We start from the raw sequence: 56,167 nt of genomic DNA, 5'->3' as shown, positions 1-56,167 counted from the left end.
CCACGGCCAGTTGCGGGTCGGCCACGTAGTTGGTGACGAACTCCTGGGCGAGGAGCTTGTTGGCGCCTCCGGAGGCGACGAAGAACGCCTGGACGCCGATGAAGGGCCGGGCCTCCTCGCCGTCGGCGAATCCGGGGACGGGGCTGATCTCGTAGGGGATGCCCGCCTCCTTCATGTCCGCGATGGCCCAGGGGCCGGAGATGAGGAAGGCGGTCCTGCCCTCGTGGAACAGCGGGCCGGCGTTCTGGCTGTCGATGGAGCGCTTGAGCACGCCCTCGCCCTTCTCGCCGAGCTCGGCGATCTTCTCGAACGCCTCGATGGACGAGTCGGTGCCCACGCCCAGGTCGGAGGGGTCGAGGCTGCCCTCGCCGTCCCTGCCGAACAGGTAGCCGCCCGCGGAGGTGTACAGCGGGTAGATGTGGTAGGCGTCGCCCTCCGAGCCCACCTGGAGGCTCAGGATCTCCTCGACTTTGCCGTCGTCCTTGAGCTTCCTGCCCTGCTCGACGAGGTCCTCGATGCTCTCGGGGGCGTCGGGGGCCAGGTCGGTGTTGCGGAACAGCACCAGGTTCTCCATGGCGTAGGGCACGCCGTAGAGCTGGCCGTCGAAGGTCACCGCGTCGAGGGCGACCTGCTCGAAGCCGTCGGCCGTCTCCTGGGGGAGCTGGATCGGGTCGACGGCGCCGTTGCGGACCAGGTTGCCCGTCCAGTCGTGGGCGCCGACCACCAGGTCGGGGGGAGAGCCCGCCTGGTGGGCGGTGACGAAGTTGTCCTGGAGGTCCTCGTTGGGGACGGACTCGACCTCCACGGTGACGCCGTGCGCGTCGCCGAACTTCTCCGCGTAGGGGATCAGTACGTCGGTTCGGTTGGGGTCGGCCCAGATGACCATGGTGCCGTCTGCGGGCTCCTCTGAGGACGCGGTCTCGTCGCCTCCGCCGCCGCACGAGGTCGCGAGCAGCGCGAGGACCGCCGCGCCCGACAGCACGCTGAAGCTGCGGAACTTCATGGATTCTCCTTCGAGCATGCCGCTGCGGCGTCCCCCGGCACCGCGCGGCTTCCAGTGCGGTGGCGTGAGACGTTAGCAAGATCTTGCAAACTTTGGAAGAGTTTTCGGTCTCTTGCTGCAAGATACGTAATCCAAGTGAAATGTCCGGTTGACAGCAGCGGGGGTCCGGGCGCCCCCGTGCGCCCGGACCCCCGCTCTCCGTGACTGGCATCCCGCACCCCGGGGAGCCGTCCGCGCGTCAGCGTCGCAGCCACACCGCGGTGTCCGCGGGCAGCACCAGCTCCGTCCCGGACCGCTCCACCGGACCGCTGGACAGCAGCACCTCGCCCTCCAGGGAGAGCCCAACGGGAGCGGAGCCGAGGTTGACCGCGCAGCAGAAGCCCGGGTCACGCGCCAGCACCAGCACGTTCTCGGGAGCGTCCTGCCAGGTCAGCGAGCCGTCGCCGAGGGCCGGCAGCTCCCGGCGCAGCCGCAGGGCCGCCTTGTACAGCGACAGGGTGGAGCCGGGGTCGCCCTCCTGGGCCTGCCGGGTGAGCGAGCGCCACTGCGCGGGTACCGGCAGCCAGGCGCGCTCGGCGGTGCAGCCGAAGCCGAACGGCGGCTCCTCGCCCTCCCACGGCAGCGGCACGCGGCAGCCGTCGCGTCCCCGCTCGGTGTGCCCGGAGCGCTCCCAGGTGGGGTCCTGCAACGCCTCCTCCGGCAGGTCGGTGACCTCGGGAAGGCCCAGCTCCTCGCCCTGGTAGAGGTAGACGGACCCGGGCAGGGCCAGCATCAGCAGGGCGGCGGCCCGGGCCCGGGCCAGGCCCTGCGCGCCCCCGCCGAACCGCGTGACGTGCCGGGTCACGTCGTGGTTGGACAGCACCCAGGTGGTGGGTGCGCCGACCGCGCCGTTGGCGGCCAGGGAGCGGTCCACGACCGAGCGCAGCGCCGCGGCGTCCCACGGGGAGGTGAGGTACTCGAAGTTGAACGCCTGGTGCAGCTCGTCGGGGCGCAGGTAGCGGGCCACCCGGTCGGCGTCCTCCACCCAGGCCTCCGCCACCAGGGCGCGCTCGCCCGGGTAGCTGTCGACGATGGCCCGCCACTCCCGGTAGATCTCGTGCACGCCGTCCTGGTCGAAGTAGGGCAGCCGGGTGTGGCCGTCCAGCAGGTCGGCCTTCTGCCCCTCGGCGATGTCGGGCAGCGCGGGGTCCTTGATCATTCCGTGCGCCACGTCGATGCGGAACCCGTCCACGCCGCGGTCCAGCCAGAACCGGAGGATGTCGGCGAACTCCGCCCTCACCTCCGGGTTCTCCCAGTTCAGGTCGGGCTGCTCGACGTCGAACAGGTGCAGGTACCACTCCTCGGGCTGCCCCCCGGGCGCCTTGACCCGGGTCCAGGCGGGGCCGCCGAAGATCGACTGCCAGTTGTTCGGCGGCAGCTCGCCGTCCCTGCCCCGGCCCGGCCGGAAGACGTACCGGTCGCGTTCGGGGCTGCCCGGCCCGGCGGCCAGCGCCTCGCGGAACCAGCGGTGCGCCGAGGAGGTGTGGTTGGGGACGATGTCGATGATGACCCGGATGCCCAGGTCGTGGGCTGCGGCCAGCAGCGCGTCGAAGTCGTCCAGGGTGCCGAACCGGGGGTCGACGTCGCGGTAGTCGGCGACGTCGTAGCCGCCGTCGGCCAGCGGGGAGACGTAGAAGGGGGTGAGCCAGACCGCGTCCACGCCGAGGTCGGACAGTGCGGGCAGGCGTTCCCGGATGCCGTTCAGGTCGCCCTCGCCGTCGCCGTTGGAGTCGGCGAAGCTGCGGACGTAGACCTGGTAGATGACCGCGTGCCGCCACCAGCGGGAGGGTGCGGCCGCTGCCGCGGGGCGGGCGCTGTCAGGAGTCTGCTGCATGGAGGTCTCCAGAGAACCTGGGGGTAACGGGGACTGCAATCGCTTGCGCAAGGTTACCGATTTCTTGCAGCGGGGGAAGCGGGTTTTGGATTAGAGTGCTGGCATGGGTCCACCACGATTGGCCGACATCGCCCGCCAGGCGGGCGTGAGTGAGGCGACGGTCTCCCGGGTGCTCAACGACAAACCGGGAGTGGGTCCGGCCACGCGCAAGGCCGTGCTGACCGCGCTCGACGTGCTCGGCTACGAGCGCCCGGCCCGCCTGAGACAGCGCTCGGCCGGGCTGGTCGGCATGGTCGTGCCGGAGCTGGAGAACCCGATATTCCCCATGTTCGCGCAGGCGGCCGAGGGGGTGCTCGCCCAGCACGGCTACACCCCGGTGCTGTGCACCCAGACGCCGGGCGGGATCGTGGAGGACGAGTACGTCGAGATGCTGCTGGAGCGCAACGTCTCCGGCATCATCTTCGTCTCCGGCCTGCACGCCGACACCACCGCCAACCACGACCGCTACCGCGCCCTGCTGGCCCGCCGCCTGCCCATCGTCCTGGTCAACGGCTACGTCGAGGGGCTGCCCGCGGTGTTCGTCTCCCCCGACGACCGGGCCGCGGCCCGGCTCGCGGTCGACCACCTGGCGGCCCTGGGCCACACCCGCATCGGGTTCGCCAGCGGCCCCTACCGCTACGTCCCGGTCCAGCGCAAGCTGGAGGGCTTCAAGGCCGCGCTCGACCGCAACGGCCTGGAGTTCCACGACGACCTCGTGGAGCTGTCCCTGTTCGGGGTCGAGGGCGGGCACGCGGCGGCCAGCAGGCTGCTCGACCGCGGCGTCACCGCCATCGTGTGCGGCTCCGACCTGATGGCGCTGGGCGCGGTCCGCGCGGCCCGCCAGCGAGGGCTGTCGGTCCCCGGCGACCTGTCGGTGGTCGGCTACGACGACTCCCAGCTCATCGCGTTCACCGACCCGCCGCTGACCACGGTGCGCCAGCCGGTCCAGGCCATGGCGCTGGCGGCGGTCCGGGCGCTGTGCGACGAGATCGCCGGGCACGCCCCGGCGCGCACCGAGTACGTGTTCGAGCCGGAGCTCGTCGTCCGCGGCTCCACCGGGGTGCACCGGGCGGAAATGGGGGAGCGGGTCGTCCGGGCGGGCAGGTAGCGTACGGCCCATGGACACCGGGATCGTGCTGTCAGTCAACACCGGCCTGCCCGTCTCCGCCGAGTGGGCGGGCAGACTCAAGCACACCGCCATCGACAAACGCCCGGCCGCGGGCCGGGTGCGCGTCCACTCCCTGGGGCTGGAGGGGGACGTCCAGGCCGACACCGTCAACCACGGCGGCCGCGACCAGGCCGTCTACGCCTACGCCCGGGAGGAGCTGGACCTGTGGCAGGAGCGGCTGGGCAGGCCGCTGCGTGACGGGATGTTCGGCGAGAACCTCACCACCCGCGGGGTCGAGGTCAGCCGTGCGCTCATCGGCGAGCGGTGGCGGGTCGGCAGCGCGCTGCTGGAGGTGACGCTGCCGCGCACGCCGTGCGGCACCTTCCAGAACTGGCTGGGGGAGCGCGGCTGGGTCAAGCGCTTCACCCAGGAGGCGCGCACCGGCGCCTACCTGAGGGTGCTCGAGGAGGGCGAGGTGGCCGCCGGCGACCCCGTGGTCGTGGAGTACCGCCCCGACCACGGCATCGACCTCGCCACCGCCTTCCGCGCCCGCCACGGACGCGACGCGGCCCTGCTGCGCCGTGTCGTGGAGATCCCCGGCAGCGCCGCCAAGTGGCGGGCCCAACTGGCCGCCGTCGAAGAGCAGCTCGGCACCGCGCCGAGGTGACCGGGGCGCCCGCGCCCCGGCGGGCGCGGGCACCGCCCGGCATCGCCGACACTGGAGACATGCCCTCAGTCCCGCTCGACGGCGTCCCCGTCCCCGACGACGGCTCCCTGCCCGCGTCCGCGCTGGCGGGCGTCGGCTCGCGGCCGTTCGGGGTCTACGTGCACGTGCCGTTCTGCGCCACCCGCTGCGGCTACTGCGACTTCAACACCTACACCGCCGCCGAGCTGCGCTCCCGGGACGGTTCGGCGGTCGCCTCCCCGCGCACCTACGCCGACCAGGCCGTGGCCGAGGTGGACCTGGCCCGGCGGGTGCTGGGCGACCGCGAGGTCCCGGTGCGCACCGTCTTCTTCGGCGGCGGCACCCCCACGCTGCTCTCCCCCGAGGAGCTGGGGCGGATCCTCGCCGCGATCGACGACCGGTTCGGCCTCGCCCCCGGCGCGGAGGTCACCACCGAGGCCAACCCCGAGACCGTCGACCGCGACGTGCTGCTGCGGCTGCGCGACGCCGGGTTCACCCGGATCTCCTTCGGCATGCAGAGCGCCCGGGAGCACGTGCTGGCGGTCCTGGAGCGCACGCACACCCCGGGGCGGCCCCAGCAGTGCGTGGCCTGGGCCCGCGAGGCCGGGTTCGAGCACGTCAACCTGGACCTCATCTACGGCACGCCCGGGGAGAGCGACGCCGACTGGAAGGAGTCCCTCACCGCCGCGCTCGCGGCCGGGCCCGACCACGTCTCCGCCTACTCGCTCATCGTGGAGGAGGGCACCCGGCTGGCCGCGCGGGTGCGCCGCGGCGAGCTCGCCCCGCCCGACGACGACGTCATGGCCGACCGCTACCTGATGGCCGACGAACTGCTGTCCGCCGCGGGACTGCACTGGTACGAGGTGTCCAACTGGGCGGCCGGCCCCTCCGCGCGCAGCGCCCACAACCTGCTGTACTGGACCGGCGGCGACTGGTGGGGGATCGGTCCCGGCGCGCACAGCCACGTCGGGGGAGTGCGCTGGTGGAACGTCAAGCACCCCGCCGCCTACGCCGCGCGCCTGGCCGCGGGGCGCACCCCGGCGCAGGCCCGCGAACTCCTCTCCGCCGAGGACCGCCGCTTCGAGCGCATCCTGCTGGAGCTGCGCCTCGCTCAGGGGTGTCCGCTGGACCTGCTCGACGACTCCGGACGCGCCGCCGCGGCCCGCGCCGCCGCGGACGGACTGCTGGACGCCGCCGCGCACGCCCGGGGGCGCGCGGTGCTCACCCTGCGGGGGCGGCTGCTCGCCGACGCGCTGGTGCTCGACCTGTCCTGAGCCCGGGACACGAGAAAGGGGATCCGGTGACCGGATCCCCGAGCCGTGCGGGACGACTACTTGATCATGCGGATGGTGACCGGGTAGCGGTACCACTCGCCCTTGTTGGCGGCCACCGTGGCGAGGATGGAGAAGACCAGGCCGAAGATCCAGACAATCGCCGGGACGAAGGACAGGATCCCGAGGGTGACCACCGCCAGGACCCAGGAGACCACGTAGGCGATGGTGACCGTGATCTGGAAGTTCAGCGCCTCCAGCAGGTGGTGCCTGAGGTAGGGGGAGGCGGTGTCCTTCTTCACCAGGTACATCACGAGCGCACCGACGAACATGGTGACGATGCCCAGCAGGTGCGTCAGGAGCGCGAACGTGTTGTCGTCGCCGCTGGCGGCGGGCTGCTGGCCGTAGCCGGGCTGCGGGGGGTAGCCGGGCTGCGGAGCGCCGTACCCGGGCTGGCCGTAGCCGGGCTGACCGCCCGTCGCGGAGGGGTCGGGGCCGTAGCCGCCCTGACCGTAGTTCTCGGGGCCGGGGGGCGGGTAGGGGTTGCTCATGTTCATCCTCGTGTTCGTTCTTCGGGAGATGCGGGCAGATCCGCCACGGTCCGGCGGGGCGCCGTTCGACAACTCCGACGGAATTACCGTAGGGGAGGTTCCCGTCATTTGACCAGATGAAAAGCGATCGGGTAGCGGTACCAGGAATCCCGTGCCGCGGCCGTGGCGGCCAGCGTCCCGAAGACGAGACAGACCAGCCACACGGCGACCGTCACCGCCGTCCCGATCCACGCCAGGTCGGGGGAGGAGAACCCCAGCCCGACGAAGAGGCCGGCACCGACGACGTACGGGAAGAACAGGGTCAACTGGAGGTTGAGCGCCTCGGCGGCGTGGTGGCGCACGAACGGCGAACGGCCCTTCGCCACCAGGTAGACGACCAGAGACGGCAGCCAGGCGGTGCAGGCGAAGACCACGCCGACCAGGTGCGCGACCATCGCCCAGGTGCTCCCGTCGGAGCCCGGGGCCCCCGCGGGCCACGGGCCGTGGCCCGCGGGGGCCTGGTACGGGCCGGGGAGCGCGGAGGGGCGCCCCGGCGGGGGCGGGACGGACTGCGGCTCCGAGGCGGACTGCGGGGGGTGCGGCGGGGCGAACCTCGGCGGGCGCCGCGGCTGCTGCTGCGGCCCGGGCGGGGCCGACCGGGGGTCCGGGGGGCTCTGGGGCGGGTCCCAGCCGTGGGACGGGGGGTGGGGCGGTGTCTCGCTCATGCTCTTCCCTTGGCCGTGCCGTGGTGCGGACGGGGACACGGGTCCACAGACGCAGCCTAGGCAGGGGAAGAGCACGGAGCGGTCAAGAAGTCGATGACTTCTTCGACCCGGCCGAGCAGTTCCGGCTCCAGGTCGGCGTAGGAGCGCACCGAGCCCAGGATGCGCCGCCACGCCTCCTGGGGGTCCGTGCGCCAGCCCAGCGCGGCCAGCACCCCCTCCTTCCAGGGGGTCCCCTGCGGGACGGAGGGCCAGGCGGGGATGCCGAGGACCGAGGGCCGCACCGCCTGCCAGACGTCGACGAAGGGGTGCCCCACGACCAGGACGTGCGGGGAGGAGACCCGTTCGGCGATCCGGCTCTCCTTGGAGCCGGGGACGAGGTGGTCCAGGAGCACGCCGAGCCGCCGCTGCGGGCCGGGCGCGAACGCCGCGACCGCCTCCTCCAGGCGGTCCACCCCCTCCAGGCACTCCACGACGATGCCCTCCACCCGCAGGTCGTGGCCCCAGATCCGCTCCACGAGCTCGGCGTCCTGGACGCCCTCGACGAAGATCCGGCTCTCCCGCGCGGTCCGCGCCCGCAGGCCGGGCACCAGGACCGAGCCCGAGGCGCTGCGCAGCGGTCCGGAGGGCGCCGAGGGCGGGCGCACCACGGTCACCGGACGCCCGTCGATCAGGAAGGACGCGGGGGCCATCTCGAACACCCGGCGCCGGCCGTGCCGGTCCTCCAGGGTGAGCGTGGTACGGTCCCAGGCCACCACCGCACCGCAGAAGCCGTCGTCGGCGACCTCCACGACCAGCCCGAGCTCGGCGGGGACGGTCGGGACGCTGCGCCGGTCCCGGCGCCGCCGGTCGCCGGAGAGGACGTCGTCGCCGTAGCGCCTGGGGTGGGGAGGCATGGTGCGGATTGTAGTGGCCGCGCCGCCGGGGAGGACGCGGACGCCGCGCGGCGGCGCGGCAGAATCCCCTGGCGGACGGGTGGGGCCTGACCGCGGCGGTTACTGGTTGATACCGTCCCCGAACGGACATAACGCCTCTTGGCTCCGCCGCGTAGAATTAGCACTTGAGACCACGGAGTGCCAGGAGGTGAGCGCGTGCTCGACGACCGTAAACTCGCGGTGCTGCGTGCCATCGTCGAAGACTACGTGTCCACGAACGAGCCCGTGGGATCCAAAGCACTGGTCGAGCGGCACAAGCTGGGGGTGTCCCCGGCTACCATCCGCAACGACATGGTGGCGTTGGAGGAACAGGGATACATCGCCCAGCCGCACACCAGCGCGGGCCGGGTGCCCACGGACAAGGGATACCGGCTCTTCGTGGACCGGCTCTCCACGGTCAAACCGCTGTCCAAGGCCGAGCGGCGGGCCATCGAGACGTTCCTGAGCGGGGCGCTGGACCTCGACGAGATCGTCTCCCGCACGGTGCGACTGCTGGCCCACCTGACCCGCCAGGTGGCGATCATGCAGTACCCGTCGCTGACCCGGTCGTGCGTGCAGCACATCGAACTCGTGCCGCTGGCGCCGCAGCGTGTCATGATGGTGCTGATCACCAACACCGGGCGGGTCGAGCAGCGCGTCATCGACGGCCTCGCAGAGGTCTCCGACGACGTGGTCGAGAACCTGCGCAGGGTGCTCAACCGGGCGCTCGCCGGGAAGTGGCTCACCGAGGCGCCCCAGGCGCTGGCGGGGGTCACCTCCCAGCTCCCGGTGGACGACCGTCCGATGGCCGAGTCGGTCCTGTCGGTCCTGATGGAGAGCCTCGTCGAGAAGCACGAGGAGAAGGTCGTCTTCGGGGGCACGTCGAACCTCGCCGCGATGGGGTTCTCGGCCGGACTCCGCGACGTCCTCGAAGCACTGGAAGAAAACGTCGTGCTCATCCGTTTGCTGGGTGAGATGGGCGACGCCTCGATGCTGACGGTGCGCATCGGGACGGAGAACGCCCACGAGGGCCTACAGGCCACGTCGGTGGTCGCCGCCGGATACGGGATCGGCGACCAGACGCTGGCCAAACTCGGGGTCGTCGGCCCCACCCGGATGGACTACCCAGGAACGATGGGAGCGGTGCGCGCAGTGGCAAGGTACGTCGGTCAGATCTTGGCGGGGCAGTAAGTGGCCAGGGACTATTACGAGATTCTCGGCGTCCGCCGTGACGCGACCCAGGACGAGATCAAGAAGGCATATCGCCGTCTCGCGCGTGAACTCCATCCGGACGTCAACCCCAATCCGGAGACGCAGGAGCGGTTCAAGGAGGTCGCCCAGGCCTACGAGGTGCTCTCCAACCCGGAGAAGCGCCGCATGTTCGACATGGGCGTCGACCCCTTCGCCCGCGGCGGCGCCGCGGGCGGCGGAGCGGGCGGCTTCGGCGGGGCGGGCTTCCCGTTCGACGACCTGATGAACGCGTTCTTCGGGGGCGCTGCGGGCGGCCCCCGCACGGCGCGCGAGCGGATGCGCCGGGGACGCAGCATCAAGGTGCGGGTCGAGCTGGACCTGGCCGAGACCGCGTTCGGCGTCACCAAGGACATCACCTTCCCCACCGCGGTCGTGTGCGACACCTGCCAGGGCGAGGGGACGGCGCGGGGCAGCCACCCCGAGACCTGCGACATGTGCGGCGGCCGCGGCGAGGTCTCCCAGGTCACCCGCTCCTTCCTCGGCCAGGTCATGACCACCCGGCCGTGTCCGCAGTGCGCCGGGCAGGGCACCGTCATCCGCAACCCCTGCCCCGACTGCGCCGGGGAGGGCCGGGTGCGCGAGCGCGTCACCCGCAAGGTCCAGATCCCCGCGGGCGTCGAGGACGGCACCCAGATCCAGTTGGCGGGCGAGGGCGAGGTCGGTCCGAACGGCGGCCCGCGCGGCGACATCTTCCTGGAGATCGTGCAGCGCCCGCACCCGATCTTCGAGCGGCGCGGCGACGACCTGCACTGCACGGTCACGGTGCCGATGACGGCGGCGGCGCTGGGCGCGTCGCTGACCATCGACACCCTCGACGGCCCCGAGGAGATCGACCTGCGTCCCGGCACCAACTCCGGGCAGATCATCACCCTGGAGTCCAAGGGCTGCCACCACCTCAACGCGGCGGGCCGCGGCGACCTGCTGATCCACGTCACGGTGGAGACGCCCAGCCGCCTCGACGAGGAGCAGGAGGCGCTGCTGCGCAAGCTCGCCGAGCTGCGCGGCGAGGACCGCCCGCCCGGCAAGTTCAGCCCCGGACACGGCAACCTCTTCTCCCGCATCCGCGACGCTTTCGGCGCGCGGTGACGGCCCCGGTCTTCCTGGTCGACCCCGCGGACCTGGACACCGACCCCGTGCTGGTGACGGGCGCCGAGGGACGGCACGCCGCCACCGTGCGCAGGATCGGCGTGGGTGAGACCGTGCACCTGGTCGACGGCGCGGGCAACCGGGCGCACTGCGTGGTCACCGCGGTCGGCAGGGACACGGTCACCTGCGCGGTGCGCGAGCGCGTCCACGAGGAGGCGCCCGTGCCGCGCATCACCGTCGTCCAGGCGCTGCCCAAAGGCGACCGCGGGGAGCTGGCCGTGGAGGTCATGACCGAGGCGGGCGTCGACGCCGTGGTGCCCTGGCAGGCGGAGCGCTGCGTCACCCGGTGGCGGGGCGACCGCGCCGCCAAGGCGCTGGCCAAGTGGCGTTCTGCGGCCCGAGCCGCGGCCAAGCAGGCCCGCCGCAGCCGCATCCCCGAGATCGCCGAGCCGGCGGGCCGGGCGGAGGAGGTCGCGGAGCTGCTCGCGTCCGCCTCGCTGGGGATCGTGCTGCACGAGGAGGGCGCGGTGCGGCTGTCGGAGCTGGAACTGCCCGAGAAGCTGTCCGCCCCCGGGGGGCACGTGGTCCTGGTCGTCGGCCCCGAGGGGGGCTTCACCGACGCGGAGCTGGCGGCCTTCGAGGCGGTCGGGGCGGTGCGGGCGCTGCTCGGCCCCACCGTGCTGCGCACCTCCACGGCGGGAGTGGCGGCGCTGGCCGTCCTCCAGGCCCGGTGCGACCGCTGGTAGCCCGGCCGGACCGCTGCCGGGGAGCCCTCCCCGGCGAGGGGGTCACCGGGTGCTGCCATCCCCGGAGAGCGTGGGCGAGGAGGACGGCGTCTCCCCCGGGTCGCTGGGACGCGGGGACGAGGAGACGCCGTCCTGCTCGTCGTCTGCGGAGGGCGGGGAGGACGGCGTCTCCTCGCCCTCCTCGGCAGCGGGAGAGCCCGAGGGGCAGGGACGGGTGTCGTCGGAACGGCTGCTCTCGGCGCGGTGCGCGTCGTCGTCCCGGCTCCTGGGGGTCGCCGTGCAGGAGGGCTGCTGGGACTCCTCCGGGGAGCTGGTCGCCTCCGGAACGGACGGCGACGCTTCGGAGTGGGGCGGGACGGGCTGGAAGGGCACGCCGCCGGCCGGGGGGGCCACCGCGCCGTCCCCGTCGTGGGGCTCCTGGCCCAGGCTCGGCGGAGGGTCCTCGGCCTGTCGGCTGTCCGAGGCGGAGACGAACGACCCGGGCAGCACGTGGTCGCGGATCTGCGGAGTGCCCAGCAGGACCGATCCGGCGATCAGCACGGCCGCGCAGACGGCGACGACGGGACGGAACCACACCAGCCCGGACCAGGGGAACAGGCGCCTGCGTTCGGTGCGGGCCCGGATGCGCTCCAGCGCGTCGTGGGAGATGGGGATGCTGTCGGCCTCGGCGCGCAGGGCCGCCCGAAGCCGCTCTTCGAAGTCGTCGAATTCTTCGGTCATGTCGTCTGCTCCAGGAGCTTGCGGAGCGTGGAGATGCCGCGCGCCGTGTGGCTCTTGACCGCACCGCGGCTGATACCCATGGCGTCGGCGATCTGGGCCTCGGAGAGGTCCCCGTAGTACCGCAGGACGATGGCTTCCCGTTGCCGTGTCGGCAGGGCGCGCAGGGCGTTGACCACGTCGGCGCGCTCCAGTTCACCGAGGGCCCCGTGCTCGGCGCTGGGGGCGTCGGGAAGCGCTTTGGGGGCGTGCTTCTCGACGACGGCCCGGTGCCGCAGGACGGACCGGGCCTTGTTGACCACCGACTGGCGCAGATAGGAGAGCGCCTTGTTGGGATCGCGCAGCCGCCGCCAGGCTCCGTGCATGGCGACGAACGCGTCCTGTACGACTTCTTCGGCGGTGGCGACATCGCGGACGAGGAGGGCGGCGAGCCGCACGAGGGGACGGTAGTGGGCCGAGTAGAGCTGCGTCACCGCTTGGTCGGCGTCCCACCTGACCGACACCGTCGCTGCGGGCGCTCCCGCCACCATGGTTTCAGTCACGTGGTTAGGACGCGGCCCCTTCTCGCCGGGTTTACGAAAGGCCATGCCGTTCTTCTCGCTCGGTCGGAGACTGGTGTTTGCTGGAGAAGGCGCCCATGACCTCCTTCGGTGTCCGGGGGCGCGGTCGGCGCGCCGGCCCCCTCCGTGGCAGTCGGGGGCCGCGCGAACTACCAGGATAGTGGCGGAGGCGGTACCGCAGGCCCGGTTGCGCGATCCGAGGGCGGGCGGCCCTCACCGCCGCCCCCGGTGCGGGACTCCGGCATGATGGGGAGCCGGAAGAGCGCCCCGCGCTCTTCGGAGAAGGGAGGAGCGGTGACCGACAGTCGGTCCGACTGCCTGTTCTGCAAGATCGTCACGGGGGAGGTGCCCGCCGAGGTCGTCCGGGAGGGAGAGCGCACGCTCGCCTTCCGCGACATCAACCCGCAGGCGCCCACGCACGTGCTGATCGTTCCGCGCGAGCACTACCCCGACGTGGCCAGCGCCGGGGCCGCCGGGGTCGGCGTCGTCGACGAGATCGCCCGCGAGGCGCGGGAGGTCGCCCGGGCCGAGGGCATCGCGGAGAGCGGGTACCGCCTGGTCTTCAACACCGGCCCCGGGGCCGGGCAGACCGTGTTCCACGTCCACGGCCACCTGCTGGGCGGACGCGGTCTACAGTGGCCTCCCGGGTGAGCGGGCGGCCCCGGGGCCGCCCCCGTCCGGCGGGCGGCTCCGGGGCCGGAGAAAACCCCTCGGGGACTGCGGTGCCGGTTGGTAGAATCGCAGTTGGAACGGAGAGGCCGTAGTGGCCTCTGTGACATGGCCTCCGGAGACGCGAAAGGCAGGGGCGAGACGGCCGCAAGGCCCCATCATGGTCGAGTCAACGTACGCAAACACCCAGGTCAAGGTCGTCGTCCCCGAAGAGCAGATGATGATCCACCTGCTGGGCTCCGGAGACGAACTGCTCCGGGTGGTCGAGAACTCCTTCGACAGCGACATCCACGTCCGGGGCAACGAGATCACGATCAGCGGTCGGCCCGAGGACAACGCCCAGGTGGTGCGGCTCATCGAGGAGCTCCTCCGGTTCGTGGAGAACGGGACCCAGATCACTCCCGACGCGATCGAGCGGGTCCTGGCCATGCTCCGCTCTCCCTCCGACGGTGAGCGACCCGCCGACGTGCTGACGATGAACATCCTGTCGGCCCGCGGGCGCACCATCCGGCCCAAGACGCTGAACCAGAAGCGCTATGTCGACGCGATCGACAGGCACACCATCGTCTTCGGGATCGGTCCCGCGGGAACCGGCAAGACCTACCTGGCCATGGCCAAGGCCGTCAAGGCGTTGCAGGCCAAGGAGGTCAACCGGATCATCCTCACCCGCCCCGCAGTCGAGGCGGGCGAGCGGCTGGGCTTCCTGCCGGGCACCCTCTACGAGAAGATCGACCCCTACCTGCGTCCGCTCTACGACGCGCTGCACGACATGATCGACCCCGACTCCATCCCCAAGCTGATGTCGGCGGGGACGATCGAGGTCGCACCGCTGGCCTACATGCGCGGACGCACCCTCAACGACGCCTTCATCATCCTGGACGAGGCGCAGAACACCTCTCCGGAGCAGATGAAGATGTTCCTCACCCGGCTCGGCTTCGGCTCCAAGATCGTGGTCACCGGTGACATCACCCAGGTCGACCTGCCCAGCGGCCAGTCGAGCGGACTGAGGACCGTCGAGACCATCCTCGACGGCATCGAGGACATCTGCTTCTGCCGGCTCACCAGCAACGACGTGGTCCGGCACAAGCTGGTCGGAAAGATCGTGGACGCCTACGGCAGGCACGAGGCGCAACAGCTCCAGAGACAGGGCAACGGTTCCACGGGACGCAGGGCGAACCGCTCCGACGGGACGGGCCCCGGAGCTGGTTGACCCCGCGGCGCGGCCCGCGCCGCGGGAGCATCCTGCTGACCCCAACGGAATTGAGGCCGGTAACAGCTATGAGTATCGACGTCGCGAACGAGTCCGGCGTCCCCGCCGACGAGGAGCGGCTGGCCCGCCTGGCGCAGTACGTGCTGGACGCCATGCGGGTCCACCCCCTCGCGGAGCTGTCGGTGCTCCTCGTCGACGAGGAGCCCATGACGGATCTGCACGTCCGGTGGATGAACGAGCCCGGTCCCACCGACGTGCTCTCCTTCCCCATGGACGAGCTGCGCCCCGGAGCGCCCGGGCGGACCTCCGAGCCGGGAATCCTCGGAGACGTGATCATCTGCCCGCAGGTCGCCGCCCGCCAGGCGGAGCAGGCCGGGCACAGCATGCAGGACGAGATCGACCTGCTGTGCACCCACGGGATCCTGCACCTGCTCGGCTACGACCACGCCGAACCCGACGAGCACCGGGAGATGTTCGGCCTCCAGAACGAACTCCTCGCGGGCTGGCGCCGGAGTCTGGAAGAGAACCAGTGAGCGGGGCCGCCGGCACGGGGATCGCCTTCGGCCTGGCGGTCCTGCTCACCGTCGGAGCGGCTTTCTTCGTCGCGGCCGAGACCGCACTCAGCCGGGCCATCCGGCTGGGCACGGACCCGGTGGACCGCGACCGCCCGGGCGCGCGCCGCCTGGCGCGGATCACCGCCGAGCCCGCCCAGCACCTCAACACGGTGCTGCTGCTGCGGGGCGGCTGCGAGGTCACGGCCGCCCTGGCGCTGGCGGTCGGCTTCTTCGGCTGGCTCGGCCTGACCTGGCCCGTGGCCGTCCTGACCGCGGCGGTGGCGGTGGTCGCCGACTACGTGCTGGTCGGAGTGGTCCCGAGGCTCCTGGCGCGGCGCTTCCCGGTCCTGGTGGCCGGGCTCGGCGCGGCCGTGGTGCGCCCCGCGGCGGCGGTGCTGGGACCGCTGGCCCGGCTCCTGGTGGCCGCCGGGCAGCTCCTCGTGCCGGGCGGCGGCGCCGACCGCGAGGGTCCCTTCTCCAGCGAGGAGGAGCTGCGCCACCTGGTGGACCTGGCCGAACGGGGGCACGTCATCGACCCCGAGGAGCGCCAGATGATCCACTCGGTGTTCCAGCTCGACGACACCACCGTGCGCGAGGTGATGATCCCGCGCACCGACATCGTCTTCCTGGACGCCGACGTCTCCGTCACCGATGCCCTGGAGAAGGCGCTGAGCAGCGGCTACTCCCGCATCCCGGTGATCGGGGAGAGCCTCGACGACATCGTCGGCATCGTCTACCTCAAGGACGTCGTGGCGCGCATGCACGACGCCTGGCGGGCCGACGGCGGGTCCCCCGACCCGGGGCGCACGGTCCGCGACATCATGCGCGAGCCCACCTACGTGCCCGACTCCAAACCGGTCGACGAACTGCTGCGGGAGATGCAGCAGCAGCGCATCCACCTGGCGGTGGTGATCGACGAGTACGGCGGCACCGCGGGAATCGTCACGATCGAGGACATCGTGGAGGAGATCGTCGGGGAGATCACCGACGAGTACGATGACGAGGTTCCGCCGATCGAACGCCTGGGCGAGGACCGCGCGCGGGTCACCGCGCGGCTCCCGGTGGGGGAGCTCGCCGAACTGTTCGCCGTGGCGATCGACGCGCCGGACGTGGACACCGTCGGCGGCCTGCTCGCCTACGCGCTCGGCCGGGTCCCGGTCCCCGGCTCCCAGGCCGACTACGCAGGGCTGCGCCTGGTGGCGGAGGACCCCGCACGCCGCCGCCGCAAGACCGCCACGGTCCTGGTGGAGCGGCTGCCCGCTCCCGCGGAGCCGGCGGAGCCAGAGCAGACCTGACCACAGGAGGCAGTTTTCCGTGAGCGAGACCACCCACGACATCCAGGACCCCGAGGACGCCAAGCTGATCACCCTGGCCCGCTCCTCGCGCGCCCGCAACGGCGCGGCCGAGGGCGCGGCGGTGCGCGACGAGACGGGCCGCACCTACGTGGCCACGACCGTCGCCCTGCCGTCGCTTCAGCTCAGCGCCCTACAGGCCGCCGTGGCGGCCGCGGTCTCCAGCGGCGCGCAGCGCCTGGAGGCGGCCGCGGTGGTGGGCGAGGCCGCGGAGTGGACGGCGGCCGACCGCGCGGTGGCGGCCGACCTCGGCGCCGCGACCCTGCTGCTGGCCGCGCCCGACGGCACCCCCGTCCAGGTGGAGCAGGCGTGAACGGTCGCGTGAACCGGTGAGACTGGAGACCATGGACGATCTCGACAGCACCCCGCCGCTTCCGATGCCCACCGGCAAGGAGGGCTACCGCAGCGGTTTCGTCTGCTTCGTCGGACGCCCCAACGTGGGCAAGTCGACGCTGATGAACGCCCTCGTCGGGCAGAAGGTGGCGATCACCAGCAACCGGCCGCAGACCACCCGGCGCACCGTGCGCGGCATCGTGCACCGCCCGGACGCGCAGTTGATCATCGTGGACACCCCGGGCCTGCACAAGCCGCGCACCCTGCTGGGGGAGCGGCTGGACAGCCTGGTGCGCTCCACCCTGGTCGAGGTCGACGTGATCGGGTTCTGCATCCCCGCCGACGAGCCCATCGGACGCGGCGACACCTACATCGCCCGGGAACTCGCCCAGCAGAAGGAGACCCCGGTCGTCGCGATCGTCACCAAGACCGACAAGGCCGAGCGGGCGCAGATCGTCGAGCAGTTGCTGGCGGTCTCCCGGCTGGGGGACTGGGCCGACATCGTGCCGGTCTCCGCCGAGAGCGGCTTCCAACTGGGCGAGCTCACCGACGTGCTCTGCGGCCACCTGCCGGAGGGGCCGCCGCTGTACCCCGACGGCGACCTCACCGACGAGCCCGACGAGATGCTGGTGGCCGAACTGGTCCGGGAGGCCGCCCTGGAGGGGGTGCGCGACGAGCTGCCGCACTCCATCGCGGTGGTGGTCGACGAGATGGCGCCGCGCGCGGGCACCAAGCCCGGACGCGAGCTCATCGACATCCACGCCTCGCTGTACGTGGAGCGCCCCAGCCAGAAGGCGATCGTCATCGGCGCGAAGGGCTCCCGGCTGCGTGAGGTCGGCACCCGGGCGCGCAGGCAGATCGAGGCGCTGCTGGGCAGCCGCGTCTACCTGGACCTGCGGGTGAAGGTCGCCAAGGACTGGCAGAGCGACCCCAAGCAACTGCGCCGCCTCGGCTTCGACCAGCAGGTCTGAGCGGTCAGCCGGAGGACTGCTGGTTGAGGTCGTCGGCCAGCTCCTGGGCCACCCGGCGCACCACGGGTGCGGCCTTGGCCACGAAATCCCAGGTCATCCGGGATTCCGGGCCGGAGATGGAGATCGCCATCATCGCCGGGCCGCCCAGGATCGGCACGGCCAGGCAACGCACGCCCACCTCCTGCTCCCCGTCGTCGATGGCGTAGCCGCGGCTGCGCACGCGGGCCAGTTCGGCGGCGAACTCCTCCGGGGTGGTGATGGTGCGGTCGGTGGCCGCGGGCATCCCGGTGCGGCGCACCACGGCCAGCGCCTCCTCCTCGGGCAGTTGCGCGAGCAGCGCCTTGCCCACCCCCGCCGAGTGCGGCAGCACCCTGCGGCCGACCTCGGTGAACATGCGCATCGCATGGGCCGAGGGCACCTGCGCCACGTAGACGACCCGGTCGCCGTCGAGGATGGCCAGGTTGGCGGTCTCGCCGAGCTCGTCCACCAGGTGCGCCAGGTGCGGGCGCGCCCAGGCGCCCAGGAGGCGGGAGGCGCTCTCGCCCAGGCCGATCAGGCGCGGCCCCAGGGCGTAGCGGCGCGACGGCAACTGGCGCACGTAGCCGTTGCCCACCAGGGAGCGGACGATGCGGTGGATCGTGGGCAGCGGCAGCCCCGAGGAGTGCGCGAGCTCGCTGAGCGAGGTCTCCCCGCCCGCCTCGGCCATGATCTCCAGCAGGGCGAACGCACGGTCCAGAGACTGCACCCCGCCGCGCTCCCGCTTGGCCGGGGCGACGGGGGTCCCGTTCATGTCGTCGAGTCCGGCGCCACCGGTAGCTGTCTGTGACGTGGTCAAAGGAATCAGCTCCCATCGCCGTGACCGACCGGGTGACGGCCACATGAGTTCTCGGGACCCTCATTGTGGGATACCCGGGGGCCGGTCCGCGGGTACCGCGCCCGTGTTGCGCGGGTAAAACCCCACCGGTCCGCGCCTGTGCGCCCGCCGGGGCGGGGACGGCGGCGGCCCGGTGTCCTTCCGAAGTGTAGAAGTCGGCATCCGTCATGCGGAAGTGCGGCGGGCGATTCCGTGGCCGCGGGGCGGGTGCGGGGAACGTGGTGTTCCCGACAGCGGCTGCCTGCGCAGACGCGGTGGCGCCGACCACCGGAGCGGATGAGTAGCCTCGGAGGGCGGGGGTTGCTGCCGCGCCTGTGGGAACAGTCTGCTAACGTTACTGCTGTCATGCTGCGCGAGCTGCTCCTGCTTAGCGGCCGCGGCGGGGGCCGATAGGCCGGCTCCCTCGCCGCGGAGGTTCGACCTGTCCGCTGTCGGCCGCACGACCGCAAGAGATCTTTTTCGGAGCTTTCCTTCCATGATTCCGCAGCAAAAGCCCAGTGGCATGCCCTTCCACCGCTACCAGCCGTTCAAGCCGGTCGACCTGCCCGACCGCACCTGGCCCTCCAAGACCATCACCAAGGCCCCCCGGTGGCTCTCCACCGACCTGCGTGACGGCAACCAGGCGCTGATCGAGCCCATGGACGCCCGGCGCAAGAGCGAGATCTTCGACCTGCTGGTCCGCATGGGCTACAAGGAGATCGAGGTCGGCTTCCCCGCGGCCAGCCAGACCGACTACGACTTCGTGCGCTACCTGATCGAAGAGGACCGCATCCCCGACGACGTGCAGATCTCGGTGCTGACCCAGGCGCGCGAGGAGCTGATCGAGCGCACCGTGCAGAGCCTGGTCGGCGCCAAGCGGGCCACCGTGCACCTGTACAACGCCACCGCGCCGGAGTTCCGCCGGGTGGTGTTCGGCGTCAACCGCGAGGAGTGCAAGGGCATCGCCGTGGAGGGCACGCGGCAGGTGCTGAAGTTCGCCGAGCAGTACCTGGGCGACACCGAGTACTTCGGCTACGAGTACTCGCCGGAGATCTTCATCGACACCGAGCTGGACTTCGCACTCGAGGTGTGCGAGGCCGTCATGGACGTCTACCAGCCCGGTCCGGACCGCGAGATCATCCTCAACCTGCCCGCCACGGTCGAGCGCGCCACCCCCAACGTCTACGCCGACCAGATCGAGTGGATGAGCCGCAACCTGTCGCGGCGCGAGTACGTGTGCCTGTCGGTCCACCCGCACAACGACCGCGGCACCGGCGTGGCCTCGGCGGAGCTGGCCGTGATGGCGGGCGCCGACCGCGTCGAGGGCTGCCTGTTCGGGCACGGCGAGCGCACGGGCAACGTCTGCCTGGTGACCCTGGGCCTGAACCTGTTCAGCCAGGGCGTCGACCCGATGATCGACTTCTCCGACATCGACGAGATCCGCCGCGTCGTCGAGCACTGCACCCAACTGCCGGTCAGCCCCCGCCACCCCTACGGCGGCGACCTGGTGTACACCGCGTTCTCCGGCTCCCACCAGGACGCCATCAAGAAGGGCTTCCACGCGCTGGAGGCCGACGCCGCGGCGGCGGGCGTCCCGGTGGACGAGTACCGGTGGAACGTGCCGTACCTGCCGATCGACCCCAAGGACGTCGGCCGCACCTACGAGGCCGTCATCCGGGTCAACAGCCAGTCCGGCAAGGGCGGCGTCTCCTACGTCCTGCAGCGCGACTACTCCATCGACCTGCCGCGCCGCCTGCAGATCGAGTTCTCCCGGGTCGTCCAGGGGTACACCGACGCCGAGGGCGGCGAGTTCAGCGGCGAGCGCATCTGGGAGATCTTCACCGACACCTACCTGTCCGAGGGCATGGTCGGGATCATGGCGCACCGCTCCGAGACCACCGGCGACGGCGAGTACCGCATCAGCGCGGACGTGCGGCTGCGCGACGAGATCCGGGAGATCTCCGGCACCGGCAACGGTCCGATCTCCGCCTTCGTGGACGCGCTGGCCGGCGTGGGCCTCAAGGTCCGGGTGCTGGACTACAGCGAGCACGCCCTGAGCGAGGGCGGCGACGCCCGCGCCGCCGCCTACGTGGAGGCCGAGGTCGACGGCCGCGTCCTGTGGGGCGTGGGGATCAACAGCAACATCACCACCGCCTCGCTGAAGGCGGTGTGCAGCGCGATCAACCGCGCCCAGAGCTGATCCCACGACGACGGCCGGGCGCGGTGCGGGGCTTCCCGCACCGCGCCCGGCCGTTCGCGTTCACCGGACCGGTGGCGCCGCCGGACGCGGCGGCGGTCACTCCCGGCCGAACATCTGGGTCCAGGCGCCGTTGGACTCGCCCACGCCCAGGGCGCGGTTGTTGCAGTTGAGGATGTTCTGGCGGTGGCCAGGGCTGTTCATCCAGTCGCGCATGACCTCTTCGGCGCGCTGGCCCTTGGCGACGTTCTCACCGGACCAGGCGGTGTAGCCCTGGGCCCGGGCGCGGTCGGCGGGGGAGCGGCCGTCCAGGCTCGTGTGGGACATGTAGTTGTTGCGGTCCATGTCCTCGCTGTGCAACTGGGCGGCGGCGGTCAGCCGGTCGTCCGCGCGGACCGGAGGACAGCCCGCCTCCGCACGCTCCTCGTTGACCAGCTGGAAGACCTGGGCGCTCAACGTGGTCATGGACCCGGTGGAGCCGCCGGAGGACGACGAGCCCTCGCCGCCCGACCCGCCGCGGCCTCCCCCGGAGCCGCCGGAACCGGAGCCGGAGCCGCCCCCGGAGGACGAGCCCTCGCCGCCGGAGTTGCTCACCTCGGCCCGGGTCTCCACCCCGTCGAGCCGCTGCTCGGCCCGGACGGTCGGAGAGGGCGCGGCGGAGGGCTCCGCGGCCCCCTGCGACGGTTCGGTCGCGGGGAAGAACTCGGTGGGCAGGGCGTCGTTGGGGAGCAGTGAGTCGGGCGCGTGGGCGAGCGGGTCGCCGTTGGGCAGCGTCACCGAGCCGAGCAGCAGGACGGCGGCCAGGGCCAGCCCCACGGGGACGGAGACCACGGCGGCGATCAGTGGGCCGCGCCAGCGGCGGCGGGGACGGGAAGCGCGTCGTTTCCGGGAGTGGGCGCGGCGCCGATGCGACCGGGAGCTGCGTGAGGGCAGCTCGTCCTCGGGCATTCGCCTGCCTCCGTTCGTGTGCGGGACCCCAAGGGTCGGATGTCGGATTCTCCTGCCTTGGGGGATGATCGTAGACGAAAATAGCGCTTAAAGTGTTACTCAGTCGATATCCGTTCCATGGTTGTCGATGACCGGATCCGGGAAAGGTGTCGGGGTCGCCCTGGTGGAGGGCGTCGGCGACAATGGGAGAGTGAGCCTCTACCGCGACGAGGGCATCGTCCTGCGCACCCAGAAACTGGGTGAGGCCGACCGCATTGTGACCCTGCTCACCCGGCGTACCGGGCTGGTCCGCGCGGTCGGCAAGGGAGTCCGCCGTACCAAGTCCCGCTTCGGTGCGCGCCTGGAGCCGTTCAGCCACGTCGACTTGCAGCTCTACACCGGCAGGAACCTGGACGTGGTCACCCAGGCCGACACCCTGCACGCCTACGGCGGCGTCCTGGTCGCCGACTATCCGCGCTACACCGCCGGAACCGCGATGCTGGAGACGGCGGAGAAGATCGTGAGCGTGGAGAAGGACCCGTCGCTGCGGCAGTTCCTGCTGCTGTGGGGCGGGCTGCGCACGCTCGCCGAGGGGGTCCGGGAGCCCCGCCTGGTCCTCGACGCCTACCTGCTGCGCTCCCTCGCTGTCGCCGGGTATGCCCCGGCTTTGGAAGAATGTGCCCGCTGCGGCTCGCAGGGCCCGCACCGGGACTTCGCGGTGCACGCCGGGGGTATGGTGTGCTCGCTGTGCCGTCCCGCAGGCACGGTGAAACCGTCCCCCGCGGCGGTGGCGCTGATGGCCGCGCTGCTGCGGGGCGACTGGGAGACCGCCGAGGCCAGTGCCGAGCGCGACCGCACCGAGTGCAGCGGCCTGGTGGCCGCCTACCTCCAGTGGCACCTGGAGAACGGAATCCGATCTTTGCGCCTTGTGGAGCGTGCGTGAGTCCCAACACCGCCTTCTCGTCCCGGACCGCCCGACAGGAGCCGGTCCCGCCGCGACCGCACCCCAGCGGCGCCCGGCCCCCCGAACTGCCCCGGGAGCTGATCCCCCGCCACGTGGCCATCGTCATGGACGGCAACGGCCGGTGGGCCAAGCAGCGCGGGCTGCCCCGCACCGAGGGCCACAAGGCGGGCGAGTCCTCCCTCTTCGACGTGATCGAGGGGGCGCTGGAGCTGGGCGTGCCCTACCTGTCCGCCTACGCCTTCTCCACCGAGAACTGGAAGCGCTCGCCCGACGAGGTGCGCTTCCTCATGGGCTTCAACCGCGACGTGATCCGCCGCCGCCGCGACGAACTGCACGCGCGCGGCGTCCGGGTGCGCTGGGCGGGCCGGCAGGGGCGGCTGTGGAAGAGCGTCATCAAGGAGCTCGCCGACGCCGAGGAGCTGACCAAGCACAACACCAAGCTCACCCTTCAGTTCTGCGTCAACTACGGGGGCCGCGCCGAGATCGCCGACGCCGCCGCCGCGCTGGCCCGCGACGTCGCCGCGGGCCGCCTCGACCCGAAGCGGGTCACCGAGGCCACGCTCGCCCGCTACCTGTACCAGCCGGACATCCCCGACGTGGACCTGTTCGTGCGCTCCTCGGGCGAGCAGCGCTTCTCCAACTTCCTGCTCTGGCAGTCCTCCTACGCGGAGTTCGTGTTCCTCGACACGCTCTGGCCCGACTTCGACCGGCGGCACTTCTGGCACGCCTGCGAGATCTACGCCAGCCGGGACCGCCGCTACGGGGGAGCCGAACCCAACCCGGTGGAACCGCCGCCGTCCTCCGCGGACGCGGGGGAGCGCTGATGGGCGCGATCGGCCCCGGGATCCCGGTCGACTACGTGGCCGTCGGCGACAGCTTCACCGAGGGCGTGGGCGACTGGTACCCCGACGGCACGCCGCGCGGCTGGGCGGACCGCTTCGCCGCGCACCTGGCGCGGTACTCGGGCCAGGTGCGCTACGCCAACCTGGCCGTGCGCGGCAAGCTGCTGCGCCAGGTGATGGAGGAGCAGTTGCCCCGCGCGGTGGAGCTGCGCCCCACCCTGGCGACGCTGAGCGCGGGCGGCAACGACCTGCTGCGGCCGGGCGGCGACCCCGACCGGCTGGCGCGCGCCCTGGAGATCGGGGTGCGCAGGCTGCGCGCGGTCGGCGCCGAGGTGGTGCTGTTCACCGGCGTCAACATCTCCACCGGGTACATGCGGGGGCTCATCGGCCGGTTCGCCCGCTACTACCTCAACATCCGCGCCATCGCCGACCGGCACGGCTGCCACCTGGTCGACCAGTGGTCCATGGCGGTGCTGACCGATCCGCGGGCCTGGGACGCCGACCGGCTGCACCTGTCCGCGGAGGGCCACCGCAGGCTGGCGCTGCGGGTGTGCGAGGTGCTCGGCGTGCCCACACAGGAGCGCTGGGACGAGCCCTGGCCCGAGGCGGAGCCGCTGCCGCGGTCGCGGGCGCTGCGCGAGGACGCGCGCTGGGTGCGCGAGCACCTGGCGCCGTGGGTCCACCGGCGGCTGACCGGCCGCTCCTCCGGCGACTCGGTCACCGCCAAGCGCCCCGACCTGGAGAAGTACCGGCCCGAGGAGCAGTTCGAAGCGAGCGGCTGAGCCGGGTCCGCGCCGCACCGCGGCCCGCCGGGAACGGTGTGAGGAGTCCGACAAGAGTCGGCGGTCCCGAAACTTACTGTCGCGTAACCATGGATTCGCGATGCATCATCGTCTACCATGAGCGGCTTTCAGATCGGGAAGGACATCCTCTCCTACGTGGCCCTCGGCGACAGCTTCACCGAGGGCCTCGACGACCCCTACCCGGACAGCGCGGACACCCCCCGCGGCCGCTACCGCGGCTGGGCGGACCGCTTCGCCGAACACCTGGCCCAGCACACGGGCGAGCTGCGCTACGCCAACCTGGCCGTGCGCGGCAAGCTGCTGCGCCAGATCCTCACCGAGCAGTTGCCCCGCGCGGTGGAACTCCGCCCGGACCTGGTCACCCTCTGCGGGGGCGGCAACGACATCCTGCGCCCCGGATCGGACCCCGACGCGCTCGCCGACGCCTTCGAGACGGGGGTGCGCAGACTCCGCGACGCAGGGGCGGACGTGGTGGTCTTCACCGGGTTCGACACCGGGTTCCAGCCGGTCATGAAGCACCTGCGGGGCAAGGTCGCGACCTACAACATGCACCTGCGCGCCATCGCCGACCGCTACGGCTGCGCGGTGGTGGACCTGTGGAGCATGAAGATCTTCCAGGACCGCCGGGCCTGGAGCAGCGACCGGCTGCACCTGTCCGCGGAGGCGCACCGCAGGCTGGCGCTGCGGGTGTGCGAGGTGCTCGGTGTGCCGGCCGAGGGGAACTGGGACGAGCCCTGGCCCCCGGAGCCGCCGCAGCCCTGGCGGCGGGCCCGCCAGGAGGACCTGGTGTGGGCGCGCCAGCACCTGGTGCCGTGGATCCACCGGCGGCTGACCGGCCGCTCCTCGGGCGACGGGCTCCAGCCCAAGCGTCCCCACCTGGAGCCGCTCGTCCGGCGCTGAGGCGCCGCCGGGTCAGTCCTGCGACCGGGAGGCCGCGCAGTCGGAGCAGGTGCCGAACAGCTCCAGCGTGTGGGTGAGGTCGACGAAGCCGTGCTGGGCGGCCAGTTCGTCCGCCCAGCTCTCCACCGCCGGCCCCTCGATCTCCACGGCCTTGCCGCAGGAGCGGCAGACCAGGTGGTGGTGGTGGGTCGGGGTGGCGCAGGCCCGGTAGACGGCCTCGCCCTCGTCGGTCATCAGGACGTCGACCTCGCCCGCGTCGGTGAGAGCCTGTAGGGCCCGGTAGACGGTGGTCAGTCCGATCTTGGCGCCGTCGGCCCGCAGAGTGGCGTAGAGATCCTGGGCGCTGCGGAAGCCGCTGCTCCGGTGCAGCGCCTGACGGACGGTCTCGCGACGTGTACTCATGACGAAACGCTCCCGGGATCGGTCCCGGAAATGGTACCCACCGCGGGCGGGGAAACCTCCTCCGGGGTGATGCGGGACCGCCTGCCGCGCAGCAGGATCCCGCCTCCCGCGGCCGCGACGAACACCGCGATCGCGACCAGCACGATGGCGGCGCCCGGGGCGGTGTCGGTGTAGAACGCGGTGGACAGCCCGGTCAGGGCGGCGAGCACGCCGAGCAGCACGGACAGGCACACGGTGGCCCGGAAGCTGCGGGCGAGCTGCTGGGCCGCGGCCACCGGCACCACCATCAGGGCGCTGACCAGCAGCACCCCCACGACCCGCATGGCCAGGACCACGGTGACCGCCGCGACGACCGCGATCACCGTGCTCAGCAGGCGCACCGGGAGCCCGTGCGCGCGGGCCACCTCCTCGTCCTGGCACAGGACGAACAGCTCCCGCCCGAAGTAGCCCATCACCGCGAGGACGGCCGCGGCCAGGAGGGCGACCACGAGCACGTCCTCCTCGCTCACCGTGCTGACCGAGCCGAACAGGAAGGACGTGAGATCGGCGCTGTTGACCCCCGGGGCCAGCCCGGTCAGGAACACACCCCCGGCGATGCCGCCGTAGAACAGCAGCGCCAGGGCGAGGTCGCCGCTGGTGCGGGTGTGGGTGCGCACCAGCTCGATGAGGACCGCCCCGAGGGCGGAGACGACCAGTGCGGTCAGCACCGGGGAGTTGCCCGTGAGGAACCCCAGGCCCACGCCGGTCAGGGCGACGTGCCCGATCCCGTCGCCCAGCAGGGCCAGGCGGCGCTGCACCAGGAAGACCCCGATGACCGGGGCGGTCAGGCCCACCAGCGCGGAGGCCACGAGGGCGCGGACCATGAAGTCGAGTTGGAGGATCTCAGGCACTGCGGGGGACCTCGACGACGGGGAGGGCCGACGGCCTCCGGTCGGCGTCGGCGTGCGGGTGGACGTGGTCGTGGCCGGGAGCGGCGCAGTCGCCCTCGGGGGAGTGCGGCGCGCCGTCGCCGACCAGCGTGCCGTTGTCCAGGGTGAGCGCGCGGCCGATCAGCGGCTGGAGCGGGCCGAGTTCGTGCAGGACCAGCAGGACGGTGGCCCCCCGCTGCGACAGCGCCTCCAGGGTGCGGGCCAGCGCCTGCTGGTTGGCGGCGTCGACGCCGGCCATGGGCTCGTCCATGACGAAGATGTCGGGCTCCCCGGCCAGGGCGCGCGCGATGAGCACGCGCTGCTGCTGGCCGCCGGAGAGGCCGTACACGGAGTCGTCGGCGCGGTCGAGCAGGCCCACGGCGGCCAGGGCGTCGGAGACGGCCGCGCGGTCCCGCGCGGAGGCGGGACGGAACCGGCGGCGCCGGTTGATCCGGCCGGAGGCCACCACCTCGCGCACGGTCGCGGGGACGCCGCCGCCCACGGACAGCCGCTGCGGCACGTACCCGATGCGCGCCCAGTCGCGGAAGCGGCGCAGCGGGGTGCCGCAGATCGAGACCCGGCCGGAGGTGAGCGGGACCAGGCCGAGCAGGGCGCGGGTCAGGGTGGACTTGCCCGACCCGTTGGGGCCCATGACGGCGACGGTCTCGCCCGGGGCGATCTCGAAGGAGACGCCGCGCACCACGGGTCTGCGGTCGTAGGACACGACGACGTCGTGCGCGGCGAAGGCGGGAACGACGGGTGCGGCGGGTGCGGCGGGCTGTGTGGATGACGACACTACTCCAGTGTCGCGAAAACGAAAATGATTGTCAAAACATCCCGGACTGGAGCACCCCGAGGCCGAGCAGCACCGCCACCACCGCGCACCGCATGGCCCGCTCGGCCCCCGACAGCCGGGGCCAGGCCAGGTAGCCCAGCCAGGCGAAGAAGGCGGCCAGCAGCACCAGCAGCAGCGCGCCCGCGATCCCGGGCAGCAGCAGGCCGGAGAAGAACACCCCGACCACCGCCACCGGCAGCACCCACCTGGGTGCGTTGTGCAGGACCAGCAGCGGGACCGCGCTGCGCTCCTCGACCGTGCGGCGCAGACGGGACGCTCCGGGGGCGGACGGCTCCCCCGCCGGGGAGCGGCGGTCGGCGGGCTCGGGACGGTGCTGTTCGGGGGACAACCCGGCTCTCCTCCACGGCGTTCGGGGCGACGGTCCAAGAGTACTGAGTCCGGCGCCGCCCGCCCCGGCCGTGCGGGCCGCCGTCCCCGCCCCTCCGCCGGGGCCCGCGCCCCGGCGCGTCCTCGGAGATCTTCATCAAAAAGAATGAAAAATCCTCTGGAGAAAATTTCTTCGGGCCTTGACCTTCTGCGCTGCGGCACCGGGACCTAGACTGAACGGTGTCCCCGGAACCGGAGAATTGTGAGACCCCGATGGCTGTGTTCCCTGAGCCCAAAGGCTCCCCTCTGCCGATGGCCGCACGAATCGGTCAACTGCGGGAGGCGCTGGGCGCCCCCGAAAACTCCGGACTGCTCGCCGAACTGCTTCCCGCGCGCGTCTCCCCGACCGGCGAGACGGCGGTCCAGGAATGGTCGGACTGGGTGCAGTTCACGCAGTGGTACGAGTAGAAACCCCTGACGCGCCCGCGGCGGAACCCCGGCGGACGCTGGTCGTCCTCCAGCCGACGACCTTCTGCAATCTCGACTGTTCGTACTGCTATCTTCCCGAACGCCACCGGACCGTGAAAATGCGCCCGGAAGTACTGCGCGCCGTGTGTTCGGGAATTCTCTCCAGTTCACTGGTCGGGGATTCAGTGGTGTTCCTGTGGCACCTCGGTGAACCCCTGGCGATGCCGCGGGAATTCTACGAGGAGGCTTTCGAGACCGCCGCCCGTGCCGCCGAGCGCCACGGGCGGCGGGTCCAGCACGGTTTCCAGACCAACGCCACACTGCTCGACGGCGCCTGGGTGGATCTCATCCGGCGGCACCGGGTCGGCATGGGAGTGAGCGTGGACGGCCCGGCGTTCATCCACGACCGGGTCCGCACCACCCGCAGGGGCGGTCCCACGCACGCCGCGGTGATGCGGGGGGTCGGGCTGCTCCAGGAGGCGGGGATCGGGTTCGGCGCGATCAGCGTCCTGACCGACTTCACCCTGGACCACCCCGAGGAGTTCTACGACTTCTTCGTCGACCACGGGATCAGGGAGGTCGGGTTCAACATCGACGAGATCGAGGGGGTCAACCGCACCTCGTCACTGGGCTCCGCCGACTCCACCGAACGCTACGAGGAGTTCCTCGCCCGCCTGCTGGAGCGTGCGGAGCACCACCGGGGAGCCGTCAAGATCCGCGAGGTGTGGACGAACACCGCCGCACTGGCCTACGGCGGCGCGGACCCGGTGAACACCACCAACCAGCCCTTTCACATCTTCAACGTGGACCACCTGGGCAACGTCAGCACCTTCTGCCCCGAACTGGTCACCGCGCGTGCGGCCGACGGTGCGGGGTTCGCGATGGGGAACCTGGTGGACCGGCCCCTGGACGAGATGCTCGAGCACCCCACCTTCCGGGGGGTCCGCGACGAGATCGCGGCCGGCGTCCAGAAGTGCCGGGAGACGTGCGACTACTGGGCGTTCTGCGGGGGCGGGTCCCCGTCGAACAAGTTCTTCGAGACCGGCCGCTTCGACGTCGCCGAGACGCGGACCTGCCGGGTGCACAAGAAAGCCACCGTCGACGTGCTGCTGCGGCACCTGCAACGGCGCACCGGATCGGCCCTCGCACCGTGACCGTCCCCGTCGTCGTCTTCGCCTTCCGCCGCCCGGACCTGCTGGAGCAGACCCTGGCGGCGCTGCGGGCCGACGGGGTCCCGCTCCTCATCGCCTTCAGCGACGGTCCGCGCGACACCGGGGACGTCCCCGGTGTCACGCAGGTCCGGCGCCTGCTGCGTGAGGTGTCGTGGTGCCCGGTGGAGGTCCACGAGCGCCCCGTCAACCTGGGGCTGGGGCGTTCCGTGGTGGACGGGGCGAGCCGGGTGCTGGACCGGTACGAGGCCGCGATCTTCGTCGAGGACGACCTGGTGTGCCAGCAGGGCGCCTACACCTACCTGACCGCCGCGCTCGAGCACTACGCCGACGACCCGCGGGTGATGAGCGTGACCGCGTGGACCCACCCGCGGATCACCCCCGACGGTCTGGACGGACGCCCCTACTTCGACGGCAAGGCCGAGTGCTGGGTCTGGGGGACCTGGCGGCGCGCCTGGGAGGGGATGGACCGCCCCGCCGTGGAGACCATGGAGCGGTGCGCGGCCCGGGGCGTCGACATCGAACGCTACGGCAGCGACATGCCCAAGATGGCGGCCGAGGCCGGTCCGCGCAACCTCTGGGCGGTCGGCTGGTGGTACCACCACATGCTGTCGGGGGGACTGTGCCTGCGCCCCCCGCACTCCCTGTGCGAGCACACCGGGTGGGACGAGCGGGGGACCACGGTCACCCCCGGGGCGCTGCGGTGGCGCAACCCGCCGCTGCGCCCGTGCCCTCCGGTTCCCGAGCGCTGGCCCGAGCCGGCCGAACACCCCGACTGCGCCCCCCTGTGGCGCGCCGCCGTCGACGGCGGATGAGGGCCCCGGAAGGCCGGCGGGTGCCCGCCTGCGCCGCCGCTGTGGCAGCATGGCCGGGTGATCGTCATCACCAGGCACACCGTTCCCCCCGAGGACGCCGACGACTTCGCCGTCCGCGCCGCGACCGCGCTGGAGGCCCTGGCCCGCAGGCCCGGCTACCGCCGGGGGTCGCTGGCGCGCGCCGTGGACGACCCCGCCCTGTGGACGCTCGTCACCGAGTGGGAGGGGCCGGGCTTCTACCGCCGGGCGCTGTCGGACTTCGACGTCAAGGTCTCCGCGGTGCCGCTGCTGTCCACCGCCCACGACGAGGCCAGCGCCTTCGAGGTCCTGGCGGAGCAGCCCCCCGCGGCGGGCTGAGGCCCCGGGGCGGCCCGGCGGCCCGCACCCCGGTGACCGCGGAAAACGGTCACATCACCGGATGAGCGAAGACGTCTGCGGGTCCAATAGGCTTGGGGAGCTGTATCCACTTCGAGCGTCGCGCCTTCCCGCGATCCGCCGACCGCCAGCCGGATGGATGGAGACAACAACTATGGCCGCCAAGTCAGAGGCAATGGACACCCTCGTCAGTCTCGCCAAGCGTCGTGGACTGGTCTACCCGTCCAGCGAGATCTACGGAGGTCTGCGTGCCTCATGGGACTACGGCCCGCTGGGCGTGGAGCTGAAGAACAACATCAAGCGCCAGTGGTGGCGCGCGATGGTCCAGGAGCGCGAGGACGTCGTCGGCATCGACTCCAGTGTCATCCTGGCCCGTGAGGTCTGGGAGGCGTCCGGGCACGTCGAGGCGTTCGTCGACCCCCTCACCGAGTGCCAGTCCTGCCACAAGCGCTTCCGCGCCGACCACCTCGCCGAGGCGTACGAGGCCAAGCACGGCCGCGAGCCCGCCGGGGGCCTGGCCGACCTGAACTGCCCCAACTGCGGGGCCAAGGGCGCCTTCACCGAGCCGCGCATGTTCAACGGCCTGCTCCGCACCTACCTGGGCCCCGTGCAGGACGAGAGCGGGCTGGCGTTCCTGCGCCCCGAGACCGCCCAGGGCATCTTCATCAACTACAAGAACGTCGAGCAGTCGGCCCGCCGCAAGATCCCGTTCGGTATCGGCCAGATCGGCAAGTCGTTCCGCAACGAGATCACCCCGGGCAACTTCATCTTCCGGACCCGCGAGTTCGAGCAGATGGAGATGGAGTTCTTCGTCCGGCCCGGCACCGACGAGGAGTGGCACGAGTACTGGATCGACGCCCGCATGCAGTGGTACGTCGACCTGGGCATCAACAAGGACAACCTGCGGCTGTACGAGCACCCGAAGGAGAAGCTGTCCCACTACTCCAAGCGCACCGTCGACATCGAGTACCGGTTCAACTTCGTCGGCAGCGAGTGGGGCGAGCTGGAGGGCATCGCCAACCGCACCAACTTCGACCTGTCCACGCACTCGGAGAAGTCGGGCACCGACCTGTCCTACTTCGACCAGGAGAACAACGAGCGGTTCGTCCCCTACGTCATCGAGCCCGCGGCGGGTGTCGACCGGGCGATGCTCACCTTCATGCTGGACGCCTACTCCGAGGACGAGGCGCCCAACGCCAAGGGCAAGATGGAGAAGCGCGTCGTCATGCGGCTCGACCCGCGCCTGGCCCCGGTCAAGGCGGCGGTGCTGCCGCTGTCGCGCAACGCCGACCTGTCGCCCAAGGCCCGCGACCTGGCCGCGCAGTTGCGCAAGCGGTGGAACGTGGAGTTCGACGACGCCGGCGCGATCGGCCGCCGCTACCGCCGCCAGGACGAGATCGGCACCCCGTTCTGCGTGACGATCGACTTCGAGACCCTGGAGGACAACGCGGTCACCGTGCGCGAGCGCGACTCCATGGCCCAGGAGCGCATCTCCCTGGACCGGGTCGAGCAGTACCTGTGGGAGCGGCTGCCCGGCTGCTGACCCGCAGACCGGCACGGGAGGGGCCCCGGACCGCGCGGTCCGGGGCCCCTCCCCTGTTCCGGGCCGCCTCAGCCCGCCGCGTGGACAACGAGGAACACCGCGACGTACTGGCAGACGAAGGCCGCGATGGTCAGCACGTGGAAGATCTCGTGGAAGCCGAACCAGCGCGGCGCGGGGTCGGGGCGCTTCAGGGCGTAGACCAGCGCGCCCAGGCTGTAGAGGATGCCGCCGGCGAGGACCAGCACCAGCGGGGCGGTGTCGACCCCCCGGACCAGGTCGCCGAGGAACAGCAGCGCCACCCAGCCCAGGGCCAGGTACAGCGCGGTGGACAGCCAGCGCGGGGCGTTGAGCCAGAACATCGTGAACAGCACCCCGGCGGCGGCGCAGCCCCAGATCAGCGCGAGCATCGCGGTGCGCAGCGAGCCCTCCAGCACCAGCAGCACGAACGGCGTGTAGGTGCCGGCGATGATCAGGTAGATGTTGGAGTGGTCCATCCGGCGCAGCGCGGCCGCGGTCCGCGGCGACCAGCGGCCCACGTGGTAGGTGGCCGAGGTGGCGAACAGCAGGACCGCGCTGAGGCCGTAGACCGCGCTGGCGAACCGGGCGGCGGCGGTGGGCGCGAAGCAGACCAGGACGATCCCCGCCGCCAGGGCCAGGGGGGCGGTGCCCAGGTGCAGCCAGCCGCGCAGGCGGGGCTTGGCCGCGTGCAGCAGGTCGGACGCTGCCGCCTCGACCCGGTCCAGCGGCCCGGTGGTGTCGGGGGAGACGTGCGGGTTCTCTGCTCTGGATCGGTCCTCAGACTGCACGGTCACGCTCTTCTTCGCCGCCTCTGAATCTCCGGACGCCCGTGGGCCTTCTGTCTGGAGAGTAACTTACGCCTACGTAGGTTACTCATTGGTACAACTGTGGCGCTGGGCACATTCCGGGGGTGTCGGGTGGTGTTGTGGACCAGTTCCGGGGGTAGCTGCGGGGGTGAGTGGTCTAGATCTGCTCTGACCTCTGGTTCTGAGGGTCACTGGCGACGGCTGGCGGAGGGGTTCGGGGTATGAATCAGTACAGAACAGACAGACCATTGGTTTAAACCACTCAACAGCTTCTGACCTGCGTAAACACTAGAATGGGGGGTGTGCTGAGCAAAGTTGCTGGACGGTGTCGGGTAAAGTCGCGCCATCCCAGGTCGCCCGGCCGTGACAAAAGGAGTTCCCGTGCCCAAGTACGTCTACGAATTCGCCGAGGGGAACAAGGACCTCAAGGACCTCCTCGGGGGTAAGGGTGCGAACCTCGCCGAGATGACCAACCTCGGTCTCCCGGTCCCCCCGGGGTTCACCATCACCACCGAGGCGTGCCGGCACTACCTGGAGCACGGCACGATGCCGCCGGGGCTGGACGCCGAGATCGAGGAGAAGCTGGCCGCGCTCGAGGCGAAGATGGGCAAGCGCCTGGGTCAGCCCGACGACCCGCTGCTGGTGAGCGTACGCTCCGGCGCCAAGTTCTCCATGCCCGGAATGATGGAGACGGTCCTCAACATCGGCCTCAACGACGACTCGGTCAAGGGGCTGGCCGCCCAGTCCGGCAACGAGCGCTTCGCCTGGGACTCCTACCGCCGCCTCATCCAGATGTTCGGCAAGACCGTCCTGGGCATCGACGGCGAGCTGTTCGAGGAGGCCATCGACGTGCTCAAGGCCGGCAAGGGGGTCACCAGCGACCTCGACCTCAACGCCGACGACCTGGCCGGACTCGTCGAGACCTTCAAGGACATCGTGCGGGAGGAGACCGGCGCGGAGTTCCCCACCGACCCGCGCGAGCAGATGCGCCTGGCCATCGAGGCCGTCTTCCAGTCCTGGAACGCGCCCCGCGCCGTCCTCTACCGCCGCCAGGAGCGCATCCCCGGCGGGCTGGGCACCGCCGTCAACATCTGCTCCATGGTCTTCGGCAACCTCGGCATGGACTCGGGCACCGGCGTCGCCTTCACCCGCGACCCTGCCACCGGCCAGCAGGGCGTCTACGGCGACTACCTGCAGAACGCGCAGGGCGAGGACGTCGTCGCGGGCATCCGCAACACCGTCCCGCTCTCCGAGCTGGAGCGGATCGACCCCAAGAGCTACGCGGAGCTCCTCTCCATCATGGAGAAGCTGGAGACGCACTACCGCGACCTGTGCGACATCGAGTTCACCATCGAGCGCGGCAAGCTGTGGATGTTGCAGACCCGGGTCGGCAAGCGCACCGCCGCGGCGGCCTTCCGCATCGCCAACCAGCTCGTCGACCAGGGGCTGATCACCCTGGAGGAGGCGGTCGGCCGGGTCACCGGCGACCAGCTCGCCCAACTGATGTTCCCCCGCTTCGACGAGAAGGCCGAGCGCGACCGGCTGGGCCGGGGCATGAACGCCTCCCCCGGCGCGGCCGTGGGACGCGCGGTGTTCGACTCCTACACCGCCATCAAGTGGTCCCGCAGCGGCGAGGCCGTCATCCTGTGCCGCCGCGAGACCAACCCCGACGACCTGGAGGGCATGATCGCCGCGCGCGGCATCCTCACCAGCCGCGGCGGCAAGACCTCGCACGCCGCCGTGGTCGCCCGCGGCATGGGCAAGACCTGCGTGTGCGGCGCCGAGGAGCTCGACATCGACACCAAGAACCGCCGCATGGTCGCCGCCGACGGCCGGGTGGTCGAAGAAGGCGACGTCATCTCCATCGACGGCACCACCGGCGAGGTGTTCCTCGGCGAGGTCCCGGTCGTGGCCTCCCCGGTCGTGCGCTACTTTGAGGGCGAGCTCGACCCGGACTCCGCCGAGGCCGACGAGCTGGTCCGCGCGGTGCACCGGTTCATGCAGTACGCCGACGCCGCCCGCCGCATGGATGTGCGCGCCAACGCCGACACCCCCGAGGACGCCGCCCGCGCCCGCCGCATGGGCGCCCAGGGCATCGGCCTGTGCCGCACCGAGCACATGTTCCTCGGCGACCGCCGCACCCTGGTGGAGCGGCTCATCCTCGCCGACACCGACAAGGAGCGCGAAGAGGCCCTGGCCGCCCTGCTGCCCTTGCAGCGCGAGGACTTCACCGGCATCTTCGAGGCCATGGACGGGCTGCCCGTCACCGTGCGCCTGCTCGACCCGCCGCTGCACGAGTTCCTGCCCGACATCACCGAGCTGTCGGTGCGCGTGGCGGTGGCCGAGGCCCGCGGCGAGGAGCACGAGGGCGACCTGCGGCTGCTCCAGGCCGTGCACCGGCTGCACGAGCAGAACCCGATGCTGGGCCTGCGCGGCGTGCGCCTGGGCCTGGTGGTCCCCGGCCTGTTCACCATGCAGGTCCGCGCGATCGCCGAGGCCGCCGCCGAGCGGATCAGGCAGGGCGGCCGCCCGCGCCCCGAGATCATGATCCCGCTGGTCGGCACCGTCCAGGAGCTGGAGATCATCCGCGACGAGGCGGTGCAGGTCATGCGCGAGGTCGGCGAGGCCCACGGGGTCGAGCTCGACTTCCCGATCGGCACCATGATCGAGCTGCCCCGCGCGGCGCTGACCGCCGGGCAGATCGCGGAGAGCGCCGAGTTCTTCTCCTTCGGCACCAACGACCTCACCCAGACCACGTGGGGCTTCTCCCGCGACGACGTGGAGGCGTCCTTCTTCTCCAACTACCTGGAGAAGGGCGTGTTCGGCGTCTCCCCGTTCGAGTCGCTGGACGTCGACGGCGTCGGCCGACTGGTGCGGATCGCCGCGGAGGAGGGCCGCGCCACCCGGCCCGGCCTCAAGCTCGGCGTCTGCGGCGAGCACGGCGGCGACCCGGCCTCGGTGCACTTCTTCCACGAGGTGGGGCTGGACTACGTCTCCTGCTCCCCGTTCCGGGTGCCCGTCGCCCGGCTGGAGGCGGGGCGCGCCGCCGCCCGGTAGCCCGCGGCAGGGGGACGCTTAGACGCTCCGTCCGGGCCCCGGGTTCGCCCCCCGGGGTCCGAACCCCGCCAATGGCTGATAGTGGACATACCGCCGTGGTGATCGTGTCCCTCTCATAGCATTGACCTCGGGAAGCGTGATCCGGGCCGGTCCCGGCGGTGCGCGGCCCCGGTCAGGGCGGCGCCGACCGCACGGGCGCACCGTGGCCGCCCGTACCCGCGGCAGGGACCCTGCCCGTGCCCCGGGGAGCGGTACCGCACGACCGTGCTCGATCGGCCAGGGGGTGAAAGTGCGCGCGACCGGCGACGGACCTGAGAGGGGGAACCGGGGGGAGCCTGACGACGAGGCCACCCGGGTGTTCCCCAGGCCCGCCCCCGCCGCCGAGCCCACCGCCCGGTTCGAGCGGGACGGCCACGACGACCGGGCCAGGACGTTCGTCCGGCCCGCGGACGGCTTCGGGGCCGCCCGCCCCGGCGGCCCCGCGGACGAGGCCACCCGGCGGTTCGCCCGCGACGAGGAGCCCGCACCGCGCCGCCCCGAGCCCCGGGAAGCCGTTCCCGAGGACCCCTTCGGCGCCGGGGACCCCGGCGACACCCGCACCCTGCGCCGTCCCGCCCGCGAGGGCTCCCGCAGGATCCGCCCGGGGCGGCTGGTGCTGCGCGCCCTCGCCCTGCTCGTGCTCGTCGCGGTCCTGCTGCCCGTCGCCACCTGGGGCTGGGTCTGGTACACCGCCCGCCAGGACCAGCGCCCGCCCTCCGACGCGATCGTGGTGCTGGGCGCCAGCCAGTACAACGGCCGCCCCTCCCCGGTCTTCGAGGCCCGGCTGAGCCACGCCGCCGAACTGTACGCGGAGGGGGTGGCGCCCGTCGTGGTCACCGTCGGCGGCAGCCAGCCGGGCGACAACTACACCGAGGGCGACAGCGGCGCCCGCTGGCTGGTCGAGCAGGGGCTGCCCGAGGACAGCGTCGTCCCCATCGGGGAGGGCAGCGACACCCTGGAGAGCCTGGAGCTGGTCGCGCGGGTCTTCGAGGAGCAGGGCTGGCGCAGCGCCGTGATCGTCAGCGACCCCTGGCACTCGCTGCGCTCCCGGGAGATCGCCGAGGACTTCGGGATCGAGGCCGCCACGTCCCCCGCCCGCTCGGGCCCCGCCGTGCGGGAACGCGAGACCCAGCTCTGGTACATCACCCGCGAGACCGCCTCGCTGTGGCACTACTGGGTCTTCGGCGAGAGCGCCACGGTCCGCGTCGACGCGCTCTGATCCGGCGGCCGCGGCGCGCCCGGGAAACACCGAACTTCCCTCACAAATCTCCATAAAGTGGGGCAGAAGGTACTGGCGCGTCGTTGGGACACCCATGGTCGAGACCCCGGACAGCGGTTACGGCGACCACGACCGGAGCAGGTGGGTCGCCGAACCGCCCAAGAGGCGGTCCCGGGGCGACTTCGAGCGGGACCGCGCCCGCGTCCTGCACAGCTTCGCGCTGCGCAGGCTCGCCGCCAAGACCCAGGTGGCCCAGCCGGGGGCCAGCGACTTCCCGCGCACCCGGCTCACCCACTCGCTGGAGTGCGCCCAGATCGGCCGGGAGCTCGGCGCCGCCCTCGGCTGCGACCCGGATCTCGTGGAGGCGGCCTGCCTGGCGCACGACCTGGGGCATCCGCCGTTCGGGCACAACGGCGAGGCCGCCCTGGACGCGGCGGCGCGCCCCTGCGGGGGCTTCGAGGGCAACGCACAGAGCCTGCGCCTGCTCACCCGCCTGGAGGCCAAGGTCAGCGCGCCGGGAGGGCGCAGCGCCGGGCTCAACCTGACCCGCGCCACCCTGGACGCCACCCTCAAGTACCCGTGGCCGCGCGGCGCCGGAGGGGACACCCGCAAGTTCAACGCCTACGCCGACGACGCCGACGTCTTCGCCTGGGTGCGCCAGGGCGCGCCCGAGCGGCGCCCCTGCTTCGAGGCCCAGGTCATGGACTGGTCCGACGACGTGGCCTACTCGGTGCACGACCTGGAGGACGGGCTGTACTCCGGGCAGATCCGGCTGGCCGCGCTGCGCAGCCCGGTCGAACGGGCCCGGGTGTGCACGACCGCGGCGGCGCGCTACTGCGACGCCGAACCGGCCGAGCTGGAGGAGGTCTTCGAAGGCCTGGTGGCCCAGGACTGCTGGCCCGACGCGCTCACCGGGGACCTGCCCTCGCTCGCGGCGCTGAAGAACCTCACCAGCGAGCTGATCGGGCGGTTCTGCCGCGCGGCCGAGCAGGCCACCCGGGCCGCCTACGGGACGGCGCGGCTGACCCGCTACTCCGCCGAACTGGTGGTGCCGCGCCGCCAGCGGCTGGAGTGCGCGCTGCTCAAGGCGGTGACCGCGCACTACGTCTTCCCCGAGGACGACAGCAGCCGCTACGCGCGGGAGCGCAGGGTGGTCGCCGAACTGGTCGAGGCGGTCGCCGCGGGGGCGCCCCACACCCTGGAGCCGCGGTTCCGGGCCGACTACGCGGCGGCCCGCGACGACGCCGCCGCGCTGCGGGTGGTCGTCGACCAGGTGGCCTCGCTCACCGACACCTCCGCCCTGGCCTGGCACGACCGCCTGTGCTGAGGCGGCCGTCCCGCGGCGCCGCACGGCCGCGGGGAGGAACTACCCTGAACTCTCGTGGCAGGTCGAATCAGAGACGAAGACGTCGCCCTGGTGAGGGAACGGTCCCCCATCGCCGACGTGGTCGGCGAGTACCTCCAGCTCCGCAACGCAGGCGGCGGCTCCCTGAAGGGCCTGTGCCCCTTCCACGACGAGAAGACCCCCTCGTTCAACGTCACCCCGGCGCGCAACCTCTGGTACTGCTTCGGCTGCGGCGAGGGCGGCGACGTCATCGCCTTCATCCAGCGGATCGAGCACCTGGGGTTCGTGGAGGCCGTCGAGCACCTGGCGCGCGCGGCGGGCATCCAGCTCCGCTACGAGCAGGGCGGCTACGTGCCCCGCAACGAGCAGGGGCAGCGGCAGCGGCTGGTCGAGGCGCACCGCGTCGCCGCGGAGTTCTACGCCGAGCAACTGCTCAGCCCGCAGGCGCAGGCGGGCCGCCGCTTCCTCGCCGAGCGCGGCTTCACCCGGGCCGACGCCGAGCGCTTCGGGGTCGGCTACGCCCCGGCCTCCTGGGAGGCGCTCACCACCCACCTGCGCAAGAAGGGCTTCACCGACGCCGAGATCCTCCGCGGCGGCCTGGCCAGCCAGGGGCGGCGCGGCCTCTACGACCGGTTCCGCGGCCGCCTGGTGTGGCCGGTGCGCGACGTCGCCGGAGAGGTCGTCGGCTTCGGCGCGCGCAAGCTCGACCCCGACGACGACGGGCCCAAGTACCTCAACACCCCCGAGACCCCGCTGTTCAAGAAGGGCAGCCTGCTCTACGGGCTGGACCTGGCCAAGAAGGAGATCGCCCGGCAGCGCCAGGCGGTGGTCGTCGAGGGCTACACCGACGTGATGGCCTGCCACCTGGCCGGGGTCACCACCGCCATCGCCACCTGCGGCACCTCCTTCGGCGAGGAGCACCTGAAGATCCTGCGGCGGCTGCTGCTGGGCCGCTCGGAGTTCGGCGGCGAGGTGGTCTTCACCTTCGACGGGGACCAGGCCGGACGCAACGCGGCCCTGCGCGCCTTCGCCGAGGAGCACGGGTTCGCCTCGGAGACCTTCGTCGCCGTGCAGCCCGACGGGCTCGACCCGTGCGACCTGCGCGTGCAGCGCGGCGACGCCGCGGTGCGCGACCTGATCGCGGCCAAGCAGCCGCTGTACGAGTTCATGATCCGCAGCAAGTTCGAGGGCCACAACCTCGACACCCCCGAAGGGCGGCTGGCCGCGCTGGACGCGGCGGCCCCCATCGTGGCGAGCATCCGCAACGCCGGGGTGCGCAAGCTCTACGGCGTCAGCCTGGACCGCTGGCTCGGCATCATGGACGAGGAGTTCGTCGCCAGGCGGGTCCGCGAGCACATGCGGCGCGCCCGGCAGGGCGGGCGCCCGGAGCGGCGGCCCGCGCCGCCCGCGCCCGACTACGACCTGCGCGACCCGTCGGTGCGGCGGGAGCGGCAGGTGCTCAAGCTCGCGGTGCAGCACCCCCAGTTGTGCACCGGGTTCGACGAGCTCGAACCCGAGGCGTTCACCGTCGAGCAGCACCGCCAGGTGTTCGCCCTGATCCAGGAGCAGGGCGGCACGGCCGCGGCGGAGGACCCGGCGCGGTGGGCCGGACAACTGCGCGAGGCCGCCCGCACCGACGCGCAGCGCACCTTCCTCACCCAGTTGGCGGTGGAGCCGATCGAGGTCTACGGAGAACTCGACGAACACCGCGCCCAGGAGATCATCAGCACAATAAGAATTCATTCCGTCAACCGGAGGATCACAAACCTCAAATCGCGGCTGGGCAGGCTCGACCCGATCTCCGACGCCGAGGAATACCAGCGTGTGTTCGCCGATCTCATGGCGGTTGAGCAGCATAAACGTATGATGCGGGAGCGTTTTGGGGGTACTGTGTGACACAAAGGTGACAAAATTCGATCTCTCTGCCTGGGGAAAACACAGGCAGACTGTAAGGGTGGCTTTTTCGGTGGTACCCAACGGAAGGCCGCCGGTGCGGCGCACGGTGGCCCGGACCGCGGGCGCGCGGAGCAGACCGCCGCGCGGTCCCCTGACCGCGCCGGAGTACGACGGCCTTCCCGTCGAAGCGGTCGACCCGCTGCCGGAGGAACCGGACCGCTACCGCGACGACCTCGCGGACCTCCCCGGCCAGCGCACCTCCTCCGGAGACCTGGTCCGCGTCTACCTGCGGGAGATCGGCCGGGTCCCCCTGCTCACGGCGGAGGAGGAGGTGGAGCTCGCCAAGGCCATCGAGGCCGGGCTGTACGCCGAGCAGAAGCTGCGCGCCGCGCGCACCGGCCCGGTGCCCCAGCAGTACCACCCCGAGTGGGTCGCCGACCTCGAGGAGCTGGTCCACGAGGGCGAGGCCGCCAAACGCCGGCTCATCGAGGCCAACCTGCGCCTGGTGGTCTCCATCGCCAAGCGCTACCTGGGGCGTGGCCTGGCCCTGCTCGACCTGGTCCAGGAGGGCAACCTGGGGCTGATCCGCGCGGTCGAGAAGTTCGACTACGCCCGCGGCTACAAGTTCTCCACCTACGCCACCTGGTGGATCCGCCAGGCGATCACCCGCGCCATCGCCGACCAGGCGCGCACCATCCGCGTCCCCGTCCACATGGCCGAGAGCATCAACAAGCTCGCCCGCACCCGCCGCCGACTCCACCAGGAGCTGGGCCGGGAGCCGACGCTGCAGGAGATCTCCCGGGAACTGGACGTCGACGACGAGCGCGTCGTCGAGATCCAGCGCGTCTCCCAGGAGCCGATCTCCCTGTACACGCCGGTGGGCGAGGAGGACTCCGCGTTCGGCGACTTCATCGAGGACTCCGACGCCGTCCCCCCGGTGGAGGCCGCGGCGTTCGTCCTGCTCCAGGACCAGTTGGCCCAGGTGCTGCGCGGGCTCTCCGAACGCGAACAGCGGGTCATCACCCTCCGCTACGGACTGGCCGACGGCAAGCCGCACACCCTGGAGGAGGTGGGCCGGGAGTTCGGGGTCACCCGCGAGCGCATCCGGCAGATCGAGTCCAAGACGCTCGCCAAGCTCCGCCAGCCTGCGCGCGCCCGGATCCTCCGCGACTACCTCGGATGAGTCCTCCGCGACGGCGGTTGCGCCGCGGCCGTCCGGCGGGGACGCCCCCGGTGTGCTCCGCTGACGCCGGCCGCGCCGCGGACACGGATACCTTGGGGCCATGACGGGGCAGCACCGGATCCATCCAGCGCGGCGGCGCCCGTCGGCGGTCGTGTGGGCCGCCCTCGCGGCAGCCGTCGCAGTCGCGGTCCTGGCCGGGGTCGTCGCGGTCGTGCGGGCGGGGCCGCCGGACTCCGCGGGGGAGCGCATGGCCTACTTCGCGGACTGGAACACCGCCAACCGGGGCTACACCGTCAAGGACGTCGACACCAGCGGCGCAGCGGCGCATCTGGACCGGCTGATCTGGGCGTTCGGGGACGTCAGCGAGGACGGGCTGTGCCACGTCCCGCCCGGTGCCGACCAGCCGTGGCAGATCTTCCAGCGCCGCTACACGGCCGAGCAGAGCGTGGACGGCAGGGCCGACCGCTACGAGCAGCCGCTCGCCGGAAGCCTCAACCAACTGCGCAAGCTCAGGGAGAAGCACCCCCACCTGCGGACCAGCATCTCGCTGGGCGGCTGGAACTGGTCGAGGTACTTCTCGGAGGCGGTGCGCACCGAGGAGTCGCGCGAACGCTTCGTCGCCTCCTGCATCGACCTGTGGCTGCGCGGCAACCTGCCGAAGCTGGCGGGGGAGCCGCAGGGCGGCGAGGGCGTGGCCGCGGGCATCTTCGACGGCATCGACCTGGACTGGGAGTGGCCGGGCGGCCGCGGGCACCCCGACAACGTGGAGCACCCCGACGACAGGCGCAACTTCACGCTCGCGGTGATCGAGTTCCGCGAGCAGTTGGACGCCCTGGAACGCGAGACCGGCCGGGAGTACACCCTCTCGGCGTCGCTGAGCAACGACCCGCAGACCATGCGCGACAGCTACGAACCCGAGGTCTTCGCCTACCTGGACTTCGCGACGGTCCAGGGGTACGACCTGACCGGTGCGTGGCGGGGGACCACCGGGCACCACGCGCAGTTGTACGCGCCCGAGCAGGAACCCGACCAGCCCAGCGTCGACCGGGCGGTGCGCGCCTACCTCGACCACGGGCTGCCCGCCGACAAGCTGGTCCTGGGCATCCCCGGCTACGGGCGCGGCTGGAGCGGCGTGGACCCCGGACCGGACGGGGACGGCTGGCTCTCCCCGGCCGAGGCGGGCGCCGACGGCGACTACGGGCAGTCGACCGACGCCTACGAGACCCTGGAACAGCTCCCCGGCGAGCGCTTCTTCGACCGGGAGACCGGCGCCCAGTGGGTCTACGACGGCGACGAGTGGTGGTCCTACGACACTCCCGAGGTGGTCCGCCTCAAGGGCGGCTACGTCGTCGAGCACGGCCTGCGCGGTATGGTCCTGTGGAACCTCGACATGGACCCGGAGGGCGAGCTGGTGGCCGCGATGGCCGAGGCGCTGGGGTGAGCGCGGCCCGTCACCTCCGGGTGAAGCGGCGCACCCCCGATCCCGCCTGCCACAGGTCGACGACCAGGGCGTCGCCCTCCACCGAGGTCAGTACGGCGTCGCGCAGCTCCAGCCGGAACAGGTGGAACGGCCCGGGCGGGACGTCGGTGCGGCGGCGGAAGGACTCCAGCTCCTCGGGGGCGGTCACCTCCACGGCGGTCCCCGATACCTTGGCGTCGCCGCCCGTCATCGAGCCGTCGCCGGGGTTGGCGTGCAGCGCGAACCGGCCGTCGCGCAGCAGGTCCCGGGCCTTGACCGAACCGGGCATCGACCCGATCACGAGGTCGGGGCCGTGGAAGGACACCTCGGTTCCGCTGACCCGGGGCGACCCGTCCCGGCGCAGGGTGGCCAGGACGTGGTGCCGGTGGGCGGTGAAGCGGGCGCGCACCGCGGCGGCGAGCCGCGGCGCCTGTGCGGCGAAGGACTCCCAGTTCGTCATGGGACGGAAGTATCGCCGGGATACCTGACAGCCCCGGTCAGTCTCCGGTCGCGTGTCGCCGGTTCAGATCCCCATCTGCTCGCGCAGCCGTGCCAGGGCCAAGGCGGTGCGCTCCCGGACCTCCGCGGAGTCGGGGTCCACGCCCTCGTCGTAGCGGAGGCGCCAGGTGACCTCGGAGCCGCCGGGGGAGCGGCGCGCGACCAGCCGCACGCCCGGGGAGCCCTCCTCCGCCGCCAGCAGCGGCACGTGCCGGGAGACCAGGATGGTGGCGGTGACCCGCTCGTAGACGGCCTGGGCCAGCCGCCCGGGGGCGGGGAGGGGGACGACCAGTTCGGGCTCGTCCTCGACGGTGAGCGTCAGGCCGACGTCGTTCCATCCGGCGTGGTCCACGCGCTCCCACGGCACCCGCCGCCCGTCGGGCAGGTGCACGGCGGCGGTGGTGGCCACCACCGCCGCCGTGCGGTCCCCGGTCAGCGCGTGGGCGATCACCCGTTCCCCCGGTTCGAGGGCGAGCCGGGCGCGGATCTCGGAGGGAAGGGAGTGTCGGCGCAGCCATCGCAGCATGCCCCCACCGTAGTCCGCGCCCGCGGGCGGAGGACGCGGGGCCGGTTCAGTCCCGGGGCGCGGCGGCCTCGACCCGGTCGAGCTCGGCCTCCTCCTCCGGGGTGGGCCGGGAGAGGAAGTCGCGCAGCGAGGAGACGGGAAGCTTCTCGGAGATCTTGGTGTAGGCGGTCTTGCCGGCGCTGGTGACCTGGGCCCGCACCAGCCCGGCGGTCTCCTGCACGGTCGGGTTCTCGACGATGCCGCGTGCGGCCTTGGCGATCTGCTCGTAGCGCTCCCGTCCGGCCCTGCTCCCGAGCACGTAGCCGACGGCGAGTCCGGCGACGAAGGCGATCTGGTAGCGCATGCGCATGCGGTCCTCCCGAGACGATGGGGTTGTGGCGCTGTCCACGCTACCTGCCGCGAAGTCGGCAGGGCAGGAGGCGACAACGGCGCTCCGCGCCGGGCCGGAGGAAAACCTGTCACGACCACTGTGCCGAGTGCGCTAACCTATTCATGTCGCTGCGGGGAACACCCCGGAACGGCAGCCGACGCGATCCCGCGTAGCTCAATTGGCAGAGCAGCCGGCTGTTAACCGGCAGGTTATTGGTTCGAGTCCAATCGCGGGAGCCACCACAGCACGACTGGAACACTGATTCGGGTCGCGCTCCTACCGGATTCCGGGGTTCCGACAAAAGCCCCGTATCAGGGCTCTTCCCGTCGAGGGAGGGGCCTTCTTCGTTTTACCTGGTCTTCCGCGCGGTCCTTCGACAGGCCGTCTGCTCCAACGGTGTCCAGCGGTGGTCTTCCGGTACATGGCGACAGGATGCCGGGGCAGACCAAATTTTTACTGTCGGTGACATTCACCCTACCGCTTTGCCGTGCGATAATCGCACACATGGTTGAGGAGCTGAGCTGGGCGAGTATCGGCGAGCGGATCCGGGAGAGCCGGGCGGCCGCCGGTCTCACCCAACAGGCTCTTGCCGACGAGATCGGCTTGGAGCGCAGCATGATCTCCAAGCTGGAGAAGGGCGACCGCCGTATCGACGCGATGGAGCTCACCCAGATCGCCCGCACTCTCGGCTTTCCACTGTCGCACTTCCTGCACCCGCCGCCGGAGGTGGTGTCTCGGCGTGCGGCCATTGCCGACAGCAGCGAGATCGGAGGCAGCGAGGCCGCACGGAATGCCTACCGCACCGAGGCTCTGCTCTCCGAGTGGCTGCGGGACGTGCGCCAGCTCGTCCGTGTTGGTGTCCTCAGACCGGAACCGCTGCGGCGTTACCCCGGACGGGTAACCAGTGCGGAGGAGGCCGAACAGGCCGCCCGGTGGCTGCGGGGGGAGCTCGGGCTGGGGGAGGAGCCGATCGACTCGGTGGCCGACGTGTGCGAGCGGGCAGGCCAGTTCGTCGCGGTCGTCCAGCTCCCCTCAGACGGTGCGTCTCTCGTGGACGGCGAGATTGCGGTCGCCGTCGTCGGTGCACAGCAGGATCCGGGACGGCGGCGCAGTACGGCCGCGCACGAACTCGGTCATCTGGTTCTGGGCGACGAGTTCTCCAGCGATCTCGGGGTGCACGCCTCCCGGGAGGAGCGCGAACGGGTGGTGGAGGCGTTCACCGCCGAGTTCCTGCTCCCCAGGGCCAGGGTGCGGGACGTCGCGGAGGAGGACGACGCGCTGGCGCGCCGCTATGCCCTGGTACGCCTGGCAGCGGTCTACCGGGTCTCCTGGGGCCTTGCTGTCGCCCAGCTCAAACGCACCGGGCTGGTGGACGCGGAGGAGCTGCGCGAGTTGCGGGGACGCAAGCCAACGGATGCCGAGTTCCGGGACGCGGTGGGCTGGAAGCCGCAGCCGGACCTCGCTTCGGTGCGCGTCTCCCCTCGCTTCGCCTCGGCGGTGATGGCGGCGCTGCGCGAGGAGCGCATTACCCCTGTACGCGCTGTGGAACTGATGCGCGGCCAAGTCTCGATCGAGGAACTCACTGAGGAAGCGGCTGATTGACCCCCTCTGGTAACCGACTGCTGTTCGACACCCCTCCACTGCTGCACTCGGCCAAGGCGGACCGCCTCGACGTGCTCGGAGACCTCATCAGCGGACTCGACGCGGTGACCACCAGAGCAGTGGTCGACGAGGTCGGCAGCAAACACGCGGAGGCGCGGGCGGCGGTCCTCAACGCCTCGTGGATCTCGGTGGTCAACACTGACTCGTTGGAATTGCTTAAGGCCTTCGGTGCGTGGAGCGAACGCCTAGGAGCGACTCACGGCTACAACGTCGGAGAGACAACGCTGTGCGCCTACGCTGAGGTCAACGGCGGCACACTGGTGCTCGACGACCTCGCGGCACGCAGGGTGGCGGAGCGGCACGGCCTGGCCGTCCGCGGCACCGTGGGCCTGATCGCCGACGCCTGCCGACGGGGAAGGCGCACGGTCACGAACGCGTCGGTCCTCGTGGACGACCTCCCTGCCACGGGGATGCGGCTTCCCTTCCCCCGGGGCGGGTTTGAGTCCTGGGCCAGGGAGAAGAGGCTGCTCGGTTAGCAGACCGGGGCCTGTGCTCCTCTCCGGGGGAGGGACTCCTCTGCGCTTCCTTTGTCAGCGGTCCGCCGGAGCGATCCGGTCCGGCGGACCGCTCCTCCGTGGTGCCCGCATCCGGACGTCTCCCCAGGTGTGACTGCGGTCACCTGAGGATTTTCTGATTTGAACAATTCTTCATGTTCAGACATTCTTATCCCGGCAAACCTCCCAGTGCATCCCAAAAAGTGAAAAGAGAGTCATCTGTGCCTGTGCCGCTCTATCAGGCCAAGGCCGAGTTCTTCCGCGCGCTCGGCCATCCCGTCCGCATCCGGGTCCTCGAACTGCTCCAGGACGGACCGCGTCCCGTCCACGAACTGCTCGCCGACATCGGAGTCGAGGCCTCCAACCTCTCCCAGCAACTGGCGGTGCTGCGCCGCACCGGCCTGGTGGTCTCCCGGCGCGAGGGCAACGCCGTGCGCTACGAACTGAGCACCCCCCAGGTGGTGGACCTGCTGCGGGCCGCTCGCACCATCCTCACCAGCATGCTCGTCGACCAGGGCGAACTCCTGGCCGAACTGCGCGAGGCCGAGCGGGAGGAGCAGCGGTGAGCACCCCCTCCTCTCCCCGCGGCGGCACCCTGCGCGCCGCCCTGCACCGGGTCACCGGACTGCTCCCGGCCCGCGCCGACCTGGCGCGCATGCGGCACGCCCCCGGACGCAACCTGCTGGCCGGGCTGACCGTCGCCGTCGTCGCACTCCCGCTCGCCCTCGGCTTCGGCATCTCCTCGGGGCTGGGCGCCCAGGCCGGACTGGTTACCGCGATCGTCGCGGGCGCGCTCGCCGCGTTCTTCGGGGGCTCCAACCTCCAGGTGTCGGGGCCCACCGGCGCGATGACCGTGGTCCTGGTGCCCATCGTCGCCCAGCACGGCCCGTCCGGGGTGCTCACCGTCGGCCTGCTCGCGGGCGTGCTGCTCGTCCTGATGGCCCTGCTGCGCGCGGGCCGCTACGTCCGCTACATCCCCGCCTCCGTGGTGGAGGGCTTCACCGTCGGCATCGCCGCCGTCATCGCCCTGCAACAGGTGCCCGCCGCGCTCGGCGTGCCCACCCCGGAGGGGGAGAAGGTGCTCCTGGTGGCGTGGGAGGCGGTGCGCGACTTCGCCGCCCACCCGCAGTGGAGCGCACCGGGCCTCGCCGTCGGCGTGGCCGTGGTGATGCTGGTCGGCGCCCGGTGGCGGCCCACGGTCCCGTTCTCGCTGCTGGCCGTCGCGGCGGCCACCCTGCTCGTGGAGACCACGCCCCTGGAGGCGGAGCGGATCGGCGACCTCCCGGCGGGACTGCCCGCGCCCTCCCTCGACTTCCTCGACCTCTCCCAGGTGAGCGCGCTGGCGGCGCCCGCCGCCGCGGTGGCGGCCCTGGCCGCGCTGGAGTCGCTGCTGTCGGCCACGGTCGCCGACGGCATGAGCGTCAACCAGCGCCACGACCCCGACCGGGAGCTGTTCGGCCAGGGACTGGCCAACATCGCCACCCCGCTGTTCGGCGGGGTCCCGGCGACCGCGGCCATCGCGCGCACCGCCGTCAACGTGCGCTCCGGGGCGAGCTCCCGGCTGGCGGCGCTCAGCCACGCCCTCATCCTCGCCGTGATCGTCTACACGGCCGCGCCCCTGGTGGAGCGCATCCCGCTGGCCGCGCTGGCCGGAGTGCTGCTGGCCACGGCGGTGCGCATGGTGGAGGTCGGGTCGGTGCGCGCCATGCTCCGCGCCACCCGCTCCGACGCCTTCGTGCTGGTGCTCACCGCGGTGGCCACCCTCGCCGTGGACCTGGTGGTCGCGGTCCTGGTCGGCATGCTCGTCGCGGGCGCCCTCGCCCTGGTCTCGCTGGCCCGCAACGCCAGCCTCGACCAGGAGGAGCTGACGCGGCACCTGCCCCCGGGCGACCACACCGAGGCCGAGCGCGCCCTGCTGGCCGAGCACATCGTCGCCTACCGGATCGACGGGCCGCTGTTCTTCGCCGCCGCCCACCGGTTCCTGCTGGAACTCACCGAGGTCGCCGACGCCAGGGTGGTCATCCTGCGCATGGCCCGGGTCAGCACCATCGACGCCACCGGGGCGCAGGTCCTCGGCGACGCCGTGGACCGGCTCCAGGCGCGCGGCGTCACCGTCATGGTGTCCGGTCTGCGCCCCGGCCAACTGCGCCCCCTGGAGTCGCTGGGCACCCTGCCCAGGCTGCGGGAGGCGGGCTGCGTCTTCGACACCACCCCCGAGGCCATCGACGCGGCCCTGGCCATGCTGCACCGCACCGGGGTGCTTTCGCGGGCGGGGCGCGGCGCGCGGGCCGAGGAGGCGGCCGACCGCGTCGGCGCCGGCGGGGCGGGGTGAACGGCCCCGGACACGGCCTTCCGGAGAGCGGCCCGGGCGGCGCGGTCGCCGCCCGGGCCGCTGCGCGGGCTACTTGCCGAAGTGCTCCACGAGCAGTTCGTTGACGAGGGTGGCCTGCTCCCACGACACCAGGTGGGCGGCGTCGGGCACGACCTCCAGGCGGGAGTCGGGAATCCCCGCGACGATCAGGTCGGCCAGCTCCGGAGGGATGGAGGTGTCCTGCTCGGCCGCCACGACGAGGGTGGGCGCGCTGATCGAGGGCAGGTCCGGCCGCAGGTCCATCTGCTGGATGGCGGCGCAGCAGCCCGCGTACCCCTCGTCGGAGGTGGCCGAGATCATGTCGACGAACAGCGCCACGGTCTCGGGCTCGCGCGCGGCGTAGGCGGGGGTGAACCAGCGGCCCACCACGGTCGGGGCCACCGCGGCCGTCCCCCCGGAGCGCACCGTGTCGATGCGCTCGGCCCACCCCTCCGGAGTGCCCGGAGGCTTCGGGGAGGTGCACAGCAGCGCCAGCCGGTCGATCCGCTCGGGGGCGTGCGCCGCCAGCCACATGCCGATCATGCCGCCGATCGACAGGCCCGCGAAGTGCGCGCGCTCCACCTTCAGCCGGTCGAGCAGGCGCAGCACGTCGGAGCCCAGGTCGGCGAGGGAGTAGGGCGCGGGCGGGACCGGGGAGCTGCCGTGCCCGCGCATGTCGTAGCGGACCACCCGGAACTGCCCGGTGAGCCCCGCCATCTGCGGGTCCCACATGTCGAGACGGCTGCCCAGCGCGCCGCTGAGCACCACCAGCGGCGCGTCCTCGGGACCGTCCACGGTGTAGTGCACGTCAACACTCATCGTCTCTCCTCATCACGTCTGTCGGCCGGGGCGGAAAGCGGGCTCGGCGCTGCCTCGCGCTGTCTGATCATGACGCATCGGGCGCTGCGGTACACGCGCGGCCGTCCGCGGCGCCGCGCTCCGGGACCGGCCCGCGGTCTGCGGCACGGGGTGCTGCTCTCCTCGTACACCCGGCGGGACGCCCACCCCCTTCGCCGCTACCCACGAGGGGAGCGGAGGGGACATGCCCGGGCGGAATCTCCGGGCGGCGCGGCGTCCGCAGGTCCCGGGCCGCCGAGCGCCGCACCCGGCCGTCCCCCCGCCCGCGTCCTCCCCGGCCGGGCGGGGTCAGGCGTGCAGCACCACGGCGAGCCCCTGGCCCACGCCGATGCAGAGGGCGGCCAGCCCCCACCCGCCGCCGCGGCGGCGCAGCTCGTGCGCGAGCGTGCCGACGATGCGGGCACCGGAGGCGCCCAGCGGGTGGCCGATGGCGATGGCCCCGCCGTTGGGGTTGACGATCTTGGGGTCCAGGTCCGGCCACAGCTTCAGACAGGCCAGCGACTGGGCGGCGAACGCCTCGTTGAGCTCCACCACGGACAGGTCGTCCCAGCCGATCCCGGCCCGGCGCAGGGCGGTCTCGGCCGCCTGGACCGGGCCGATGCCGAAGACGTCGGGGTCCACGGCGGCCACCCCGCGGCTGACGATCCGGGCCAGGGGGTCGCGGCCGATCCGCTCGGCCGCCGCGGCGTCCCCGACGAGCAGGGCGGCCGCGCCGTCGTTGAGGGGGGAGGCGTTGCCCGCGGTGATGGTGCCGTCGGGGCGGAACGCGGGCTTGAGGGTGGCCAGTTGCTCGGCGGAGGTCTCGCGGATGCTCTCGTCCCGCTCCAGTTCCGCGCCCGGCACCTGGGCGATCTCGGCGTCGAAGACCCCGGCGGCCCAGGCGCGGGCCGCGCGCTCGTGGCTGCGCAGCGCGAAGGCGTCCTGCTCGGCGCGGCCGATGCCGTAGCGGGCGGCGACCTGTTCGGTGCTCTCGCCCAGGGACACGGTCCACCGCTCCGGCATGGCCGGGTTGACCATGCGCCAGCCCAGGGTGGTGGAGTGCAGGGTCTCGTGCCCCGCCGGGAAGCCCCGGGCGGGCTTGGGCAGCACCCACGGTGCGCGGCTCATCGACTCCACGCCGCCGGCCACCACCAGGGAGGCGTCGCCCACCGCGATCGCGCGGTTGGCGGCGATCACGGCCTCCATGCCGGAGCCGCACAGCCGGTTGAGGGTGGCTCCGGGGACCGAGGTGGGCCAGCCCGCCAGCAGCGCCGCCATGCGGGCCACGTTGCGGTTGTCCTCCCCGGCGCCGTTGGCGTCGCCGAGGTAGACGTCGTCCACGGCGGCGGGGTCCAGGCCGGGGGAGCGTGCGGCGAGCGCGCGCAGCACGTGCGCGGCCAGGTCGTCGGGCCGGATTCCGGACAGGGCGCCGCCGTAGCGGCCGAAGGGGGTGCGTACCGCGTCGAGGACGTACACGTCGGTCATGGGGTCACTCCTGACTCGCAGTCGACCGGGGACGGTCAGCAACATACCGTCCGGTCAGTTTGTGTGGTGCGGCGCAGGGGGCCTTCCGAACGGCGCGGCTTGCAGCGGCGCGGGGGAGCCGGGCGCGGGCCGCTAGCCTGGTCGCCATGACCGCCGAACGCCCCCGAGTCATCCTCAGTTGCGCCGTGTCGCTGGACGGCCGCATCGACGACGCCTCCCCCGACCGGCTGCGCCTGTCCAGCGAGGCCGACTTCGACGAGGTCGACGAACTGCGCGCGTCCTGCGACGCGATTCTCGTGGGCGCGGGCACCGTGCGCGCCGACAACCCGCGGCTGCTGGTGCGCTCCCCCGAACGGCAGCGGCGCAGGCGCGCCGAGGGCCGCACCGCCCACCTGCGCAAGGTGGTGCTGAGCAGCAGCGGCGACCTGGACCCCGCGGCGCGGGTCTTCACCACCGGCGACGCCGGATGCCTGGTGTACGTGGCCGACGGTGCGCGGGCCGCCGCCGAGCGGCGCCTCGGCGGACTCGACGGCGTCGAGGTGGTGGCGGCGGGGCAGCCGGTGCGGCTCGACACCGTCCTGGCCGACCTGGCCCGCCGCGGGGTGCGCCGACTCCTGGTAGAGGGCGGGGGAGCGGTGCACACCGCGTTCCTCACTCAGGACCTCGCCGACGAGCTGCGCCTGGCGGTCGCGCCGTTCTTCGTCGGCGACGCCGACGCGCCCCGCTTCGTCCACCCCGGGGCGTTCCCGCAGCGCCCCGACCGGCCGCTGCGGCTGGTGTCCGCCCGCGACGTGGGCGGGACCGCGGTACTGCACTACGTGGCGGGGGAGGAGCGGTGAGCCGGGCCACCGACCGGGACCTGCGCCTGCTGCGGGAGGCCGTGGAGCTGTCCCGCTCCTGCCCGCCCTCGCGCACCGCGTTCTCCGTGGGCGCGCTCGTGGTCGCCGCGGACGGCACGGTCCTCGCCGACGGCTACTCCCGCCGCGACGACCCGCACGACCACGCCGAGGAGGCGGCGCTGCGGGCACTGGCCGCCGACGACCCGCGCCTGGCCACGGCCACCCTCTACAGCTCGCTGGAGCCGTGCAGCACCCGCGCCTCCCGGCCCCGCTCGTGCACCGCGCTGATCCTGGGCACCCCGATCCCCCGCGTGGTGTTCGCCTGGCGGGAGCCCGACCTGTTCGTCGACTGCGAGGGCGCCGAACTGCTGCGCGCCGCCGGCCGCGAGGTCGTGGAGGTCCCCGGGCTGGCCCCGCTGGTGCGGGAGGTCAACGCCCACCTGCTCGGGCCGCGCTGAGCGCTCCGGGGCGGCGGGCCGGTCAGAAGGAGTCCTTGCGGTCCACCGCCACCACGTGCACGACCGCGCGGCCCTCGGCGTCGGAGGCGGCCAGGTCCACGCGGGCGCTGATGCCCCAGTCGTGGTTGCCCTCCGGGTCGTCGAAGATCTGCCGGACCTCCCAGGCGCCCTCCCGCTCCTCGATGAGCAGCAGGTGCGGGCCGCGCGCGTCCGGGCCGGTGCCCAGCGTCTCGTGCTCGGCGTAGTAGGCGGCCATCGCCTCCTCCCACGCCTCGGCGTCCCAGCCGTCCTCGCCGTCCAGCTCGCCCAGCTCCCGGTAGCGGTGCAGTGCGGCCAGCTCCACCCGGCGGAACATCTCGTTGCGCACCAGCACCCGGAAGGCGCGCTGGTTGGCGGTGACCGGCTTGGGCTTGGACTCCACGGGGGCGTCCTCGTCCTGCTCCGGAGTCGGGTTGGTGAGCTGCTCCCACTCGTCCAGCAGGCTGGAGTCGACCTGGCGCACCATCTCGCCCAGCCACTCCACCAGGTCGCGCAGCTCCTCGGTCTTGGCGTCCTCGGGAACCGTCTGGGTCAGCGCCTTGTAGGCGCTGGCCAGGTAGCGCAGCACCAGGCCCTCGGAGCGGGCCAGCTCGTAGTAGCCGATGTAGTCGGTGAAGGTCATCGCGCGCTCGTACATGTCGCGCACCACCGACTTGACCTGAAGCGGATGGTCCCCCACCCAGGGGTGGCCGCGCCGGTAGGTCTCGTAGGCGTGCTCGAGCAGGTCCTCCAGCGGCTTGGGGTAGGTGATCTCCTCCAGCCGCGCCATCCGCTCCTCGTACTCGACGCCGTCGGCCTTCATCTGCTGCACGGCCTCGCCGCGCGCCTTGTTGAGCTGGGCGGCCAGGATCTGGCGCGGGTCGTCCAGGGTGGACTCCACCACGCTCACCACGTCCAGCGCGTAGCTGGGCGACTCGGGGTCCAACAGGTCGAAGGCGGCGAGCGCGAACGTGGACAGCGGCTGGTTGAGCGCGAAGTCCGGTTGCAGGTCCACGGTGAGCCGCGCGGTGCGGCCCTCCTCGTCGGGCTCCTCCAGCCGCTCCACGATCCCGCCGTCCAGCAGGGACCGGTAGATCGCGATGGCCTCGCGGATGTGGCGCCGCTGGGTCTTGCGGTCGTCGTGGTTGTCGGTGAGCAGGTGGCGCATGGCCGCGAAGCAGTCGCCGGGGCGGGCGATGACGCTCAGCAGCATCGCGTTGCTCACCTTGAACCGGGAGGTCAGCGGCTCGGGCTGGGCGTTGATCAGCTTCTCGAAGACCGCCTCGTCCCAGCCGACGAACCCCTCCGGCGGCTTCTTGCGCACCACCTTGCGCCGCTTCTTGGGGTCGTCGCCCGCCTTGGCCAGCGCCCGCTCGTTCTCCACCACGTGCTCGGGGGCCTGCACCACCACGTTGCCGACCGTGTCGAACCCGGCCCGCCCGGCGCGGCCCGCGATCTGGTGGAACTCGCGGGCGCTGAGCCTGCGCACCCGGGAGCCGTCGAACTTGGACAGCGCGGTGAACAGCACGGTGCGGATGGGCACGTTCACCCCGACCCCCAGGGTGTCGGTGCCGCAGATGACCTTGAGCAGGCCCCGCTGCGCCAGCCGCTCCACCAGCCGCCGGTACTTGGGGAGCATGCCCGCGTGGTGCACGCCGATGCCGTGCCGGACGTAGCGGGACAGGTTGCGGCCGAACCGGGTGGTGAACCGGAAGCCGCCGATCTCCGCGGCGATGGCCTCCTTCTCCGCCTTGGAGCACATGTTGATGCTCATCAGCGACTGGGCGCGCTCGACCGCTGCGGCCTGGGTGAAGTGCACGATGTAGACGGGGGCCTCGCGGGCCTCCAGCAGCTCCTCCAGCGTCTCGTGCAGCGGGGTGGTCCGGTAGGAGTAGAACAGCGGGACCGGGCGCTCGGCCGAGGAGACCACGCTGGTGGCGCGGCCGGTGCGGCGGGTGAGGTCCTCCTCGAAGCGGGAGACGTCGCCGAGCGTGGCCGACATCAGCAGGAACTGCGCCTGCGGCAGTTCCAGCAGCGGCACCTGCCAGGCCCAGCCCCGGTCGGGGTCGGCGTAGAAGTGGAACTCGTCCATGACGACCGTGCCGATGTCGGCGTCGGCGCCGTCGCGCAGCGCGATGTTGGCCAGCACCTCGGCGGTGCAGCACACGATGGGGGCGTCGGCGTTGACACTGGCGTCGCCGGTCATCATGCCGACGTTCTCGGTGCCGAAGATCTCGCACAGGTCGAAGAACTTCTCCGAGACCAGGGCCTTGATCGGCGCGGTGTAGAAGCTGCACTCGTCGCGGGCGAGCGCGGCGAAGATCGCGCCGGTGGCCACCAGGCTCTTGCCGGAACCGGTGGGCGTGTTGAGGATGACGTTGGAACCCGACACCACCTCGATGAGGGCCTCCTCCTGGTGGGGGTAGAGGGTGAGCCCCCGTTCCTCGGCCCACAGCGCGAAGGCGTCGAACAGGGTGTCGGGGTCTGCGGTGTCCCTGGGGAAATGATCGATGAGGCTCACCCCTCCATACTGCCCGCTCTGCGCACCCGATCGTTCCGGTCCCGCGGGGAAGGGGGCCCTCCGGGGAGCGCGTGGCCGGACGGGCGCGGCGCCGACCGCCCTGCCGCTGCGGGGTTTCCGGCACGGTCGGCGGGGCGGGCGCCCCTGCTAGAATCGCGGACACCGTGGCCGGGGCCGAGACCCGGTCCGGTGAGCGGAGCCCCTCGGGGCCGGTTGTCCGTGCGGGCCGGTAGCTCAGCAGGTCAGAGCAGGGGACTCATAATCCCTGGGTCGCGGGTTCGAGCCCCGCCCGGCCTACCCATCCCCACCTGCGATTCCTTCGACGACGACGCCCCCACCGCCCCGGGACGCGCCTGCGGGGCCGTGGGGCCACCAAACAGCCCTGACCCCGGACACACCCGCCGCGCGCCGACCGCGCGGGGCACGGGTCGGCGCGGTCGCTTCAGCGCTGTTGGTGCAGCCGTTGGCGCTGTGTCTCGGTGACCGTGTTGAACGCCTGCCCCATCAGCCCCTCGGCCCTGACGAGCGCGGTCAGCAGGTCCGGGCATTCGGGCAGGACGATCCGGTCGCCCTCCAGCACCAGGGCCACGCCGCCGCCGCAGGGTTCGACGCGCGCCTGGCCGCGGGCAAGAGCCGAGACCTGTTCGGCGGTGAGCCGGTAGTCAGCCACGGGCCGTCACCGCCCCCGGGCCGTCCTGGGCGTCCTGCTCGGCGTCGGGGGCGTTCGGCGCGGCGGCCCGCCGCCCCCGATACGCCCCGGCCGCGGTGGACGGGGTGCACCTGCCTGTCCGCCACCGGTGGTGCGGGCCCCGGTGCGGCGAGTGGGCAGCCTCCCGCAGCGGGAGGCCGGCGCGGACGCGTGCGAGGAGTTCCGCCGTGGTGTCGCTGGATGTCGCACTCATAGGACACAGCGTCACCTCTGGCGGGCGCGGCAGTGTTCCATGTTTGGAACAGTCCGGGGGACACCGGCTCAGACGCGCATCCGCGCGTGCAGGCCGCGCAGCGGTTCGGGCAGGGTGCGGCGCACGTCCACCAGGTGGCGCACCACCAGGCGCGCCGTGGGGTGGTAGCGGGTCATCTGCGGCGCGATCCGCTCGGCCGACAGCAGCCGCCGCAGTGCCGTGTCGTACTCGCCGAGTTCGGCGAAGGCCCGGGACATGTCGAT

56 protein-coding genes, 2 tRNA genes and 1 pseudogene (1 of these 59 cut by a window edge) are annotated in these 56,167 nt (G+C 72.2%); 36 read left to right on the top strand and 23 right to left on the bottom strand.

Going from position 1 to position 56,167, the window contains the following annotated elements; genetic code table 11:
• Positions 1-1,003: the 5' portion of a sugar ABC transporter substrate-binding protein gene (locus AC529_RS00870; RefSeq protein WP_068753025.1), read on the bottom strand. Its footprint begins 248 nt before the window's first position; the window shows 1,003 of its 1,251 coding nt (coding positions 1-1,003); it begins with the start codon at positions 1,001-1,003; its stop codon lies off the left edge, out of view.
• A gap of 238 nt (positions 1,004-1,241) precedes the next feature.
• The gene (locus tag AC529_RS00865; protein ID WP_068753024.1) at positions 1,242-2,876 is read right to left on the bottom strand and encodes a glycoside hydrolase family 13 protein; all 1,635 of its coding nucleotides are present in this window, start codon (positions 2,874-2,876) and stop codon (positions 1,242-1,244) included.
• 103 nt (positions 2,877-2,979) lie between these two features.
• Here AC529_RS00865 and AC529_RS00860 point away from each other — a divergent pair, with 103 nt between their 5' ends.
• From AC529_RS00860 to hemW, 3 genes are read left to right on the top strand one after another with little or no spacing between them, the layout of a single operon-like run.
• Positions 2,980-4,023: a LacI family DNA-binding transcriptional regulator gene (locus AC529_RS00860; RefSeq protein ID WP_198156251.1), complete on the top strand. Its 1,044-nt coding sequence runs from the start codon at positions 2,980-2,982 to the stop codon at positions 4,021-4,023.
• A gap of 10 nt (positions 4,024-4,033) precedes the next feature.
• The gene (locus tag AC529_RS00855; protein ID WP_068753022.1) at positions 4,034-4,690 is read left to right on the top strand and encodes an MOSC domain-containing protein; all 657 of its coding nucleotides are present in this window, start codon (positions 4,034-4,036) and stop codon (positions 4,688-4,690) included.
• Positions 4,691-4,749: 59 nt separating this feature from the next.
• Entirely contained in the window at positions 4,750-5,982 is a 1,233-nt protein-coding gene (hemW, locus tag AC529_RS00850; protein WP_068753021.1) for a radical SAM family heme chaperone HemW, read from the top strand.
• 56 nt (positions 5,983-6,038) lie between these two features.
• On the opposite strand, the gene AC529_RS00845 is transcribed toward hemW, so the two are convergent.
• From AC529_RS00845 to AC529_RS00835, 3 genes are all read right to left on the bottom strand, one after another.
• Entirely contained in the window at positions 6,039-6,530 is a 492-nt protein-coding gene (locus AC529_RS00845) for a DUF4870 domain-containing protein (RefSeq protein ID WP_068754346.1), read from the bottom strand.
• A 104-nt stretch (positions 6,531-6,634) separates the two neighbouring features.
• On the bottom strand, positions 6,635-7,234 hold the full coding sequence (locus AC529_RS20705) for a DUF4870 domain-containing protein (RefSeq protein ID WP_232306518.1): 600 nt from the start codon (positions 7,232-7,234) through the stop codon (positions 6,635-6,637).
• A gap of 56 nt (positions 7,235-7,290) precedes the next feature.
• Positions 7,291-8,127 carry a DUF3097 domain-containing protein gene (locus AC529_RS00835; RefSeq protein ID WP_068753019.1) on the bottom strand — a complete coding sequence of 279 codons (837 nt, stop codon included), beginning with the start codon at positions 8,125-8,127 and terminating at the stop codon, positions 7,291-7,293.
• A gap of 195 nt (positions 8,128-8,322) precedes the next feature.
• Here AC529_RS00835 and hrcA point away from each other — a divergent pair, with 195 nt between their 5' ends.
• Genes hrcA through AC529_RS00820 form a run of 3 tightly spaced genes read left to right on the top strand, consistent with a single transcriptional unit; the run spans position 8,323 to position 11,228 of the window.
• On the top strand, positions 8,323-9,336 hold the full coding sequence (gene hrcA, locus AC529_RS00830) for a heat-inducible transcriptional repressor HrcA (protein WP_068753018.1): 1,014 nt from the start codon (positions 8,323-8,325) through the stop codon (positions 9,334-9,336).
• A complete protein-coding gene (gene dnaJ / locus AC529_RS00825) occupies positions 9,337-10,482 on the top strand; it encodes a molecular chaperone DnaJ (RefSeq protein WP_068753017.1) in 1,146 nt (381 codons plus the stop codon).
• On the top strand, positions 10,479-11,228 hold the full coding sequence (locus tag AC529_RS00820) for a 16S rRNA (uracil(1498)-N(3))-methyltransferase (protein WP_068753016.1): 750 nt from the start codon (positions 10,479-10,481) through the stop codon (positions 11,226-11,228). The genes dnaJ and AC529_RS00820 overlap by 4 nt, the downstream gene beginning before the upstream one ends.
• 42 nt (positions 11,229-11,270) lie before the next feature.
• Here AC529_RS00820 and AC529_RS00815 read toward each other — a convergent pair whose 3' ends face one another.
• Both AC529_RS00815 and AC529_RS00810 read right to left on the bottom strand, forming a co-directional pair.
• Positions 11,271-11,948 (bottom strand): prolipoprotein diacylglyceryl transferase, encoded by a 678-nt coding sequence (locus AC529_RS00815; RefSeq protein ID WP_068753015.1) that lies wholly within the window; start codon positions 11,946-11,948, stop codon positions 11,271-11,273.
• Entirely contained in the window at positions 11,945-12,475 is a 531-nt protein-coding gene (locus AC529_RS00810) for a SigE family RNA polymerase sigma factor (protein ID WP_068753014.1), read from the bottom strand. Before AC529_RS00810 ends, AC529_RS00815 begins: the two co-directional genes overlap by 4 nt.
• A 324-nt stretch (positions 12,476-12,799) precedes the next feature.
• On the opposite strand from AC529_RS00810, the gene AC529_RS00805 reads away from it, so the two are divergent.
• From AC529_RS00805 to era, 6 genes are all read left to right on the top strand, one after another.
• Complete coding sequence (locus AC529_RS00805) at positions 12,800-13,156, top strand: histidine triad nucleotide-binding protein (RefSeq protein WP_068753013.1); 357 nt, start codon at positions 12,800-12,802, stop codon at positions 13,154-13,156.
• Positions 13,157-13,334: 178 nt separating this feature from the next.
• Positions 13,335-14,384, top strand: a complete 1,050-nt coding sequence (locus tag AC529_RS00800) for a PhoH family protein (protein WP_068753012.1) — start codon at positions 13,335-13,337, stop codon at positions 14,382-14,384.
• 68 nt (positions 14,385-14,452) lie between these two features.
• A complete protein-coding gene (gene ybeY / locus AC529_RS00795) occupies positions 14,453-14,917 on the top strand; it encodes an rRNA maturation RNase YbeY (protein ID WP_068753011.1) in 465 nt (154 codons plus the stop codon).
• Positions 14,914-16,233, top strand: a complete 1,320-nt coding sequence (locus tag AC529_RS00790; protein WP_068753010.1) for a hemolysin family protein — start codon at positions 14,914-14,916, stop codon at positions 16,231-16,233. The genes ybeY and AC529_RS00790 overlap by 4 nt, the downstream gene beginning before the upstream one ends.
• 19 nt (positions 16,234-16,252) lie before the next feature.
• Positions 16,253-16,603, top strand: a complete 351-nt coding sequence (locus AC529_RS00785; RefSeq protein WP_068753009.1) for a cytidine deaminase — start codon at positions 16,253-16,255, stop codon at positions 16,601-16,603.
• Between the two features lie 31 nt (positions 16,604-16,634).
• A complete protein-coding gene (gene era, locus AC529_RS00780) occupies positions 16,635-17,594 on the top strand; it encodes a GTPase Era (protein WP_068754344.1) in 960 nt (319 codons plus the stop codon).
• A 4-nt stretch (positions 17,595-17,598) separates the two neighbouring features.
• On the opposite strand, the gene AC529_RS00775 is transcribed toward era, so the two are convergent.
• Complete coding sequence (locus tag AC529_RS00775; RefSeq protein WP_068754342.1) at positions 17,599-18,339, bottom strand: IclR family transcriptional regulator; 741 nt, start codon at positions 18,337-18,339, stop codon at positions 17,599-17,601.
• 604 nt (positions 18,340-18,943) lie between these two features.
• Between AC529_RS00775 and leuA the strand changes: the two genes are divergently transcribed.
• On the top strand, positions 18,944-20,647 hold the full coding sequence (leuA, locus tag AC529_RS00770; protein WP_068753008.1) for a 2-isopropylmalate synthase: 1,704 nt from the start codon (positions 18,944-18,946) through the stop codon (positions 20,645-20,647).
• Between the two features lie 96 nt (positions 20,648-20,743).
• Here the strand turns inward: leuA and AC529_RS00765 are convergent, their stop codons facing one another.
• Positions 20,744-21,475, bottom strand: a complete 732-nt coding sequence (locus AC529_RS00765; RefSeq protein ID WP_332307030.1) for a CAP domain-containing protein — start codon at positions 21,473-21,475, stop codon at positions 20,744-20,746.
• Between the two features lie 307 nt (positions 21,476-21,782).
• On the opposite strand from AC529_RS00765, the gene recO reads away from it, so the two are divergent.
• The 4 genes from recO to AC529_RS00745 all read left to right on the top strand — a co-directional run bounded on the left by recO (position 21,783) and on the right by AC529_RS00745 (position 25,080).
• Complete coding sequence (recO, locus tag AC529_RS00760; RefSeq protein ID WP_068753006.1) at positions 21,783-22,514, top strand: DNA repair protein RecO; 732 nt, start codon at positions 21,783-21,785, stop codon at positions 22,512-22,514.
• Positions 22,511-23,359 (top strand): isoprenyl transferase, encoded by an 849-nt coding sequence (locus tag AC529_RS00755; RefSeq protein ID WP_068753005.1) that lies wholly within the window; start codon positions 22,511-22,513, stop codon positions 23,357-23,359. Before recO ends, AC529_RS00755 begins: the two co-directional genes overlap by 4 nt.
• Positions 23,359-24,159: an SGNH/GDSL hydrolase family protein gene (locus AC529_RS00750; RefSeq protein WP_068753004.1), complete on the top strand. Its 801-nt coding sequence runs from the start codon at positions 23,359-23,361 to the stop codon at positions 24,157-24,159. The genes AC529_RS00755 and AC529_RS00750 overlap by 1 nt, the downstream gene beginning before the upstream one ends.
• Before the next feature lie 117 nt (positions 24,160-24,276).
• Entirely contained in the window at positions 24,277-25,080 is an 804-nt protein-coding gene (locus AC529_RS00745) for an SGNH/GDSL hydrolase family protein (protein WP_068753003.1), read from the top strand.
• A gap of 12 nt (positions 25,081-25,092) precedes the next feature.
• On the opposite strand, the gene AC529_RS00740 is transcribed toward AC529_RS00745, so the two are convergent.
• From AC529_RS00740 to AC529_RS00725, 4 genes are read right to left on the bottom strand one after another with little or no spacing between them, the layout of a single operon-like run.
• Positions 25,093-25,482 carry a Fur family transcriptional regulator gene (locus AC529_RS00740; protein ID WP_068753002.1) on the bottom strand — a complete coding sequence of 130 codons (390 nt, stop codon included), beginning with the start codon at positions 25,480-25,482 and terminating at the stop codon, positions 25,093-25,095.
• Positions 25,479-26,372: a metal ABC transporter permease gene (locus tag AC529_RS00735; protein ID WP_068753001.1), complete on the bottom strand. Its 894-nt coding sequence runs from the start codon at positions 26,370-26,372 to the stop codon at positions 25,479-25,481. The genes AC529_RS00740 and AC529_RS00735 overlap by 4 nt, the downstream gene beginning before the upstream one ends.
• Positions 26,365-27,186, bottom strand: a complete 822-nt coding sequence (locus AC529_RS00730; protein ID WP_068753000.1) for a metal ABC transporter ATP-binding protein — start codon at positions 27,184-27,186, stop codon at positions 26,365-26,367. The genes AC529_RS00735 and AC529_RS00730 overlap by 8 nt, the downstream gene beginning before the upstream one ends.
• A 31-nt stretch (positions 27,187-27,217) precedes the next feature.
• Positions 27,218-27,574 carry a DUF6703 family protein gene (locus AC529_RS00725; protein ID WP_068752999.1) on the bottom strand — a complete coding sequence of 119 codons (357 nt, stop codon included), beginning with the start codon at positions 27,572-27,574 and terminating at the stop codon, positions 27,218-27,220.
• A 290-nt stretch (positions 27,575-27,864) separates the two neighbouring features.
• On the opposite strand from AC529_RS00725, the gene AC529_RS19885 reads away from it, so the two are divergent.
• From AC529_RS19885 to AC529_RS00705, 5 genes are all read left to right on the top strand, one after another.
• Positions 27,865-28,020, top strand: coding sequence for a hypothetical protein (locus AC529_RS19885; RefSeq protein WP_157080017.1), 156 nt, complete (start codon positions 27,865-27,867; stop codon positions 28,018-28,020).
• A complete protein-coding gene (gene grrM / locus AC529_RS00720; RefSeq protein WP_083947832.1) occupies positions 27,981-29,174 on the top strand; it encodes a cyclophane-forming radical SAM/SPASM peptide maturase GrrM/OscB in 1,194 nt (397 codons plus the stop codon). Before AC529_RS19885 ends, grrM begins: the two co-directional genes overlap by 40 nt.
• Positions 29,171-30,004: a glycosyltransferase family 2 protein gene (locus tag AC529_RS00715; protein ID WP_068752997.1), complete on the top strand. Its 834-nt coding sequence runs from the start codon at positions 29,171-29,173 to the stop codon at positions 30,002-30,004. Before grrM ends, AC529_RS00715 begins: the two co-directional genes overlap by 4 nt.
• Positions 30,005-30,061: 57 nt before the next feature.
• Positions 30,062-30,361 (top strand): antibiotic biosynthesis monooxygenase family protein, encoded by a 300-nt coding sequence (locus AC529_RS00710; RefSeq protein ID WP_068752996.1) that lies wholly within the window; start codon positions 30,062-30,064, stop codon positions 30,359-30,361.
• Positions 30,362-30,533: 172 nt separating this feature from the next.
• Entirely contained in the window at positions 30,534-31,922 is a 1,389-nt protein-coding gene (locus AC529_RS00705; RefSeq protein ID WP_198156248.1) for a glycine--tRNA ligase, read from the top strand.
• 68 nt (positions 31,923-31,990) lie between these two features.
• On the opposite strand, the gene trhA is transcribed toward AC529_RS00705, so the two are convergent.
• Complete coding sequence (gene trhA / locus AC529_RS00700) at positions 31,991-32,665, bottom strand: PAQR family membrane homeostasis protein TrhA (protein ID WP_232306598.1); 675 nt, start codon at positions 32,663-32,665, stop codon at positions 31,991-31,993.
• A 462-nt stretch (positions 32,666-33,127) separates the two neighbouring features.
• Here trhA and ppdK point away from each other — a divergent pair, with 462 nt between their 5' ends.
• The 6 genes from ppdK (at position 33,128) to AC529_RS00670 (ending at position 42,926) form a co-directional block, all read left to right on the top strand.
• Positions 33,128-35,803, top strand: a complete 2,676-nt coding sequence (ppdK, locus tag AC529_RS00695) for a pyruvate, phosphate dikinase (RefSeq protein ID WP_068752993.1) — start codon at positions 33,128-33,130, stop codon at positions 35,801-35,803.
• 283 nt (positions 35,804-36,086) lie between these two features.
• On the top strand, positions 36,087-37,061 hold the full coding sequence (locus tag AC529_RS00690; protein ID WP_068752992.1) for a YdcF family protein: 975 nt from the start codon (positions 36,087-36,089) through the stop codon (positions 37,059-37,061).
• Between the two features lie 94 nt (positions 37,062-37,155).
• Positions 37,156-38,388, top strand: a complete 1,233-nt coding sequence (locus AC529_RS00685) for a deoxyguanosinetriphosphate triphosphohydrolase (RefSeq protein WP_068752991.1) — start codon at positions 37,156-37,158, stop codon at positions 38,386-38,388.
• A gap of 54 nt (positions 38,389-38,442) precedes the next feature.
• Complete coding sequence (gene dnaG, locus AC529_RS00680) at positions 38,443-40,302, top strand: DNA primase (protein WP_068752990.1); 1,860 nt, start codon at positions 38,443-38,445, stop codon at positions 40,300-40,302.
• 70 nt (positions 40,303-40,372) lie between these two features.
• Positions 40,373-41,485: an RNA polymerase sigma factor RpoD gene (rpoD, locus tag AC529_RS00675; RefSeq protein WP_068752989.1), complete on the top strand. Its 1,113-nt coding sequence runs from the start codon at positions 40,373-40,375 to the stop codon at positions 41,483-41,485.
• A gap of 100 nt (positions 41,486-41,585) precedes the next feature.
• A complete protein-coding gene (locus AC529_RS00670; RefSeq protein WP_083947831.1) occupies positions 41,586-42,926 on the top strand; it encodes a glycoside hydrolase family 18 protein in 1,341 nt (446 codons plus the stop codon).
• 10 nt (positions 42,927-42,936) lie between these two features.
• Here AC529_RS00670 and AC529_RS00665 read toward each other — a convergent pair whose 3' ends face one another.
• The 3 genes from AC529_RS00665 to AC529_RS00655 all read right to left on the bottom strand — a co-directional run bounded on the left by AC529_RS00665 (position 42,937) and on the right by AC529_RS00655 (position 44,311).
• On the bottom strand, positions 42,937-43,404 hold the full coding sequence (locus AC529_RS00665; protein WP_068752988.1) for a pyridoxamine 5'-phosphate oxidase family protein: 468 nt from the start codon (positions 43,402-43,404) through the stop codon (positions 42,937-42,939).
• Positions 43,405-43,467: 63 nt separating this feature from the next.
• Positions 43,468-43,968: a hypothetical protein gene (locus AC529_RS00660; RefSeq protein ID WP_068752987.1), complete on the bottom strand. Its 501-nt coding sequence runs from the start codon at positions 43,966-43,968 to the stop codon at positions 43,468-43,470.
• Positions 43,969-44,014: 46 nt separating this feature from the next.
• Positions 44,015-44,311: a hypothetical protein gene (locus tag AC529_RS00655; protein ID WP_068754338.1), complete on the bottom strand. Its 297-nt coding sequence runs from the start codon at positions 44,309-44,311 to the stop codon at positions 44,015-44,017.
• Positions 44,312-44,501: 190 nt separating this feature from the next.
• Here AC529_RS00655 and AC529_RS00650 point away from each other — a divergent pair.
• The 5 genes from AC529_RS00650 to AC529_RS00630 all read left to right on the top strand — a co-directional run bounded on the left by AC529_RS00650 (position 44,502) and on the right by AC529_RS00630 (position 48,826).
• Positions 44,502-44,577, top strand: a tRNA-Asn gene (locus AC529_RS00650).
• 265 nt (positions 44,578-44,842) lie between these two features.
• A complete protein-coding gene (locus tag AC529_RS00645) occupies positions 44,843-45,940 on the top strand; it encodes a helix-turn-helix domain-containing protein (protein ID WP_068754336.1) in 1,098 nt (365 codons plus the stop codon).
• Positions 45,937-46,476, top strand: coding sequence for a hypothetical protein (locus tag AC529_RS00640; protein WP_068752986.1), 540 nt, complete (start codon positions 45,937-45,939; stop codon positions 46,474-46,476). Before AC529_RS00645 ends, AC529_RS00640 begins: the two co-directional genes overlap by 4 nt.
• Before the next feature lie 239 nt (positions 46,477-46,715).
• Positions 46,716-47,060: an ArsR/SmtB family transcription factor gene (locus AC529_RS00635; protein WP_068752985.1), complete on the top strand. Its 345-nt coding sequence runs from the start codon at positions 46,716-46,718 to the stop codon at positions 47,058-47,060.
• Between the two features lie 89 nt (positions 47,061-47,149).
• The gene (locus AC529_RS00630; protein WP_083947964.1) at positions 47,150-48,826 is read left to right on the top strand and encodes a SulP family inorganic anion transporter; all 1,677 of its coding nucleotides are present in this window, start codon (positions 47,150-47,152) and stop codon (positions 48,824-48,826) included.
• 69 nt (positions 48,827-48,895) lie between these two features.
• Here AC529_RS00630 and pcaD read toward each other — a convergent pair whose 3' ends face one another.
• Complete coding sequence (gene pcaD, locus AC529_RS00625; RefSeq protein WP_068752983.1) at positions 48,896-49,663, bottom strand: 3-oxoadipate enol-lactonase; 768 nt, start codon at positions 49,661-49,663, stop codon at positions 48,896-48,898.
• A 327-nt stretch (positions 49,664-49,990) separates the two neighbouring features.
• Positions 49,991-51,166 carry a thiolase family protein gene (locus AC529_RS00620; RefSeq protein WP_068752982.1) on the bottom strand — a complete coding sequence of 392 codons (1,176 nt, stop codon included), beginning with the start codon at positions 51,164-51,166 and terminating at the stop codon, positions 49,991-49,993.
• Between the two features lie 146 nt (positions 51,167-51,312).
• On the opposite strand from AC529_RS00620, the gene AC529_RS00615 reads away from it, so the two are divergent.
• On the top strand, positions 51,313-52,005 hold the full coding sequence (locus AC529_RS00615; protein WP_068752981.1) for a RibD family protein: 693 nt from the start codon (positions 51,313-51,315) through the stop codon (positions 52,003-52,005).
• The gene (locus AC529_RS00610; RefSeq protein WP_068752980.1) at positions 52,002-52,463 is read left to right on the top strand and encodes a cytidine/deoxycytidylate deaminase family protein; all 462 of its coding nucleotides are present in this window, start codon (positions 52,002-52,004) and stop codon (positions 52,461-52,463) included. The genes AC529_RS00615 and AC529_RS00610 overlap by 4 nt, the downstream gene beginning before the upstream one ends.
• A gap of 22 nt (positions 52,464-52,485) precedes the next feature.
• On the opposite strand, the gene AC529_RS00605 is transcribed toward AC529_RS00610, so the two are convergent.
• Positions 52,486-55,002, bottom strand: a complete 2,517-nt coding sequence (locus tag AC529_RS00605; protein ID WP_068752979.1) for a DEAD/DEAH box helicase — start codon at positions 55,000-55,002, stop codon at positions 52,486-52,488.
• Positions 55,003-55,225: 223 nt separating this feature from the next.
• Here AC529_RS00605 and AC529_RS00600 point away from each other — a divergent pair.
• Positions 55,226-55,299: transfer RNA gene (locus AC529_RS00600), tRNA-Ile, on the top strand.
• Between the two features lie 145 nt (positions 55,300-55,444).
• On the opposite strand, the gene AC529_RS00595 is transcribed toward AC529_RS00600, so the two are convergent.
• The 3 genes and pseudogenes from AC529_RS00595 to AC529_RS20260 form a co-directional block, all read right to left on the bottom strand.
• Positions 55,445-55,672, bottom strand: coding sequence for a hypothetical protein (locus tag AC529_RS00595; RefSeq protein WP_068752978.1), 228 nt, complete (start codon positions 55,670-55,672; stop codon positions 55,445-55,447).
• On the bottom strand, positions 55,665-55,904 hold the full coding sequence (locus tag AC529_RS00590) for a hypothetical protein (protein WP_068752977.1): 240 nt from the start codon (positions 55,902-55,904) through the stop codon (positions 55,665-55,667). Before AC529_RS00590 ends, AC529_RS00595 begins: the two co-directional genes overlap by 8 nt.
• A gap of 68 nt (positions 55,905-55,972) precedes the next feature.
• Positions 55,973-56,167 (bottom strand): annotated as a pseudogene (locus AC529_RS20260) (helix-turn-helix domain-containing protein); the annotation flags it as partial.

It is taken from the genome of Thermobifida cellulosilytica TB100, from assembly GCF_001517975.1.
Taxonomy (GTDB): Bacteria; Actinomycetota; Actinomycetes; order Streptosporangiales; family Streptosporangiaceae; genus Thermobifida; species Thermobifida cellulosilytica.
The sequence above is the reverse complement of the archived record's forward strand: the minus strand, read 5'-3'. Positions and strand labels throughout refer to the sequence as shown.

Bases quoted from the DNA above. Each gene is read 5' to 3' on its own strand.
- AC529_RS00740 (WP_068753002.1), bottom strand. From the start codon at position 25,482: ATGAGTACACGTCGCGAGACCGTCCGTCAGGCGCTGCACCGGAGCAGC.
- AC529_RS00665 (WP_068752988.1), bottom strand. From the start codon at position 43,404: ATGACGAACTGGGAGTCCTTCGCCGCACAGGCGCCGCGGCTCGCCGCC.
- AC529_RS00620 (WP_068752982.1), bottom strand. From the start codon at position 51,166: ATGACCGACGTGTACGTCCTCGACGCGGTACGCACCCCCTTCGGCCGC.
- era (WP_068754344.1), top strand. From the start codon at position 16,635: ATGGACGATCTCGACAGCACCCCGCCGCTTCCGATGCCCACCGGCAAG.
- AC529_RS00670 (WP_083947831.1), top strand. From the start codon at position 41,586: ATGACGGGGCAGCACCGGATCCATCCAGCGCGGCGGCGCCCGTCGGCG.
- AC529_RS00655 (WP_068754338.1), bottom strand. From the start codon at position 44,311: ATGCGCTACCAGATCGCCTTCGTCGCCGGACTCGCCGTCGGCTACGTG.
- AC529_RS00745 (WP_068753003.1), top strand. From the start codon at position 24,277: ATGAGCGGCTTTCAGATCGGGAAGGACATCCTCTCCTACGTGGCCCTC.
- hemW (WP_068753021.1), top strand. From the start codon at position 4,750: ATGCCCTCAGTCCCGCTCGACGGCGTCCCCGTCCCCGACGACGGCTCC.
- AC529_RS00615 (WP_068752981.1), top strand. From the start codon at position 51,313: ATGACCGCCGAACGCCCCCGAGTCATCCTCAGTTGCGCCGTGTCGCTG.
- AC529_RS00590 (WP_068752977.1), bottom strand. From the start codon at position 55,904: ATGAGTGCGACATCCAGCGACACCACGGCGGAACTCCTCGCACGCGTC.
- AC529_RS00865 (WP_068753024.1), bottom strand. From the start codon at position 2,876: ATGCAGCAGACTCCTGACAGCGCCCGCCCCGCGGCAGCGGCCGCACCC.
- ybeY (WP_068753011.1), top strand. From the start codon at position 14,453: ATGAGTATCGACGTCGCGAACGAGTCCGGCGTCCCCGCCGACGAGGAG.
- AC529_RS00815 (WP_068753015.1), bottom strand. From the start codon at position 11,948: ATGACCGAAGAATTCGACGACTTCGAAGAGCGGCTTCGGGCGGCCCTG.
- grrM (WP_083947832.1), top strand. From the start codon at position 27,981: ATGGTCGGACTGGGTGCAGTTCACGCAGTGGTACGAGTAGAAACCCCT.
- AC529_RS00685 (WP_068752991.1), top strand. From the start codon at position 37,156: ATGGTCGAGACCCCGGACAGCGGTTACGGCGACCACGACCGGAGCAGG.
- AC529_RS00705 (WP_198156248.1), top strand. From the start codon at position 30,534: ATGGCCGCCAAGTCAGAGGCAATGGACACCCTCGTCAGTCTCGCCAAG.
- leuA (WP_068753008.1), top strand. From the start codon at position 18,944: ATGATTCCGCAGCAAAAGCCCAGTGGCATGCCCTTCCACCGCTACCAG.
- AC529_RS00845 (WP_068754346.1), bottom strand. From the start codon at position 6,530: ATGAGCAACCCCTACCCGCCCCCCGGCCCCGAGAACTACGGTCAGGGC.
- AC529_RS00750 (WP_068753004.1), top strand. From the start codon at position 23,359: ATGGGCGCGATCGGCCCCGGGATCCCGGTCGACTACGTGGCCGTCGGC.
- AC529_RS00660 (WP_068752987.1), bottom strand. From the start codon at position 43,968: ATGCTGCGATGGCTGCGCCGACACTCCCTTCCCTCCGAGATCCGCGCC.
- AC529_RS00855 (WP_068753022.1), top strand. From the start codon at position 4,034: ATGGACACCGGGATCGTGCTGTCAGTCAACACCGGCCTGCCCGTCTCC.
- AC529_RS00810 (WP_068753014.1), bottom strand. From the start codon at position 12,475: ATGGTGGCGGGAGCGCCCGCAGCGACGGTGTCGGTCAGGTGGGACGCC.
- AC529_RS20705 (WP_232306518.1), bottom strand. From the start codon at position 7,234: ATGAGCGAGACACCGCCCCACCCCCCGTCCCACGGCTGGGACCCGCCC.
- AC529_RS00645 (WP_068754336.1), top strand. From the start codon at position 44,843: ATGGTTGAGGAGCTGAGCTGGGCGAGTATCGGCGAGCGGATCCGGGAG.
- pcaD (WP_068752983.1), bottom strand. From the start codon at position 49,663: ATGAGTGTTGACGTGCACTACACCGTGGACGGTCCCGAGGACGCGCCG.
- AC529_RS00835 (WP_068753019.1), bottom strand. From the start codon at position 8,127: ATGCCTCCCCACCCCAGGCGCTACGGCGACGACGTCCTCTCCGGCGAC.
- AC529_RS00860 (WP_198156251.1), top strand. From the start codon at position 2,980: ATGGGTCCACCACGATTGGCCGACATCGCCCGCCAGGCGGGCGTGAGT.
- AC529_RS00800 (WP_068753012.1), top strand. From the start codon at position 13,335: ATGGTCGAGTCAACGTACGCAAACACCCAGGTCAAGGTCGTCGTCCCC.
- AC529_RS00630 (WP_083947964.1), top strand. From the start codon at position 47,150: ATGCGGCACGCCCCCGGACGCAACCTGCTGGCCGGGCTGACCGTCGCC.
- AC529_RS19885 (WP_157080017.1), top strand. From the start codon at position 27,865: ATGGCCGCACGAATCGGTCAACTGCGGGAGGCGCTGGGCGCCCCCGAA.